At 42.8% G+C, this 57,671-nt stretch carries 50 protein-coding genes and 1 tRNA gene (2 of these 51 running past the window's edge); 34 read left to right on the top strand and 17 right to left on the bottom strand.

Annotated features, from left to right (window positions below):
* Both mgtE and IEV61_RS07865 read left to right on the top strand, forming a co-directional pair.
* Nucleotides 1-930, top strand: the 3' portion of a protein-coding gene (gene mgtE, locus IEV61_RS07870; RefSeq protein ID WP_188415437.1) for a magnesium transporter. The gene continues 432 nt to the left of window position 1, outside the view; 930 of the gene's 1,362 nt are visible here — the last part of the coding sequence; its start codon lies off the left edge, out of view; the stop codon is at nucleotides 928-930.
* A 78-nt stretch (nucleotides 931-1,008) separates the two neighbouring features.
* Nucleotides 1,009-1,500, top strand: a complete 492-nt coding sequence (locus IEV61_RS07865; RefSeq protein WP_188415436.1) for a DUF5362 family protein — start codon at nucleotides 1,009-1,011, stop codon at nucleotides 1,498-1,500.
* Nucleotides 1,501-1,582: 82 nt separating this feature from the next.
* Here the strand turns inward: IEV61_RS07865 and IEV61_RS07860 are convergent, their stop codons facing one another.
* Together IEV61_RS07860 and IEV61_RS07855 are read right to left on the bottom strand one after the other, a co-directional pair.
* Entirely contained in the window at nucleotides 1,583-1,933 is a 351-nt protein-coding gene (locus tag IEV61_RS07860) for a DUF3276 family protein (protein WP_188415434.1), read from the bottom strand.
* Nucleotides 1,934-2,339: 406 nt separating this feature from the next.
* Nucleotides 2,340-4,139 (bottom strand): ABC transporter ATP-binding protein, encoded by a 1,800-nt coding sequence (locus IEV61_RS07855; RefSeq protein ID WP_188415432.1) that lies wholly within the window; start codon nucleotides 4,137-4,139, stop codon nucleotides 2,340-2,342.
* Nucleotides 4,140-5,065: 926 nt separating this feature from the next.
* On the opposite strand from IEV61_RS07855, the gene nusB reads away from it, so the two are divergent.
* From nusB to IEV61_RS07815, 8 genes are all read left to right on the top strand, one after another.
* Nucleotides 5,066-6,010 (top strand): transcription antitermination factor NusB, encoded by a 945-nt coding sequence (nusB, locus tag IEV61_RS07850; RefSeq protein ID WP_188415430.1) that lies wholly within the window; start codon nucleotides 5,066-5,068, stop codon nucleotides 6,008-6,010.
* Nucleotides 6,010-6,483: a DUF1573 domain-containing protein gene (locus IEV61_RS07845; protein ID WP_188415428.1), complete on the top strand. Its 474-nt coding sequence runs from the start codon at nucleotides 6,010-6,012 to the stop codon at nucleotides 6,481-6,483. The genes nusB and IEV61_RS07845 overlap by 1 nt, the downstream gene beginning before the upstream one ends.
* Nucleotides 6,484-6,503: 20 nt before the next feature.
* A complete protein-coding gene (gene yajC / locus IEV61_RS07840; protein WP_188415426.1) occupies nucleotides 6,504-6,830 on the top strand; it encodes a preprotein translocase subunit YajC in 327 nt (108 codons plus the stop codon).
* A gap of 221 nt (nucleotides 6,831-7,051) precedes the next feature.
* Complete coding sequence (locus IEV61_RS07835) at nucleotides 7,052-7,996, top strand: YbbR-like domain-containing protein (RefSeq protein WP_188415424.1); 945 nt, start codon at nucleotides 7,052-7,054, stop codon at nucleotides 7,994-7,996.
* 75 nt (nucleotides 7,997-8,071) lie between these two features.
* Entirely contained in the window at nucleotides 8,072-8,707 is a 636-nt protein-coding gene (coaE, locus tag IEV61_RS07830) for a dephospho-CoA kinase (protein WP_188415422.1), read from the top strand.
* On the top strand, nucleotides 8,679-9,617 hold the full coding sequence (locus tag IEV61_RS07825) for an MBL fold metallo-hydrolase (RefSeq protein WP_188415421.1): 939 nt from the start codon (nucleotides 8,679-8,681) through the stop codon (nucleotides 9,615-9,617). The genes coaE and IEV61_RS07825 overlap by 29 nt, the downstream gene beginning before the upstream one ends.
* Before the next feature lie 2 nt (nucleotides 9,618-9,619).
* Nucleotides 9,620-9,778, top strand: coding sequence for a C1orf53 family protein (locus IEV61_RS07820; RefSeq protein WP_188415420.1), 159 nt, complete (start codon nucleotides 9,620-9,622; stop codon nucleotides 9,776-9,778).
* 35 nt (nucleotides 9,779-9,813) lie between these two features.
* On the top strand, nucleotides 9,814-10,263 hold the full coding sequence (locus tag IEV61_RS07815; protein WP_188415419.1) for a MarR family winged helix-turn-helix transcriptional regulator: 450 nt from the start codon (nucleotides 9,814-9,816) through the stop codon (nucleotides 10,261-10,263).
* Between the two features lie 90 nt (nucleotides 10,264-10,353).
* On the opposite strand, the gene tamL is transcribed toward IEV61_RS07815, so the two are convergent.
* Nucleotides 10,354-12,690, bottom strand: a complete 2,337-nt coding sequence (tamL, locus tag IEV61_RS07810; protein ID WP_444980268.1) for a translocation and assembly module lipoprotein TamL — start codon at nucleotides 12,688-12,690, stop codon at nucleotides 10,354-10,356.
* 47 nt (nucleotides 12,691-12,737) lie between these two features.
* Here tamL and IEV61_RS07805 point away from each other — a divergent pair, with 47 nt between their 5' ends.
* From IEV61_RS07805 to IEV61_RS07795, 3 genes are all read left to right on the top strand, one after another.
* Nucleotides 12,738-13,490, top strand: a complete 753-nt coding sequence (locus IEV61_RS07805) for a TrmH family RNA methyltransferase (RefSeq protein WP_188415417.1) — start codon at nucleotides 12,738-12,740, stop codon at nucleotides 13,488-13,490.
* A 136-nt stretch (nucleotides 13,491-13,626) separates the two neighbouring features.
* A tRNA-Cys gene (locus IEV61_RS07800) sits at nucleotides 13,627-13,700 on the top strand.
* A 29-nt stretch (nucleotides 13,701-13,729) separates the two neighbouring features.
* The gene (locus tag IEV61_RS07795) at nucleotides 13,730-13,900 is read left to right on the top strand and encodes a spore protein (protein ID WP_188415416.1); all 171 of its coding nucleotides are present in this window, start codon (nucleotides 13,730-13,732) and stop codon (nucleotides 13,898-13,900) included.
* Nucleotides 13,901-14,113: 213 nt separating this feature from the next.
* Here the strand turns inward: IEV61_RS07795 and IEV61_RS07790 are convergent, their stop codons facing one another.
* Nucleotides 14,114-15,154, bottom strand: a complete 1,041-nt coding sequence (locus tag IEV61_RS07790; RefSeq protein ID WP_188415415.1) for a quinone-dependent dihydroorotate dehydrogenase — start codon at nucleotides 15,152-15,154, stop codon at nucleotides 14,114-14,116.
* A 78-nt stretch (nucleotides 15,155-15,232) separates the two neighbouring features.
* Between IEV61_RS07790 and IEV61_RS07785 the strand changes: the two genes are divergently transcribed.
* The 4 genes from IEV61_RS07785 to IEV61_RS07770 all read left to right on the top strand — a co-directional run bounded on the left by IEV61_RS07785 (nucleotide 15,233) and on the right by IEV61_RS07770 (nucleotide 20,329).
* The gene (locus IEV61_RS07785; RefSeq protein ID WP_188415414.1) at nucleotides 15,233-15,991 is read left to right on the top strand and encodes an SGNH/GDSL hydrolase family protein; all 759 of its coding nucleotides are present in this window, start codon (nucleotides 15,233-15,235) and stop codon (nucleotides 15,989-15,991) included.
* A gap of 363 nt (nucleotides 15,992-16,354) precedes the next feature.
* The gene (locus IEV61_RS07780) at nucleotides 16,355-18,274 is read left to right on the top strand and encodes an ABC-F family ATP-binding cassette domain-containing protein (RefSeq protein WP_188415412.1); all 1,920 of its coding nucleotides are present in this window, start codon (nucleotides 16,355-16,357) and stop codon (nucleotides 18,272-18,274) included.
* Between the two features lie 71 nt (nucleotides 18,275-18,345).
* Nucleotides 18,346-19,641 (top strand): type IX secretion system plug protein, encoded by a 1,296-nt coding sequence (locus IEV61_RS07775; RefSeq protein ID WP_188415410.1) that lies wholly within the window; start codon nucleotides 18,346-18,348, stop codon nucleotides 19,639-19,641.
* A gap of 160 nt (nucleotides 19,642-19,801) precedes the next feature.
* Entirely contained in the window at nucleotides 19,802-20,329 is a 528-nt protein-coding gene (locus tag IEV61_RS07770; RefSeq protein ID WP_188415408.1) for an acyl-CoA thioesterase, read from the top strand.
* A gap of 159 nt (nucleotides 20,330-20,488) precedes the next feature.
* On the opposite strand, the gene IEV61_RS07765 is transcribed toward IEV61_RS07770, so the two are convergent.
* Together IEV61_RS07765 and IEV61_RS07760 are read right to left on the bottom strand one after the other, a co-directional pair.
* Entirely contained in the window at nucleotides 20,489-21,472 is a 984-nt protein-coding gene (locus tag IEV61_RS07765; protein WP_188415406.1) for an aldo/keto reductase, read from the bottom strand.
* 115 nt (nucleotides 21,473-21,587) lie between these two features.
* Nucleotides 21,588-21,992, bottom strand: coding sequence for an EVE domain-containing protein (locus tag IEV61_RS07760; RefSeq protein WP_188415403.1), 405 nt, complete (start codon nucleotides 21,990-21,992; stop codon nucleotides 21,588-21,590).
* A gap of 302 nt (nucleotides 21,993-22,294) precedes the next feature.
* Between IEV61_RS07760 and IEV61_RS07755 the strand changes: the two genes are divergently transcribed.
* Entirely contained in the window at nucleotides 22,295-23,413 is a 1,119-nt protein-coding gene (locus tag IEV61_RS07755; protein WP_188415401.1) for a GAF domain-containing protein, read from the top strand.
* On the opposite strand, the gene IEV61_RS07750 is transcribed toward IEV61_RS07755, so the two are convergent.
* Nucleotides 23,414-25,183 carry a PAS domain-containing protein gene (locus IEV61_RS07750; RefSeq protein WP_188415399.1) on the bottom strand — a complete coding sequence of 590 codons (1,770 nt, stop codon included), beginning with the start codon at nucleotides 25,181-25,183 and terminating at the stop codon, nucleotides 23,414-23,416. It abuts the gene before it with no gap.
* 176 nt (nucleotides 25,184-25,359) lie between these two features.
* Here IEV61_RS07750 and IEV61_RS07745 point away from each other — a divergent pair, with 176 nt between their 5' ends.
* The gene (locus IEV61_RS07745) at nucleotides 25,360-25,551 is read left to right on the top strand and encodes a hypothetical protein (RefSeq protein WP_188415397.1); all 192 of its coding nucleotides are present in this window, start codon (nucleotides 25,360-25,362) and stop codon (nucleotides 25,549-25,551) included.
* 79 nt (nucleotides 25,552-25,630) lie between these two features.
* Here IEV61_RS07745 and holA read toward each other — a convergent pair whose 3' ends face one another.
* Nucleotides 25,631-26,653 (bottom strand): DNA polymerase III subunit delta, encoded by a 1,023-nt coding sequence (holA, locus tag IEV61_RS07740; protein WP_188415395.1) that lies wholly within the window; start codon nucleotides 26,651-26,653, stop codon nucleotides 25,631-25,633.
* 67 nt (nucleotides 26,654-26,720) lie between these two features.
* Here holA and IEV61_RS07735 point away from each other — a divergent pair, with 67 nt between their 5' ends.
* The gene (locus IEV61_RS07735; RefSeq protein ID WP_188415393.1) at nucleotides 26,721-27,179 is read left to right on the top strand and encodes a type I restriction enzyme HsdR N-terminal domain-containing protein; all 459 of its coding nucleotides are present in this window, start codon (nucleotides 26,721-26,723) and stop codon (nucleotides 27,177-27,179) included.
* On the opposite strand, the gene IEV61_RS07730 is transcribed toward IEV61_RS07735, so the two are convergent.
* The 6 genes from IEV61_RS07730 to IEV61_RS07705 all read right to left on the bottom strand — a co-directional run bounded on the left by IEV61_RS07730 (nucleotide 27,176) and on the right by IEV61_RS07705 (nucleotide 36,353).
* Entirely contained in the window at nucleotides 27,176-29,008 is a 1,833-nt protein-coding gene (locus IEV61_RS07730) for an ATP-binding protein (RefSeq protein ID WP_188415391.1), read from the bottom strand. The two genes, IEV61_RS07735 and IEV61_RS07730, sit on opposite strands and share 4 nt — an antisense overlap.
* Before the next feature lie 104 nt (nucleotides 29,009-29,112).
* Nucleotides 29,113-31,854 (bottom strand): valine--tRNA ligase, encoded by a 2,742-nt coding sequence (locus IEV61_RS07725; RefSeq protein WP_188415389.1) that lies wholly within the window; start codon nucleotides 31,852-31,854, stop codon nucleotides 29,113-29,115.
* Nucleotides 31,855-32,016: 162 nt separating this feature from the next.
* Nucleotides 32,017-32,874, bottom strand: a complete 858-nt coding sequence (locus IEV61_RS07720) for an energy transducer TonB (protein WP_188415383.1) — start codon at nucleotides 32,872-32,874, stop codon at nucleotides 32,017-32,019.
* Nucleotides 32,875-33,076: 202 nt separating this feature from the next.
* Nucleotides 33,077-33,652 carry a hypothetical protein gene (locus IEV61_RS07715; protein ID WP_188415381.1) on the bottom strand — a complete coding sequence of 192 codons (576 nt, stop codon included), beginning with the start codon at nucleotides 33,650-33,652 and terminating at the stop codon, nucleotides 33,077-33,079.
* A gap of 62 nt (nucleotides 33,653-33,714) precedes the next feature.
* Nucleotides 33,715-34,809 (bottom strand): outer membrane beta-barrel protein, encoded by a 1,095-nt coding sequence (locus IEV61_RS07710; RefSeq protein WP_188415379.1) that lies wholly within the window; start codon nucleotides 34,807-34,809, stop codon nucleotides 33,715-33,717.
* 200 nt (nucleotides 34,810-35,009) lie between these two features.
* Entirely contained in the window at nucleotides 35,010-36,353 is a 1,344-nt protein-coding gene (locus IEV61_RS07705; RefSeq protein WP_188415377.1) for an ammonium transporter, read from the bottom strand.
* A 367-nt stretch (nucleotides 36,354-36,720) separates the two neighbouring features.
* Between IEV61_RS07705 and IEV61_RS07700 the strand changes: the two genes are divergently transcribed.
* The 7 genes from IEV61_RS07700 to IEV61_RS07670 all read left to right on the top strand — a co-directional run bounded on the left by IEV61_RS07700 (nucleotide 36,721) and on the right by IEV61_RS07670 (nucleotide 44,766).
* A complete protein-coding gene (locus tag IEV61_RS07700) occupies nucleotides 36,721-38,892 on the top strand; it encodes a glutamine synthetase III family protein (RefSeq protein ID WP_188415375.1) in 2,172 nt (723 codons plus the stop codon).
* A gap of 175 nt (nucleotides 38,893-39,067) precedes the next feature.
* Nucleotides 39,068-40,462, top strand: coding sequence for a hypothetical protein (locus tag IEV61_RS07695; RefSeq protein WP_188415373.1), 1,395 nt, complete (start codon nucleotides 39,068-39,070; stop codon nucleotides 40,460-40,462).
* Nucleotides 40,463-40,482: 20 nt separating this feature from the next.
* On the top strand, nucleotides 40,483-40,722 hold the full coding sequence (locus tag IEV61_RS07690) for a hypothetical protein (RefSeq protein WP_188415371.1): 240 nt from the start codon (nucleotides 40,483-40,485) through the stop codon (nucleotides 40,720-40,722).
* Between the two features lie 23 nt (nucleotides 40,723-40,745).
* Nucleotides 40,746-41,273, top strand: a complete 528-nt coding sequence (locus IEV61_RS07685) for a hypothetical protein (protein ID WP_188415369.1) — start codon at nucleotides 40,746-40,748, stop codon at nucleotides 41,271-41,273.
* A gap of 655 nt (nucleotides 41,274-41,928) precedes the next feature.
* On the top strand, nucleotides 41,929-43,029 hold the full coding sequence (locus IEV61_RS07680) for an adenylate/guanylate cyclase domain-containing protein (RefSeq protein WP_188415367.1): 1,101 nt from the start codon (nucleotides 41,929-41,931) through the stop codon (nucleotides 43,027-43,029).
* Nucleotides 43,030-43,287: 258 nt separating this feature from the next.
* Nucleotides 43,288-43,722, top strand: coding sequence for a hypothetical protein (locus IEV61_RS07675; RefSeq protein ID WP_188415366.1), 435 nt, complete (start codon nucleotides 43,288-43,290; stop codon nucleotides 43,720-43,722).
* Between the two features lie 180 nt (nucleotides 43,723-43,902).
* On the top strand, nucleotides 43,903-44,766 hold the full coding sequence (locus tag IEV61_RS07670; RefSeq protein ID WP_188415364.1) for a PAS domain-containing protein: 864 nt from the start codon (nucleotides 43,903-43,905) through the stop codon (nucleotides 44,764-44,766).
* 24 nt (nucleotides 44,767-44,790) lie between these two features.
* Here the strand turns inward: IEV61_RS07670 and IEV61_RS07665 are convergent, their stop codons facing one another.
* Entirely contained in the window at nucleotides 44,791-45,438 is a 648-nt protein-coding gene (locus IEV61_RS07665) for a hypothetical protein (protein WP_188415362.1), read from the bottom strand.
* A 258-nt stretch (nucleotides 45,439-45,696) separates the two neighbouring features.
* The gene (locus IEV61_RS07660; protein WP_188415360.1) at nucleotides 45,697-47,478 is read right to left on the bottom strand and encodes a chloride channel protein; all 1,782 of its coding nucleotides are present in this window, start codon (nucleotides 47,476-47,478) and stop codon (nucleotides 45,697-45,699) included.
* 59 nt (nucleotides 47,479-47,537) lie between these two features.
* On the opposite strand from IEV61_RS07660, the gene IEV61_RS07655 reads away from it, so the two are divergent.
* The gene (locus tag IEV61_RS07655; protein ID WP_229747069.1) at nucleotides 47,538-48,719 is read left to right on the top strand and encodes an AIR synthase related protein; all 1,182 of its coding nucleotides are present in this window, start codon (nucleotides 47,538-47,540) and stop codon (nucleotides 48,717-48,719) included.
* A 6-nt stretch (nucleotides 48,720-48,725) separates the two neighbouring features.
* Nucleotides 48,726-49,427, top strand: a complete 702-nt coding sequence (locus IEV61_RS07650) for a sterol desaturase family protein (RefSeq protein WP_188415358.1) — start codon at nucleotides 48,726-48,728, stop codon at nucleotides 49,425-49,427.
* Nucleotides 49,428-49,536: 109 nt separating this feature from the next.
* Here IEV61_RS07650 and IEV61_RS07645 read toward each other — a convergent pair whose 3' ends face one another.
* Nucleotides 49,537-52,935: a TonB-dependent receptor gene (locus IEV61_RS07645; RefSeq protein ID WP_188415356.1), complete on the bottom strand. Its 3,399-nt coding sequence runs from the start codon at nucleotides 52,933-52,935 to the stop codon at nucleotides 49,537-49,539.
* 361 nt (nucleotides 52,936-53,296) lie between these two features.
* Between IEV61_RS07645 and lpdA the strand changes: the two genes are divergently transcribed.
* The 5 genes from lpdA to IEV61_RS07620 all read left to right on the top strand — a co-directional run.
* Nucleotides 53,297-54,688, top strand: a complete 1,392-nt coding sequence (lpdA, locus tag IEV61_RS07640; RefSeq protein WP_188415355.1) for a dihydrolipoyl dehydrogenase — start codon at nucleotides 53,297-53,299, stop codon at nucleotides 54,686-54,688.
* A gap of 102 nt (nucleotides 54,689-54,790) precedes the next feature.
* Nucleotides 54,791-55,639: an MBL fold metallo-hydrolase gene (locus IEV61_RS07635; RefSeq protein WP_188415354.1), complete on the top strand. Its 849-nt coding sequence runs from the start codon at nucleotides 54,791-54,793 to the stop codon at nucleotides 55,637-55,639.
* 177 nt (nucleotides 55,640-55,816) lie between these two features.
* Nucleotides 55,817-56,677, top strand: coding sequence for a sigma-70 family RNA polymerase sigma factor (locus IEV61_RS07630; RefSeq protein ID WP_188415353.1), 861 nt, complete (start codon nucleotides 55,817-55,819; stop codon nucleotides 56,675-56,677).
* Between the two features lie 61 nt (nucleotides 56,678-56,738).
* Nucleotides 56,739-57,446, top strand: a complete 708-nt coding sequence (gene nfi, locus IEV61_RS07625) for a deoxyribonuclease V (RefSeq protein ID WP_188415352.1) — start codon at nucleotides 56,739-56,741, stop codon at nucleotides 57,444-57,446.
* A 42-nt stretch (nucleotides 57,447-57,488) separates the two neighbouring features.
* Nucleotides 57,489-57,671, top strand: partial view of an aspartyl protease family protein gene (locus IEV61_RS07620; RefSeq protein ID WP_188415350.1) — the 5' portion only. It continues 789 nt past the right edge of the window; only the first 183 of its 972 coding nucleotides appear in the window; it begins with the start codon at nucleotides 57,489-57,491; its stop codon lies beyond the right edge, outside the window.

Raw genomic sequence — 57,671 nt, 5'->3', positions numbered from 1 at the left:
GATGTAGTGCAGGTGTTATCGCACATTAGGCGCTACGGTAAAAATTCTGAAACTATCGATGTTATTTATGTAATTGATGAGAACGGCGTTTTGCTGGATGATATTCGGATCCGCGAAATTTTACTGGTAGACCCGGCCACCAAAATCAGCGATTTGATGGATAGCCGCCTTATTGCGCTCAATGTAAAAGACCCGCAAGAGGAAGTAATTAATACCTTCAGGATGAATAACCGCGTGGCGCTACCCGTAACCGACGATAGCGACATTTTGCTGGGTATAGTAACCGTTGATGATATTTTGTGGATAGCTAACGAAGAGTACACCGAAGACATCCAAAAAATTGGTGGTACCGAGGCTTTAGATGAGCCTTATTTAGATATATCGCTACTACGCCTGGTAAGAAAGCGTGTAGGCTGGCTAATTATTCTGTTCCTTGGCGAAATGCTTACCGCTACCGCCATGGGTTACTTTGAAGGGCAAATTGCTAAAGCGGTAGTACTGGCCTTGTTTATCCCGCTCATTATATCAAGTGGTGGTAACAGTGGTTCGCAGGCATCTACCTTAATTATACAGGCTATGGCTTTAGGCGAGGTAACGTTAGATGATTGGTGGCGTGTAATGCGGCGCGAATTAGTATCCGGCTTATTGCTGGGGCTTACCCTGGGTATCATTGGTTTTTTCAGGATCTTTGTGGTAGCCATGTTCAGCAATATTTACGGGCCGCATTGGATGGCCGTAGGCTTTACCGTGGGCTTGGCATTGGTGGGCATTGTGTTATGGGGATCGCTGGCGGGCTCCATGTTACCTTTACTATTAAAACGCCTGGGCTTAGATCCCGCCACTTCATCGGCACCTTTCGTTGCAACTTTGGTTGATGTTACCGGACTCATTATCTACTTCAGTATTGCGGTGGCCATTATGCAAATTTAATTTCGGGTACAGCTAATCATCCATTGCTTTGTAAGTTATTGTTTAATAGCTTTATACGTATAACTCAGCCTTATAACAATGGAAGAAAACTTTACCGAAACAACTCACCCTCTGCCCGAACCCGAAAAAGGCTTGGTATTATCTGAAGAAGCACTGTACTACCTGCAAACAGCTGCCAAATGGGCCAAATTTTTAGCAATTTTAGGCTTTATAGGCTGTGTAATTATGGTGCTGGTTGGCTTATTTGCTGGCAGCATATTTTCAAAAATGGGTACTGTATCAGCTTATCCAAGCGTTATGTCGCAAAGCGCAGGTGCGTTTATGAGCGTATTTTACATTGCCTTTGCGCTTTTATACTTCTTTCCATCGCTGTACTTATACCAGTTTGCCAAGTTTGCGCAAAATGCCCTCCTATTCTCAAGTAGTCAGGATATTACTTTGGCTATGGGTAAACTTAAATCGTTTTTCAAGTTTGTTGGTATTTTAATAATTGCTATCCTATCGTTGTATTTGCTTATAGTTATAGGCGTATTTGTGATGATGGGTACCTACTCGGCTTTCCGCCAATAGCATCGAAAGTATATAGAATGCAAAAGGCCTTGCTGATCAGCAAGGCCTTTTTTGATTTGGTTAGTTATAAAGTCCCTTGGGGTTAAAAAGAAAAGTCTTCTTCGGTGGCACCGGTAAGGCCGGTAACACCTGCGGCTTTTGTAATTTCGTTAAGCTCGCTGTACTCGTAACGTTTTTCAATAACTTCCTGGTTAGCTTTGATGTAATCAACAGTGTCTTTTAATCCTTCTGCAAATTTTTCGAAGTCTTCTTTGTAAAGGAAAATTTTATGCTTTACAAATACCCCGTCTTCTAAACGTTTTTTACTCTCGGTAATAGTGATGTAATAATCGTTTGAACGTGTGGCCTTTACATCGAAAAAATAAGTTCTCTTGCCGGCTCTTACCTTTTTTGAGAACACTTCATCCCGCTCTCTGTTGTCAAAATCTCCCATGTTAAAAAAGTGTTGTAATAGTTATGATTGGATAAATATAATCATTTTTTGAAATTGCAAACAATAATTTGAAAATATTGCAGTTGCAAAATGATATTTGGGTTTTGATGCCAAAACAAAGGTTTGCAGGCATTTAAGGCCTTTTTACGTTTTGGGCAGCAGGGATGTTATGTGTTATTAAAAATAAATGGCGAGTGATTTTATGCCAATATTGTTTAATGATTAAAGGTTTTTCAATTTGCGCGATAAGTTATTTAAACGCTTTAATAATACCGTCATCTCTAACGATAGTGAGAGATCTTGTTCAAAAACAAGCAAATTAGCTACCTGCTACATTGAACAGGATTTCTCGTTAGCACTCGAAATGACAACCTTTATTTGAAAAAAAGTGATTTAGTAATCCCCTCTAACCTTTGCTTTCAGGCGCTTCTTCTTCCTCCAGTAATTGTTTCTCGTATAGGTCAAAGTACAGGCCTTTTTGCTGCATGAGTTGTTGGTGATTGCCTTGCTCGGCTATACGACCGTTCTCCATTACCAAAATTTTGTCGGCACTGCGTATGGTGGAGATACGATGGGCTATAATTACGCTGGTTTTACCTTTCATAATACGGCCCAGGTTGCCCAGTATAGCTTCTTCGGTGCGGGTATCAACGGCCGACAGGCAATCATCAAAAACGAGGATCTGCGGTTGCTTTACAATAGCACGGGCTATGCTTACCCGCTGTTTTTGTCCGCCAGATAAGGTAACGCCACGTTCGCCTATCAGTGTGTTGAAGCTATCGGGCAGTTCCATAATGTTCTCGTAAACGGCGGCATCCCTGGCGGCTTGTTCAACCAAAGGCATATCCAGCACATCGGCGCTGAACGCAATGTTATTGGCTATCGTATCCGAAAACAGGAATACCTCCTGCGGTACAAAGCCCACCTGGGCACGGTAGCCCTCCAAATTTAATTGATGTATGGCAGTACCATCTATGCGCACCTGTCCGCCGGTAACATCATACATACGCATAAGCAGGTTAGCAATAGTTGATTTGCCCGACCCGGTACGCCCTATAATCGCCACCAGTTGGCCCGGCTCAATAGTAAACGAAACATCTTTAATGGCCTCAATACCGGTATCGGGGTAAGTGAAACTTACCTTATCAAAAATCACCTCGCCATGCACCGGTTTGGCCGGCACGGCCGGTGAACTAATTTCGGGCACGGTATGTAAAAACTCGTTAATGCGCTTTTGCGATGCCGCCGCACGCTGTATCAATGAGGTAACCCAGCCTAAAGACATTACCGGGAATGTTAGCTGACCGAGGTAAACCACAAACTCGGCAATGTTACCCGAGGTAATGTTCCCTTTCATCACCTCTACCCCGCCTATATAAATAATAAGCACGTTACTCACCCCTACCAGCAGCAACATCATGGGGAAGAACAGCGCCTGCACACGCGTAAGCGCCATGGAGTGCATTTTATAATTCTCGCTCTCGGCCACAAAGGTCTTACTCACAAATGCTTCGCGCACGTAAGATTTAATAACCCGTATACCCGATATATTCTCCTGCACAAAGCTCGAGAGGGACGATAAACGCTCCTGTATCTTCTCACTACGGTGTTCAATAATATTATTTACATAATAAATACTCCAAACCAGCAACGGCATGGGCAATAACGAAAAGAAGGCCAGCCTGGCATTTACGCTTAGCATGGCATAAACCGTAAGTATGAACAGTACCACCGTGTTAATGGCATACATAATACCCGGCCCTAAATACATGCGCACGCGGCTCACATCCTCAGTAACGCGGTTCATTAAATCGCCCGTGTTGTGGCGGCGGTAAAAAGCTAAGGAGAGTTGCTGGTAGTGCGCGTAAATTTCGTTCTTCAGGTCGTACTCTATATGCCGCGACATTAAAATAATGGTTTGCCGCATCAGGAACAAAAACAAACCGCGCAACAGAGCCAGCACTAAAACCAGTACTCCAAACATTAAAAGGCTTGAGCCGAATATATCGTAAATAACTTCCTGCTTGTCGAACCCGGCATAAAGGTGGTAGATCTGTATATTCTCAGCCACCAGGTTAAACGCCACCCTAATTACCTGCGCAGGTAACACCCCAAAAATGTTCGAAATAACAACGAACAAAACACCAGGCACCAGCCGCCAGCGGTATTTAACAAAGAACTTATTGAGGTAAGCGAGGCTTTTCATAGTAGCGTTGCAAAGGTAAGGGTTTGGTTTGAAATAGCAGTTTATGTTTAATGTTGCGTAGAGTACTTTAGTTGTTTATAAATTGTTTTTTACTACTGCTCCTTTTGGCTCTTGGTTAGTGTTCATCAAATGATATTGGTTGTTTTGTGTTTTTACTTCGTTCAATTCTCTGTTAGGCTTGGTAAAGTGGTTGCACTATGGCCTGTGGATGTACTTCTTCTTTTATACAAAAGAAGAAGTACCAAGAAGAAAACTTGCGGCTACGTTCTGTTGCTACGCAGGGTTGTACGTTAACTAAGGCTTTTGCTACCCGCAACATTCCTGATGCCGCGGAAAATAAGATGGAACAGCAGTGCTTTGTGTGGTAAGCACTCATAAAACATTATATTACCAATAACAAGCAGAAGCACAGCACAAACACAAACTCAAAAAGAACCGGCATCAGCCTGCACGGCAACCACTGCCTTAAATACAAGCACAACCTAAAGTAGCGCAGGGTGCAGCCGGGAGTTTATTCACATTTTTATATTTTAGGTGTTCATGAAGTCGCTACGCTTAGTTTTCTTTGGTTACTTTCTTTTTGAGGTAAAAAGAAAGTAACATCCACAGGCTAATGTAAGATTACTTTACCAAGCCTAACAGAGGTCAAAAAAAGTAAAAGCACTTTTCACCCTGAAGAAGTAACCCCACTTACCATCATTCCAAAAATTACTTTAACCACACACAAAAAATCCCTACTTTTGCGGCATATTAAGCCGTTACTCATTTGCGGTTTGTAACGTTGCCGATCAAACCGTGTCTTATTCGTAAAGCATGGCTACTTGCCGCAACTGCTACAAACCAATGTATATAAAAAGTGTTAATAGCAATACCATCAGCACGAACTGATCATTGAATTATAGGATTACAAAAAACCGTTCTTATCCATGTTAAACAGAAGGCACCTCAGGGTTAAAGTATTACAGGCATTGTATGCCTATCACCAAAGTGAAAAAGATATACAGGCACATGAAAAAACCATGCTGCAAAGCATCGACAGGGTGTTTGAAATGTACATTTGGATGCTTTCCCTTATTGATGAGGTGATACAATTTTCGGCTAATGATGCCGAAGAAAGGGCCAATAAGTACTTGCCCACCGCCGAAGATCTGGCACCCAACTTAAAAATTCTCGAAAACCGTTTTATTGCATCGCTGCACGTTAATAAAGATTACGTTGCCGCCATTAAACGCTACAAAATTTCATGGGATTTTGAGCCTGAACTGGCAAAATCGCTCTTCACCGTTTTAAAGAACAGCGACGATTATAAAGCTTATTTAGCCAAAACCGACGATACACTGCAAACCGACAAAGACATAATTAAATATATCTTCAAAAAGGTGATCTTTAAATCATCTTTAGCCGAGCAGGTTTTTGAAGATAAATTTATTTCCTGGCCGGTTGATAAAGATGTATTGCAAGCGCTGATCGCTAAAACGTTCAAGAACTTCTCGTTCGATAATCCGCATGAGAACAAGCTGGCCGAAATTACCGGCAACTGGGTGGAAGACCGCGAATTTATTGTCGACTTGTTCGAAAAATCTATTCGCTACGATACCGATTACCAGGAACTCATTGCTCAAAAAACGCAGAACTGGGAACCTGAACGTATTGCCATGATGGATACCCTGCTCATGAAAATGGCCATTACCGAGTTTATTAACTTTAATTCGGTGCCGGTTAAGGTAACTATTAACGAGTACCTGGAGATAGCCAAAGAGTTTAGTACACCAAAAAGTAATTCGTTTATAAATGGTATATTAGATAAAATTTTATTCGAGTTAAAGGAACAAAACAAAATCCGGAAAACAGGCCGGGGTTTAATAGAGTAATGATTAAAAAAATAGCCGCAGGTTTAAGTTTAGCCATTGCTTTGGCCGCCTGCAATCAAACCAGCACCCAGGAAAAAGCCACTGCCGATAGCAGCAGCAAAGCGCCAGCCACCATTAACGCAGCCACAGCCGCCGCCATGAAATTTGAGACCGAAGCGCACGACTTTGGCAAAATTAAGGAGGGCGATAAGGTAACCTACGAGTTTAAGTACACCAATACCGGTAAATCGCCGCTCATTATTTCTGATGCGTATGCCACCTGTGGCTGTACCACGCCCGAAATTGAGAAAAAACCCATTCAACCGGGCGCCAGCAGTTTTGTTAAAGTAACTTTTAACAGTGCAGGTAAAAGCGGTTTACAGGATAAACTGATTACCATAGTTGCCAATACCGTACCGGCCGAAAACCGCGTACACCTTACCGGCGAAGTATTGACCGATGCTAAACCGGCAACTGATAAAAAAAGTAAATAATTTCACCAATTAAATAGTAAATGACAGCAGCAATTTTATTACAGGCCACCGGCGCTTTTGGCGGTTTAGGCGGCATTGTACCCATGATCCTGATCATTGTAGTATTCTACTTTTTCATGATACGTCCGCAGGTTAAAAAACAAAAAGACCAGAAGAAATACGTTGATGAATTAAAAAAAGGCGACCGCATAGTAACCAACGCAGGTATACACGGCCGCATTATTGACATGAACGACCTGACTTTCTTAATAGAGATCGAAAACGGTAAAATGCGTGTTGATAAAGCCGCTATATCGCTCGATGCTTCAAAAGCCCTTAACACACCACCGGCAGTAGCCAAAGTGTAAACAGGCAGTAAAGAACTTAAAATGCCGTTTTCTTTATACAAAGGAAGCGGCATTTTACATTTTGAGCAGTTTATGCTTTCTTTGTCAAACAAGAATTGTTATCTCGAACAAATGATGAGAGGTCCGGTTTAGCAAGACAGGTTAACCATTCGTCACATTGAACAAGATGCATCGTTACCGCTCGAAATAACAAAGATTACTTAGCTCGTAAAATATACCACATGGCTATCATCAAACTATCAGCATCCGAACGCAGGCGGTTATCCGTTTTTATAACTTGCCTGGTGCTGGCTTTGGTAGCCTGGGTATTTGCCACCCTGTCGGGCAAGTATAATTTCACGGTAAAGCAAACGCTTGTTTTCAAGAATGCTCCCCAGCGCCGGGCTTTTAAGGCTCTACAGCCTGATACTGTAGAAGCTACTATGCAGGGTACAGGCTGGGAAATGGTTTTTTCGCGCATGAGCATGACCAACCGGCCATTAACCATTGACCTGCATACGCTCGAACACAGTAATTTTATTGCCCTGAATACACAGGTAGCTCAAATAAACCGCAAGCTCGACCTTGATCATAAGATCATCGCTTTCGATCCCGATACGCTGTATTTTGATTTCACCAATCGCATGGTCAAAAAAATACGGGTAGAGCCTGTGCTCAAACTACAATACCAGCCGCAATACGCAAACTCCGACAAGATCGTAGTAAACCCTGCTTATGTCACGGTAAACGGCCCGGGCAATGTTATTGAAAAGATCACCTCTTGGAAAACAGATACCTTGAAAATGGATCATGTTAACGATCATATTAAAACCACGCTGCCGCTGCAGCGGGCAAAAGAAGGTAACATCAGCGTTTATCCTAAAACGGTGCGGCTATTTGTACCGGTAGAAGAGTTTACCGAAAAAACATTGAAAATTCCGGTAAGGCTCATCAATAACCCGCATTATAAAAACGTAAAGTACTTTCCGCAGCAAATAACCATAACGTTCACAACTCCATTGAGCCATTACACCGAAGTTGACGAAGACTTTTTTGAAGCCACCGCCGATTTTAGCCTATGGCAACAGGGTTACAGCGTACTGCCTGTTAACATTATACGTATGCCCGCCTATTGCCGCATTGTAAAAATGCAACCGCGCAATGTCGATTTCTTAGTCGGCAAATAATCTACAACATCCGCCGCCAACTAAAACCAGCACTTGGGGCTTTATAAATTAAGCCTACCTTTGCCATAATAAATTATGCTTAAAATAGGAATTACCGGTAATATAGGCAGTGGTAAAACCACGGTTAGCCGCTTGTTCGAGCTGTTGGGCATCCCGGTATTTTATGCCGACGATGAAGCCAAAAAAGTAATGACAGCCGACCCCGAACTTACAACAGGCATTCAACTTGAATTTGGCAGCGAAGCATACTTTGACGATGGCACGCTTAACCGTAAATATATTGCAGGTATTGTTTTTAATAACCCTGCTCAGCTTCAGAAATTGAATGCGCTGGTGCACCCGGCCGTTTTCAGGGCTTTTGATGCCTGGGTTTTACAACATAGCTCAGCGCCTTACGTATTGAAAGAGGCAGCAGTATTGTTTGAAAGCGGCTCGTATAAAGATTGTGATTACACCATTTTAGTTACCGCCCCTACCCCCATGCGCATAGCTCGTGTAATGCAGCGCGATGGCATTAGCGAAGCTGAAGCCCAGGCCCGCAATGACAGGCAAATGCCCGAAGAAGAAAAGCAGGCGTTAGCCAGCTTTGTGCTTTGTAATGATAACAGTCAGCTTATTATTCCGCAGGTTTTAGCACTGCATGAGCAGTTTTTAACACTGCCCCTACCCAGGTTACTTCAACATGATATTAGACGATTTTTTAGCCTTTAACCAACATGGCTTATACTGTAAATACGGTAATTTTTATCTCGACCCTAAAGAACCGGCAGAGCATGCCGTAATAAGCCATGCACACGGTGATCATGCCGTGCCTGGCAACCGTAATATTTACTGCACCGCCCCCACTGCCGATTTTATGCGTTTGCGTTACGGTAAAAATGCAGGCACTAATTTCAAACTATTTGGCTGGCACCAGGAGTTTACCTTAGGCGACGTAAGCATCAGCTTTATTTCGGCAGGGCATATTTTAGGGTCGGCCCAGGTACTCATGACCTACCGGGGCGTTAGCTACCTCTACACCGGCGATTATAAGCTACAGCCCGACAGCACCTGCGAGCCAATTGAGTGGGTAAAGGCCGATGTATTAATTACCGAGAGCACCTTTGCCAACCCCAATACCACCCACCCCAACCCGGTTACCGAAATAGAGAAGCTCAACGGCATACAAAGCAATATCCTGTTAGGCGCTTATGGTTTAGGCAAAGCCCAGCGGCTTATCAGGATGATCAATGATCATGCACCGCTGAAAAAGATATTAGTCCATTTTCGCATTGCACCATTGAATGCAATCTATGAAAAACATGGCATAACCCTGGGTAACTGGCAAATGTATAACCGCAAACTCATGAAGAACCAGGATGGGTATGTATACCTGGTGCCGCCCTTCACGTTCGATAGTTATTTTAGGGCCACCGGTGTGAAACGTTTATTTGCTTCGGGCTGGAAAAACCTGCAGGTTAACCAGCAAGACACCCTTTTTATATCAGACCATGCCGATTGGAACGATGTGCTTAAAGCCATAGAAGAGGTTAACCCGCAGCAGTTGTGGACTTTGCATGGCGAGGGCAGCCATTTGAAAGAACATCTGCATGGTCGTATTTTTACCAAAGCGCTTAATTAATTATGCTGGTTGAGGGACTTGATTATTACGTAAATGAAGCCGGACTTTATGTGTTTACCCGCGAGTACCACCTCAAGCGCGGTTACTGTTGCAAGAACAAATGCCTGCATTGTCCATGGAATTTTGGCGGAAAAAGTAAATCAAACGCCAACGAGAAATAAATTTTTATTTCTTATTTGTTATTATTGTAACCATTATGAAAATAGAAGACGAAATATTGAGCAGTAAATTTGAAGATAACTATCATAAAGCACTCATCAATATTTCGTATACGCATAGCTGGTTAAGCAACCTGTTGCGAGGTAATTTTGAAAAATACAATTTAACAAGCCAGCAATTTAACGTACTCCGCATTTTAAGAGGACAAAGTCCTAAACCAGCCACCATTAACATGATCAAGGAGCGCATGTTAGATAAGATGTCTGATGCCTCGCGTATTGTTGACCGCCTGGTTCAAAAAGAGCTGGTATCGCGCTGCACCAATAACAACGACCGCCGTGCCGTTGATATACGCATTACCACCAAAGGATTGGAATTATTAAGCAAGATGGATGTGGAAATTAAAACATCCGACCTTCTTAGACACAACCTTACCGAAGAAGAAGCAAGCACCCTGAGCGATCTTTTAGATAAGTTTAGAGGTTGACCTTTCTATAGTCCATAGTCCATAGTCCATAGTCGAAATACGATCTGTTGTTTTCTGTTTTAGCTAGGTAAATAACTTCCAGCAACAATGTTAAAACGGTAATCCTATACCGAAGTTTAGCTGCATAAAGCGGTAGTCTTCGTTGTTACTGTTAAAGTACGAATTTTTGAAATCGCCTTTCTTAAATAATTCATTGAAGTGCTTGATGAGCACATACTGGTCTGAACCACTAAACTGCGGATCTTTAAATTTAAACGCGGCATCCAGCCTGAATACAAAGAAGGTCAGATCAAAACGCAAACCGGCACCAACGCCCACGGCCGAGGTTTGTAATATTTTATTCAGCTTAAATTCGCCACCGGGTGTTTGTTCGCGGTTAATGGCTTTATCTAAACGCCATACGTTTCCAAAATCGGCAAAAAGGGCACCTTTTAACTTGGTGCCAAAAAAGTCATTAGCCAGTTTGTAACGGTATTCGGCATTGCCAATGATCCTGATCTCGCCAAACTGATCTAAGTACTTTAAACGGGCGCGGGTGTTATTGTTATCGTAAGATGCCCGGTTAAAACCACCAGGACCAAGCGTACGCGGTAGCCAGGCCCTTATATCATTTGCACCGCCTGCGTAAAAATTACGCTCAAATATTAACTGGTTACTGTTACCATAAGGCAAGCCAATGCCCGGGTTAATACGAAAAATGAACTGACGTTCGTTACCGCCCAAACTCCTGTAAAAACGCAGGTCAACATCAACCTTGGTGTACTGGGCAAAGGGTTGCCCAAATATGGTGCGCTGGCCTAAAGAGTCTTTAGCGGTATTAAATACTTTGCTAACGAGGCTTAAAGTGTTACCGCCCAAATCGAGCGATCCTCTGAAATACACAAAGTTATCGAGCGTGTTAAGCTTGTTGGTATTTACCTGGTAAGTATACTGCGAACTGGCATTAAAAATGGTACGCCCAATTAAGTACACGTATGAGTAACGGTTTTGATCTATTAACTGCTGCCTTGCTATAGGGTCAATAGTACCGCTGGTAAACTCGAGGCTTATCGGCGTTAACGAGTGTTGTTTACGGCTGGTTTCCATCCAGTCGTAAGTAATGGAGTTTATAAAACTGCGGCGCTTAACCAATCCTCGCTGAAGAAACAACTGGAAGTTGGAAGACAGGGTTGTATGAGGCACGCCATACTTACCCAGCGTTGGCACATCAAACGGCACAATAATACGCGGATAAATAAGGTTGGCACCCACCTTAAAATCCTGGTTTTGAATACCCGCGCCAAGATCCGAAGACGCATCGGCAAATAGCACGCTCCAATTAAATTTCAGCTGGAGTATTTCGGCCTGTTTGAGCAGGTTACGGTTGGTAAATGTGTTACCTAAGTTAAAACCATAGCCACCGCCTCCAAAAAAATTAAATAGTTCGGGGCCCGAGTGCAGGTACTCCGCTTCTACCCGGTCGCTCATGCGTTTAAGAGGGATAATATCTATCCGGCTGTTTAAACGGCGGTTCACACTATCGGGCAGTTTGGTATATACAGGGTTGGGCACATTCCGAAAAACATTCAACTCCGATAAGCGCGAGGTGGTTAGTGTTTGCTGATCGATGTCATAAGTATCGCCCTTGTGCTGAAAGATGTACCGTATAACAGCCTGCGGCTTAAATCGGTGCGAGTAATCAACAAAGGTAAATTGCGAGTCTACCCGCAGCGTATCGGCCTTACCATTGGTACGCCCTCCGCTGGTTGATATGGTAATGAGCGTATTGTTGATCTTGTAAATGGGATGTTCTTTCCGGCCATCGGGGTTATCAATGATCATTTTCAGATCAACCACGCTGTTATTAAATGTAGTATCGTAATTGTAATTGATATACTGGCGGTAAAAGTCAAAGTAGCCGTTTTGCTTCATTACCTGGTAAAAGGCATCACGGTCATAAGCTAAACTATCGGTATCGTAACGCGCTCCGGGCTGCACATGCGAAAAACGCCGACGATTAATGCGGTACAATACCTGTACGGCTGGGTCGCCTATACTATCCTGAACATTGCGAATACGGAACATTGGCCCCTGTTTAGCAGTAAAGGTAAGATAAGCCTTTTTGCCCTTGGTTTTAATGTCGCTGCGTACGGCAACCTTTAAATAGCCCTTATTACGTAAAAACTTTTCTATTTGCAGGCGCGAACCCTCTACCAGATTACTGTCGAGAATGGCCGGAGGTTCGCCCAGTTCTTTTTTTCCTTTAGGGTTAAAAACATAATAAAGCTGCAGGTTAAACCAGCTGTTGGGCTGCTGCAACACATCTACATAAGTAAGTGCGGCTTCGTTAAACTCTTTGTCTACACTGTCAATGGTAACTTTACGTATCAGGTATTGATTCTCTTTTAAACCGCGGGTTAAACTACAGCTGCCCGCCATTAAAACCAAAAGAATACTTATTATTGCAAGGCTGTAAAGCTTATTTTCCCGGTAGAATGGTCTCAAAATCTCAAATCAGTTTAATAAAATCCTTACAACAAAAGAAGTTTCGCAGAGAGCATGGGCTGTTTGTGGCCGAAGGATATAAATCCGTTTCGGAGTTCATAGCCTCTGGATACCATATACACAGCCTTTACCATACATCTGCAGTAACTGCAAAATTGAATAAACTATCAAAGAAAGTCAATTTTCAGGACATATCCGCCGCCGATCTACAAAAAATGAGCAGCCTGACTACGCCGCAGGAAGTTTTAGCAGTGATACACATGCCCGAGTGGCCTCCATTAACCCAAAGTAATTTAATTAACCGCTTTACGCTGGTATTAGATGGTGTGCAGGATCCGGGCAACCTGGGCACTATTATCCGCACGGCCGACTGGTTTGGCATTCAACATATCATATGTTCGGAAGATACGGTAGATGCCTATAACCCCAAAGTGGTACAGGCCACTATGGGTTCGCTTTCACGTGTCAAGCTCCATTATACCAATTTAGCTACGCTACTGCCGCAATTTAACCTCCCGGTATTAGGTGCTATGCTCAACGGCGATAATATTTACACCGCCAATTTAGGCACCCAGGGCTTAATTATAATGGGCAACGAAGGCAATGGCCTGCGCCCCGAGATAGAGAAACTCATTACGCAATCTATCACCATACCCCGTATTGGAGAGGCTGAATCTTTAAACGTGGCGATAGCCACAGCATTATTTTGTTCGGAGGTCAGCAGAAAAGCACTTGTTTTGTAAAATCTTACTTTTTTGAGAAAACACAAAACAGCGGGCTTATGAAGGTTTCCTAAATAATTTATCAACATCTCAATAAAAAAGACAACTTATATTGACAGACAGCAAATAATTGTTATTTTTGCACTCCATTAAAAATGGTCGGGTGGCCGAGTGGCTAGGCAGAGGTCTGCAAAACCTTTTACAGCGGTTCGAATCCGCTCTCGACCTCCAAAGGGGTTAACCGTTAAAGAAAAATTACCATGGGCGTAACACGTTTAAAAAGAAAAGACAGAAAAAATAAAACTACTTCACGTTTAGAAGTACAGCACTTGAAATTAGCGACCAACCTGGAGCCAGGAAGCCGTTCAAAAGAAAAGGCTAACAGCCAGATCTCTAAAAACAACGAAATTTTAGCTCAGCTGAGCAAGTAATTATATATTACTCATCAATTTTTTAAATCCTGCTGGTTAATCGGTGGGATTTTTTTGTTTACAGATTTTATAATTAAAAAATTCGCTCAAATCTGTCATGCTAAGCCTTTCGAAGCTTTAGTCACTTTATTAAGTCTTCGACAAGCTCAGACTGACATAAAACATTAATTTATCAATGCATAGTCTGGCCTAAACATATTTGAGCGGGTTCCTCTACTTTAAAAGCGCCTTATTTATCCTGCCAATCAAATCAGGCCCCTCGTAAATAAAGCCTGTATACAACTGCACTAATGATGCCCCGGCATCCAGCTTTTCCTGCGCATCGCGGGCAGAATGTATGCCCCCTACCCCAATAATAGGGAACGAACCATTTGACTTTTGTGCTAAGTACCTGATTACCTCCGTTGAACGGCTGGTTAACGGCTTACCGCTTAATCCACCGGCTTCTTCTAAAACCTGCTGAGGCGATGCGAGTCCCTCACGGCTAATGGTGGTATTGGTAGCTATAACACCGGCGATACCGGTTTGCTGTACAATTTCTACAATATCGTCTAACTGTTCGTTGGTTAAATCAGGAGCTATTTTAAGCAATATAGGGCGATTGATGATGTTCTTTTGATTACGTTGCTGCAAGGTATTCAAAATGTGCATCAGCGGCTCTTTTTCCTGCAAGGCACGAAGGCCCGGAGTGTTGGGCGAGCTTACATTCACCACAAAGTAATCTACCACATCAAATAAACGGTCAAAGCATTTAATGTAGTCGCTTACCGCGTCTTCGTTAGGTGTGTTTTTATTTTTACCAATGTTACCGCCAATAATAACCGGGTTCTTGGCGGCAGCTGTACTTTTGCGGTAAGCCGCAATGCGCGATGCCAGTACATCTACCCCTAAATTATTAAAACCCATGCGATTAATGAGCGCCCCATCTGCAGGAAGCCTAAACATGCGGGGTTTAGGATTGCCGGGCTGCGGCAAAGGGGTTACGGTGCCCAGCTCTACAAAGCCAAAGCCCAGGTTAGCCATTTCGGCAATTACATCGCCATTCTTATCAAACCCTGCGGCTAAACCTACCGGGTTTTTAAATTTCAAGCCAAAAACCGTTCTTTCGAGCTTTGCATTATTTACCAACCAAACAGCCCGGCTTAGCGCCGCGCCACCCGGAAAGCGGTTAACTCTTTTTAAATTGCGGGTAACAAAATAATGCACCTTTTCAGGATCGAACTTGAACAGAATAGGCTTCAATAACTGATACATAGCGCGAAGTTATGGCTTACCTGCTTAATTTGCAGATTTGATTTAAAGAATATACTTTAGTAAACCAATATACCATACATGAAAGACGCATTTAACCGCCGTAAATTTATAACCAGTGCTGCTATAGGCACCCTTGCTACTATTGCTATTCCAGATATTGTTTCGGCGGCTACGGCTAATACCGCAGCAAAGAAAATCGGACTCAATGCCAATGACGTGATCTTGTTTCAGGGCGATAGTATTACCGACTGGGGCCGTAACAAGAAAGACACCACCCCCAATTCTTTTGATATGCTGGGTAAAGGCTATGTATTCATGGCAGCAGCCGGCTTATTACTTAAACATGCCGATAAGCAATTAAGTATTTACAATAAAGGCATTAGCGGTAACAAGGTTTACCAGTTGGCCGAGCGCTGGAACGACGACTGCCTGGCCATTAAGCCAAATGTGTTAAGCATTATGATAGGCGTCAACGATTTTTGGCATACGCTAACCAGCGGTTACCAGGGTACTATTGAAACCTACCGTAACGACTACAAAGCTTTGTTAGACCGCACCAAGCAAGCGCTGCCCGATGTTAAGCTGGTTATTGGCGAGCCATTTGCTGTTAAAGATGTAAAGGCCGTTACCGATAAATGGTATCCTAAATTTAATGAGTACCGCGCTGTATCTAAAGAAATTGCCGACAGCTTTGATGCGGCATTCATACCCTACCAGTCTATTTTTGACGAGGCACTGAAATCGGCCCCGGGCACCTACTGGACTAATGACGGTGTGCACCCCAGCATAGCCGGCGCCAATTTAATGGCACAAGCCTGGTTAAAAACTGTAAAGTAAACTTGAGAGTTCATAGTCATAAGTAAAGAGTCGGAAGCTATAGAAGTAATGAATTAATATTGATTCTTCACTGCCGACTCTTTACTTACGGCTTGAGACTCTTTCAATGCCCTACAAACTTATGCTTCATCCAATGCTCTATTTTATGGTGCATGGGCACAAGCAGGGCGGGCGTAGTATGTATTTCATCAGATAAGGTAAGTCAGTTGACAAGATAAATATTTGCAAGTAAAATATACTACCCGCTGTATTTTATCCGATTTTTATATATTTATACGTGTTTCTACAGCATTCAGCTTTTTGACATTGCCCTTAACCTTTCGCCTTTATCCTTTCGGCCAAAAAAGGTATATTTGTAGGTAAATGATTGCTATAAATAACCTGACGTTCGAGATTGGTGCGCGTGCCCTGTATGATGAAGCTAACTGGCATATAAAACCCGGTGAAAAAATTGGCCTTATTGGTGCCAACGGAACCGGTAAAACCACACTGCTTAAAATTATTGTAGGCGACTACAAACCCACTTCGGGTACTATATCCATGTCTAAGGATATAACCCTGGGTTACCTTAACCAGGATTTGCTTTCATATGCGTCTGACAAATCTATTTTGCATGTGGCCATGGAAGCCTTTGAGCGCCAGAACCAATTGCATACCGAAATTGAAGCCTTACTCAAGAAACTGGAAACCGACTATAGCGAAGACTTACTAAACAAGCTTAGCGATAAACAGCACGAGTTTGAGGCGTTAGACGGTTATAACATTGAATATAAAGCAAACGAGATTTTAGCAGGTTTAGGCTTTGCCGATGCCGACCAGGAGCGCAAACTAAGCACCTTCTCGGGTGGATGGCGTATGCGTGTAATGCTGGCCAAAATTCTGTTGCAAGCCCCCGATATTTTATTGCTGGATGAGCCTACCAACCACCTGGACTTACCCTCCATTGTTTGGTTGGAAGATTACCTTCGCAGCTTTGAAGGTGCCATCGTTATCGTATCGCACGATAGATGGTTTCTGGATAAGGTAATTAACCGTACCGTTGAAAGCCGTAAAGGTAAGTTAACCGTTTATGCAGGCAACTACAGCTTCTACTTAGAAGAAAAAGGCCTGCGCGAAGAAATTCAGCGTGGCGAATTTAAAAACCAGCAGGCCAAAATTAAACAGGAAGAACGTCTGATCGAGCGTTTTCGTGCCAAGGCATCTAAAGCTAAAATGGCACAATCGCGCATTAAGCAATTAGATAAGCTGGAGCGCATAGATGATGTGGACGATGACAATCCATCGGTAAACTTCACCTTTAAGTTTGGAAAGCAGTCGGGCCGAAACGTGACCGCTATTGAAGGTATTAGCAAAAGCTATCCTAACCTGCAAATTTTGGACAATGCCGATGCCATCATTGAAAAAGGCGACAAAATTGCGCTGATTGGTGCTAACGGTCGTGGTAAATCCACATTGTTACGCATTATTGCAGGTGCCGATAAAACCTTTGAAGGTAAATGCGAAACCGGTTATAATGTAACGCAGACCTTTTTTGCCCAGCACCAACTGGAATCGTTACACCTGGAAAGCGAGATCCTTGCCGAGCTACAAAGCTTTGCCCCTAAACATTCTGATACCGAACTACGCTCTATTTTGGGCTCGTTCCTGTTTACGGGCGATGATGTATTCAAGAAGATCAAGGTACTGTCGGGTGGTGAAAAATCGCGTGTAGCCCTGGCTAAAGCCCTTACCGCCGATGCCAACTTCCTGATACTGGATGAGCCTACCAATCACTTGGACATGGCTTCGGTAAACATTTTGATTCAGGCTTTACAGCAGTATGAGGGTACTTTCATAGCGGTATCGCACGATAGGTATTTCCTGGATAATATTGCCAACAAGATCTGGTTTATTGAAGATCAAAAGATCAAAGAATACCCGGGCACTTACCAGGAATATGAAGAATGGATGAGCAAGCGCAAGTACGAACCTAAACCTGCACCCATTCCTCAGTTACAACAAAAAGAAGTAAAAAAAGAGCCTGTTAAGCAGCAGCCTTCTGAAGATAAGAACAAGCAGTTAAAAAAACTTAACGGCGATTTAACCCGCATGGAACAGCAAATTGCCGACCTGGAGAAAGAGGTTAAACAACTGGAAAGTAAACTGACCGAAGATGGCGTTTACAACAACCCCGCCAAGCTTAAGGAAACCAACGCTACCTACCAGCAAAAGCAATCATCGCTTAACCAGGTACAGCAGCAATGGGAAACCCTGGCCGAGCAAATTATGGAACTGGAAGCGTAATTTAAGATAAGTCATTGACAAGAATAAACTACTGTCATGCTGAGCCTGTCGAAGACCTCACCAAGCGGCGAATGCTTCGACAAGCTCAGCATGACAGTTTAAGTTTAGCATGTTATTTTTGTGTTATCCTTTTCTTCCTCGCACCTCATGCCTTTGCCCAAACCACCCTCCAGTATACCGATCACACCTACCGCGCCGGCATTAAAAGCGTAGAGTGCTATAATACCGCCAAGCAAGGTTCCTTCCCTATTATTAGCCTGCGCAGTAACGAACAATTGCAACTGGCTTTTGACGATTTGGATGGTCGCAGCCGCAGTTATTATTATAGCCTGGAACATTGTGATGCCAGCTGGAACTCTTCGCGGTTATCGCCCGCCGAGTACCTGCAAAGCTTTATGGAAGACCGCATTATAGATTACAGCTATTCGAGCGGTACGGTTCAAAAGTATATTCACTACGAGGTTAAATTCCCTAATCAAAACATCATCCCCAAACTGGCCGGCAATTACCTGCTCAAGGTGTATGAGGATGCGGACCAAAATAAGCTCATCATCACCCGCCGGGTATACATAGCCAGTTCGGCAGTGGGTATTGCGGCCAGTTTTGTTCCGTCTAATAACGTAGCGAGGCGGTTAAATAATCAAAAAATAAACTTTGAGGCATCCTACACAGGCCTTAACGTACAAAACCCGTATAACGATATCAAAGTACTCGTGATGCAAAATGGCAGGGCCGAAACCAGTATACTCAATACCCGGCCAACCTTTTTGCGCGGCTCACAATTGATTTACAACGATTTTAACATCAACGATTTTGCAGGTGGCAATGAGTTCAGGCACTTTGACACCCGCACACTTAAACTCAACTCTGAAAGAATAGCCCGCATTTTTAAAGACACCGCTAATACGGTTTTACTGCTGGGCGATGAAAGCCGCAATCAAAACGCTTACCTGTTTCAGTACGATATTAACGGCAGTTACTATGTAATTAACCAAGACGGCCGCGATGCCCGTACCGATGCCGATTATGTTTACGTGTTCTTCAATTTTACGCCATCTGCCACTTTGCCTAAAGGAGATATTTACCTCACCGGGCGTTTCAACAATTACGAGTTAACAAACGCCAACAAGTTACAATACGATGCAACGCGTAACCGCTACACTATGCAGGCACTGTTGAAACAAGGTGTTTACGATTACCAATATGTATGGGTAGACGCTGCCAGCGGCAAAGCCAGCAGCGAACCACTGGAAGGTAGCTACTTTGAAACCGAAAACGACTATCAACTCCTGGTTTACTACCGCCCCCCCGGCTCGCGCTGGGAAGAACTGGTGGGATATAAAGTGATTAATACGGGGAGAAGATAGGTATAGGAGAGCGGGGTTGTGCGAGGAGCGAAGTTGCGGGTTACGGGGTAAAGTGCAAGGCATTTCAAGACCTGTACCTACAAAACATTATCTACCTTTCTACTTTTTACCTCGCTCTCCGCACTTTGCACCTCCGCTTCTAAACTGTATCTTTGCCTCTATGCAAGCCAAAAAGCCACAGGAATCTTTAGTGATAATGAACGAACTGGTATTTCCGAATGATACCAATATGATGCACAACCTGATGGGTGGGCGCTTGCTGTATTGGATGGATATTGCCGCAGCTATGAGTGCTCAAAAGCATAGCAACCGCTTGGTAGTTACCGCTTCAGTAGATAATGTATCCTTCGAAAAATCTATTAAACTGGGCGATGCCGTAACCATTGAGGCCAAAGTAACCCGTGCTTTTAACAAATCAATGGAAGTGCGTTTGGATGTATGGGCACAAAATATTCCGGCCGGTGGCAAGGAGAAAAGCAACCAGGCTTACTACACCTTCGTGGCTTTGGATGATGACGGCAAACCCGTAGCCGTACCAGAAATTGAGCCTGAAAATGAAGAGGAAAAACTCCTGTTTGATGAGGCTTTACGCCGCAGACAATTACGCCTCATATTAAGCGGCCGCATGGAACCTAATGATGCCACCGAGCTCAAGGCCTTGTTTATGGCAGCTAAGCATGAGTTGTAGGCCCCTCCTAAATCCTCCCCGGGAGGGAGGACTTTAAAAGATATATACAGAAGGTTCTAATATGTCATTGCGACGAGCGATAGCGACGCGGCAATCGCAAGCATTCAGGTATAAACGGGTGCGGTTGCCACGCTGCGCTCGCAACGACACTTGGTAAATCTAAAAATGCCCCCTTATTTGCCCCTTGATCTGCTCATCATACAACTTTCTTAATTGCTGATGAACCTGCGGCGAAAGCGGTGGTAAGGTTGATGCTTCTACATTGCTGTTTACCTGGCTAATTTTAGAAGCCCCCGGTATAACGGTAGTTACCTCGGGGTGGTCAAGTATCCAACGGATGGCCCATTGTGCCATGCGTTCGTCGGGAAGTAATTGTTTTATTTCGCCGGCCAGCTTCACACCTTCTTTAAAATCTATACCCGAAAATGTTTCTCCTGCGTTAAACGCCTCCCCATTGGCATTAAAGTTACGGTGGTCGGTACCTCCAAACTGCGTGTCTTCTTTAAACTTGCCACTCAATAAACCACTGGCTAAAGGCACACGTACAATTAACGCCACACCTTTTTCTTTAGCCTTGGCAAAAACCTCATCGGCCACATGCTGGCGGAACAGGTTAAATATGATCTGTAACGAGGCCAATCCCTCCTGCTCCAGGCAAAGCAATGCTTCCTCACTGGTTTCAACACTGGCGCCAAAATGCTTGATCAAGCCTTGCTGCTGTAACTTACGCAAATGGTCGAATACTTTACCAGAACGCATTTCTTCGGTAGGTATACAGTGCAACTGTTCTAAAAAAAGCTGCGAAAGCCCCAAGTGCTGTAACGAGTCTTCAGCCTGGCGTTTCATGGCATCATAAGTGAAGTTTTGCGGCCAGCCATTACCGGCATCGCCCCTGCGGCCTAACTTGGTGGCTACATAAATGTCTTTATCAACCGATTTAAGAAACTTGCCTATCACGGTTTCACTTACGCCCATGCCGTAAACATCGGCCGTATCAATAAAATTACCACCGGCATCGGTGTAAGACTTTAATATTTGCAGGGCGGCTTCTTCGTCTACATTACCCCAATCGGCACTGCCCAGTTGCCAGGTACCTAACCCTACTTCGGCTATTTTCGTATCTTTAAATGCTCTGTATTGCATAATTTAATGAGTGAATGCTTGAATTAGTGATTGAGTGAATGCTTAGGCTGTTTACTTAACACATTTAAAGCACTAATGATTTGCACATCTGCACATTTGCTTATCTGCCCATCAATCAGCTTCCCAGCTCTATAATCCGGTCAAATTCTTCGGCTTTGAGGCCCATTACAGAGAGGCGGCCTTGCCTCACCAACGATATATCTTTCAACTGCTCATCAGCTTTAATCTGTTCCAGCGTTACCGGCTTTTTCAGTGGCTCTACCGGTACCAGGTCAACCACTACCCAATTGCTGTCATCGGTGGTGGGGTCCTGATAGGCTTCTTTAACTACCTTTGCTATACCAACTACGGCCTTACCCTCGTTGCTGTGGTAATAAAGCACCAGGTCGCCCTCTTTCATCAGTTTGAGATTGTTGCGCGCCTGGTAATTACGAACACCGTCCCAAAAGGTACGACCATCCTCATTAAATTTTTCCCAGCTATATTTAAACGGTTCGGATTTGACTAAAAAATATTGCATATCAACTTGTAAGTGTTAAGCGCTTAAAAACTCCGCTTTAACAAGCTGTAAAGGTGAAAAATTGCAAGCATATATTAAAGCTATCTCACAATAAATTACTGCTGTAACCCTCGTAACTAACAACTTACAAATTAGTTAAATTCCTAATTTATGACCTTAATATACACCACCCATATTTACTCTTGATAGTCAAATATGGCTCATGATAACACAGGGCAACTTATGTAAAGATGGCTCTTGTATTGCTATGTTACATACAGTTCACAGCCGAATAATAAATTGATAGCTAAATACTTACACATATGATAATAGCCGAACCTAAAAGACTTGCCATTGTTAAACAATATCATGATTTAATACTTGATGAGAATAAAGAATTAAACGACCTGGTAGCACTGGCAGCCAAAATTTGTAACGTAAAGATGTCTTGCGTTTCTTTGATAGACGAACATGTGCAATGGATTAAATGTGCATTAGGCATCACTGCAGATGAGCAAAGCCGCGAAGACTCATTTTGCAAATACCTTGTTAGCACTACCAAAGTGATGGTAGTAAAAAACACGCTGCTGGATGAGCGCTTTATGAATTATACTTCGGTTAGGGGTGTAAAAGGGATAAGGTTTTATGCAGGAGTATCTATCATTACTACCGATGGCTACCATTTAGGAGCACTTTGTGTTTATGGTACCAAACCGCAAACCCTAACTGGCGAACAAAAAGAAATGTTGGCTTTTATTGCCAGGCAGGTAATGCATATGTTAGAAATGCTTTTAGGTATTCAATCTTTCAAGCAAAGCCATGTACATCCTAACACTCATAAAGAAAATGCGGTTGCTGCAGAGCGTAAATTGAACGCATTTTTAAACAGTTCGCCTACAAGCCATATTTTAATTAACAAAGCCTTGCAAGTGCTACACTTTAATAAGTCATCATCTGCCTCGGTTAAAAAGCATTTAGCCAAAAAAATTGAAGCCGGTAAAAGTGTGTTACAGTACATCAGTACTCCATTTAAAGATAAGTTTTTGAAATTTATTAAGCGTGCATTTGCAGGGAAAAGAACCAGCAAAGAAGTGTTGATCAAAACAGCAGGCAAAGCTCCGCAATGGTGGGATATATCATTGCATCCTGTTACCAATGAGCAAGGAGATACCGTAAGTGTAACTTATAGTGCAGTTAATATACATGAACAAAAGCTACAGGCCGCTCAAAATCAAGCACAAAAAGATTCACTCCTGAAGATAGCATTCATACAATCACACAGCTACCGTAAACCCGTAGCCTCTATACTGGGGTTAATGAATGTAATAAAGGCGAACAACTACAAATCGCCGAAAGAGAGTTTGCTTTTAATGGAGAAAGCAGTAAATGACCTTGATGCCCAAATACGGTCTGTAGTAGATTGTGCAGATAAAGCCTCTTAATTACTCGAAAGGCAGCTTTATGTAAAAGGTGGATCCTTTACTTAATTCACTTTTTAAAGTTAAATGTCCACCCAGCGCTTCTACATGGCTTTTAACCAGGAAAAGGCCCAGCCCCTTGCCTTCTACCTTAAAATCAAAACGTTTGTAAGGTTTGAACAAATCGTGAGCGTGTTTTTTAAGATCTATACCCTTACCATTGTCGGCCACATAAATTACCATGTGCTCTTCGGTCGGATAAAAATCTATTTTGATATAGGGCTTTTGGTGCGACCGGTACTTAATAGCATTGCTAATGAGATTATAAAAAATACTGTGCATATAAGCGCGGTTGGTACGCAGCATTAATGCCTTGGCCGGAACCATAATATCGGCATCGGTAGCAATTACCTGTGGCTGCAGGTCTATGAGCACATGCTGCAACAGGTCTTGAAAGTTCACCGGCTCTTTAAGCAGTTCTTTATTAGCATTGTTAATGGTTAAAATATAGCTGAGGTCTTTAATAACCGTATCTAAGTTGTTTACCGATTTTTTGAGTTCTATAAGTGTTTGTTCTTGTGTTTCGGCATCATCTTTAAACAACTCTAATAGGTTAGCTAATCCTACTATATTGGCCACTGGCGACCGCATATTATGCGACACGATGTAGGCGAACTGTTGCAACTCTTTATTTTGACGGTAAAGGTCGTCGGCCAAAAGGCGTAATTCCATTTCGGCCTTCTTCTTTTCGGTAACATCGGTATGAATGGTAATGCACATTTCCATTTGCCCATGCTCATTCATAATGGGAGTGAGTTTTAGCAAATTCCAGTATATTGTACCGTCTTTTCTATAACACTCAATTTCTTCTTCAATTGAAATGCCGCGCAAAATCTCTTCCCTACCCTTTTGGGCCAAAACGGTACCGTCTTGTTTCATCCTAAGCAATTCGCCAATGCGCCGGCCAACTGCTTCTTTTTGCGTATAGCCGCTTATTTGGCAAAAGCCGTTGTTTACAAACTCTATTGCAAAATCACCATCCAAAATGGCTATACCGTCGCTGGCTTTATCGGCCACAATAGATAATCTTTTCAAGTTTTGCTGCAGGGCAATACGCTGAGCAATGTTTTTGATAACGAGATAGATCTCCAAGGTTTCGCCATGATATACTACCGGCACTATGGTAAAGTTAACATCAAGTAACTGTCCCTTCTTGGTTTGTACTTTTATATCAAACGTTGAAGCTTTACCATGTAGTTTAGCCTGCAAAAATTCGCACAATACCTGCCAATGGTACTTAGCGCTTATAAAAGTGGTTAAAGGCTCGCGCTTTAAATCGGTTAGGTTATACCCTGTATCAAACTTTATTTGAGGATTGATCTGTGTTACCCGGCCTTCGCCATTTAAATGCATAATGCCAAAGGGATGGCCGGCAAAAAATGAAGCATGTGCTTTACTTACGGTGTTAATTTCTGAATGGGCCTCTCCTTCGGCATAACGGATGCTTACCATGGCCTGGTAAGGTGTGTCTTTTGGCGTTGGAAAATGCGTTAACACGATCTCTACCCAGATAATTCCTTCCTTTCCAAAAAAAGGCACGCGGTTAAAGTGCAGATTTTCGTTAACCTGCGGATGCTTTAGAAAGCCAGTTATTTGCTTTGCATATTTTGGGGAAACATGGTCTTGCAACAATTTACCATCCAGTTCGGCACCCGTATAGCCCGACCATATTTGGAACGTTGAACCTAAAAAAACAATATGGCCCTCTGCATCCAGCAGTAAGTGAGAATTCATGCGTTATTAAGTATCAGTAGTATTCTGCAATAAAATTAGCACGAATATGCGGATTGTAGGTGTGACTTAGGCATAATTGCGTATTAAATAAATCAGCAAACCCAATAATCTGCTAAATAAGATCGGATTAAACATTTACTTAAATTAACAGTTAACTAATGTAAGAATTTTGATTTATGAAGAACGGACTTTTTGAATATGGCGATCAGGTCATCATTAGCCTTACTGATGAAAAGGGAACTGTAAACACCAACCAGCTTAATGACGGCGACCCTGTAGAAGTTGAACTCCAATCGGGAGAGGTAAAACAGTTTAACGAAGATGACCTGGCTTTTGATGAAGACTACCAACCGGATACAGGCGAATAATAAGTGACAACCAAGAGCTAAGAAACAAGAGCCAAGATCTAAAGTAATATCTCCTCACTCTTGGCTCTTATTTCTATCTTTAATGCAGCACCTTAAATACCAGCTCTTTGAGCAGTTCGCCGTGTGAGGCGTTGGAGTTTACGCCTTTGCTTTTAAGATCGTACTCCCTTAGCCAGCCAATAATTTGGGTGGAGCGGTAATAGTCAAAATTGCGGGCAGCCTGCTCGTAATCTTTAATAAAGTAAGGGTTTACGCCTAACTCACGGGCTACATTTTGCGGGCTTTTGTCTTTTACGTAATGGTAAAGCAGCACTTTGCTGAAAAAATTATTCAGATTACCCAATACCAGCACAATAGGGTTTGCCTTAGGATTTGCCTCGAAGTAGTTAATAATTTGATTGGCTTTTAACACATCGCGCTTAACCAGGGCCGATTGCAGTTCAAACACATTATACTCTTTGCTGATGCCGATATTGTCCTGAATGTCTTTTAAACCTATCTCCTGCCCTGCGGCAATGTTCAGCATCAGTTTATCCAGTTCATTTGCAATCTTCGACAGATCGTTACCCAGGTATTCACAAAGCATAGCCGCAGCTTGTGCACTAATACGGTACTTTTTGTCGGCAACGTAGCTTTCTATCCAGGCGGGAATCTTGTTATCGTATAAAGAAGCCGACTCAAAAATAAGCCCGTTCTTATCTATGGCCTTGTAAGCTTTTTTACGCTTGTCAAACTTTCCGTATTTATAGCAAAACACCAATATGGTGCTGCTCAACGGGTTTTCTAAATAGCTTAATACAGGATTAATGCCTTTCTTATCGCCATCCTCTTTACCCCATTTCATGTCTTGCGCTTCCTTTACAATGATCACCTGGTAATCGGCCATCATGGGGTAACGTTTGGCAGCATTGAGCACCGCCATAATATCGGTATCCTTGCCGTATAAAACGGTTTGATTAAAGCCCTTCTCTGCATCAGATAGTATATGGCTTTCCATATAATTGCTGATATGATCAATAAAATAAGGTTCTTCGCCATGCAACAGATACAGGGGTTTGAACTTGCGGTTCTTTACGTCTTTGAGGATATCGTTGGCGGTCATTTTAAGCGCTGCAATTTACGAATTAGCCATTAGGATTTGGCAGATTTATTGATGAATTTTGCCACTCATGGAACTGCTGCTGCCCTTAGCCTTACCGCCCTACCCCTTTAAACTAACCGACCAAAACGGCCAGCTTTTCATTTTTGACGAGATACGTAAAAAGCAGATCATGCTTACACCCGAGGAATGGGTTCGCCAGCATTTTGTGCAATACCTCATCAGGGTAAAAGGTTATCCTAAAAGCTTAATTAAGTTAGAAGGCGGCTTACGGCTGCACGGCATGCAAAAACGATCAGACATTGTGGTGTTTAATGCGCAAGGGCAGAAGATATTGATGGTAGAGTGCAAAGCGCCCGACGTAGTTATAGATCAGAAAGTTTTTGACCAGATAGCCCGATACAATATAACGCACAGGATAAAAATTTTGGCGGTAACTAACGGCTTGCAACATTACTATTGTAGTATTGATTTCGAGAATAGTGCCTATCAATTTTTGGAGCAACCGCCAGATTATGGAAGCCTTTAAACCGACTGCGATTTAGATCTGAGCAACGATTTACGCTTAACCAGGGTAACGATCTTTTCTTTCAACTCTTCGGGTTTGAAAGGTTTAGATACATAATCATTCATGCCGGCGTTAAAAACCTTTTCACGTATATCTGTCAAGGCCGATGCTGTAAGGGCAATAATAGGAATGCTTGCTTTTTGTGCATCGGGCATTCTGCGTATTTCCATGGCAGCATCAAAACCGTTAAGTACCGGCATTTGCAAATCCATCAATACAATATCAAAGTTTCCGTACTGCATCATTTCAACAGCCCGTTCACCGTTTTCGGCAAATGATGATTGTACCTGCCACTTAGAGAAGAATTTTTTCATGAGCATGGTATTCACCATGTTATCTTCAGCCACTAAAATGTGCAAATTATTCAACGTTTGATCGGCATCAAAAACAATACTTGGCTGGGCTGCAGGTTCCTCTAACTTTTCGGTAGCCACTGGTAAATCAAGGTTGAACGAAAACTCTGAACCCTGCCCTGGCTTGCTCATAACTTCCATGTTTACGCCGCGCAGTTCGAGCAGGCGTTTAACAATGGCTAATCCTAAACCAGTACCACCATATTTACGTGTGGTAGTAATAGATTCTTGGGTGAAAGGTTCAAATATGGCGTTCAAATTATCGCGCTCAATACCAATACCCGAGTCTTTAACAGAAAAACGGATAATAACCTGGTTATGGCGGTCTTCCATGCAATGTACTTTTACCTCTACATACCCCTGGCGCGTAAACTTAATGGCGTTGCTTACCAGGTTAAAAATGATTTGGGTAATGCGTGTAGGATCGCCTATAACGATCTTATTGCGAAGCACGTCATCTATCTTAAGCTTAAAAATAAGCCCTTTTTCGTTGGCCTTAATAATTTGCCCGCCGCAGATGTTATGCATAAGCTCGGTCAAATTAAAGCGTATGTTTTCAAACACCACCTTACCCGATTCGATCTTGTTAAAATCGAGCACATCGTTTACAATGGCCAGCAAGTTACTTGCAGAAAATTTGAGAATTTCCAGATTTTCTTCCTGATCGGGCCTGGGGTTACCCATCATAAGCAGGTTGCTCATCCCTATCACAGCATTCAGCGGCGTACGTATCTCGTGCGACATAGTAGACAAAAACTCCGATTTTGCCAGCGATGACTTTTCGGCCTTATCTATAGCAATCTCAAGATTTTCATTTAACCGGCTTTGATCTTCGCTGGTTTTTTTAAGCTTGATGATATTTTTAAGAAAAGCATTATAAAAGTGATTATGGATATACACCATGATCGCAAAGTTGGCCAGCACACTTAAAATAATGGTAGACTGGTCGAGATGCTCGGGCCTGATATCAATAATATAAATATGGCTGTAAGTATATACCATAAACAGCAATACCGGCGTAAGGTTAAGCATGGAGTACAACAGCCCCCAATTTTGCCCAAGCATGTAAAAGCTAAAAATGATGATCATCAGCACCAGTTGAATAGACAGGATGTCTATTTTTTGGAAAATGACAAAGGCATCGGCCAGATTAATAAGCGTGCCCATGAGGAGCAGCGTATGCGAAACGAATTTCCAATCGCCCCGCCAGGTTAGATACTTAAATAAAACAATAGCAAGGAACAAAACGCCCGCACACATTGACGTTAGGGCAGTTTGATTTAAATTCCATACGCTTAAGAGTATGGCACTAACAGCAACCGATACAATTAATAACCCATAATAAAGCAGCCGAATACGCGCCTGCGTAAGCATCGACTGCCCATCAGACAATATATTCTTTATAGAGAGGTTAAAAAAACCTGCTTTGCTACTCATTTATAATTATTAATGCACTTACTTACCTGCTCGCATTTACACGACAATTATCATAAGCACTTAGTTAGTGCTAAAAACTTAACCTGGTTAGTAACGCATTGCAATTAATTTGCCAAAAACTTTAAATTATCTTCAACTATTTTAAGCTTCGCCTCGGCGTCTGCTTTTTTCTTACGTTCGTTATCAATGACTTCAGGCTTGGCGTTATTGACAAATTTTTCGTTAGAAAGTTTGGCATCAACAGACTTTAAAAATCCAAGCAAGTAATCCTTTTCCTTTTGTAAGCGCAAAAGTTCTGCACCGGCATCAACATTGGTACTCAACGGTATAAAGAATTCATCGGTAGATACGAGAAAATTGACCGCACCGATTACTTTTTCTTCTGTAAAGTTTATGTTACCAATGTTACCTAATTTTTTAATAACTGGCAAATATGCTTCGTAATTAACATCCGAACTCTGCTTAATCGAAAGATCAAGTGTTTCTTTTGGCGATAACTTCTTATTATTACGTGTATTACGAATTTCTGTAATTACTTGTTTAACATTTTCGAAATGATTCAACTGCTGGGTATTCCATTCCTCAATTGATGGTAATTGGGCAACAATGCAGCAATCTTCGGCTGTTCGTGTACCAAAAAGTTCATCATGCCATAACTCCTCGGTAATAAACGGCATAAATGGATGCAGCAATTTTATAATCTCTTCAAAGTAACCAATAGTAGCGTTAAATGTTTGAACATCAATGGGCTGCTGGTAAACAGGCTTCACCATTTCAAGGTACCAGGCGCAAAAATCGTCCCATACCAGTTTGTAAACGGCCATAATGGCTTCGCTGAGGCGGTAATCCTTAAAGGCCTCTTCAATTTCGGCAGTAGCCTGGTTAAAGCGGTTTTTAAACCAGCTAATAGCGGTTTGATTAGGATTTTCCAGTTCTTCACTTACCTCCCAGCCCTTTACCAGCCTAAAGGCATTCCATATTTTATTGGCAAAGTTGCGGCCCTGTTCGCAATAGCTTTCATCAAACATTAAATCGTTACCGGCAGGTGAACATAGCAGCATGCCCACACGAACGCCGTCGGCTCCAAATTTACCGATGAGGTCAATCGGGTCGGGCGAGTTACCTAACGACTTGGACATTTTGCGGCCCAGCTTATCGCGAACGATACCAGTAAGGTATACATTCTTAAACGGTGCCTGCCCTTTAAACTCATGCCCCGCCATGATCATACGCGCTACCCAGAAAAATAGAATTTCAGGAGCAGTAACCAGATCGTTTGTTGGGTAGTAATAGTTAATATCTGCATTCTCAGGGTCTTTAAAACCATCAAAAACCGAGATAGGCCATAACCACGACGAGAACCAGGTATCTACTACGTCTTCGTCCTGACGTAAATCAGCAGTTGTAAGTTGTGAGTTATCAGTTGTCAGTGCCTTTGCTTCTGCTAAAGCTTCTTCGGCGGTTTTGGCAACTACGTATTGTCCGTTAGGTAGGTACCAGGCCGGTATTTGCTGCCCCCACCATAGCTGGCGACTAATATTCCAGTCGCGTACGTTCTCCATCCAGTGCCGATAGGTGTTGATATACTTTTCGGGAATAAGCTTTACCTCACCGTTCAATACATAATCGAGCGCAGGCTTAGCCATTTCGGTCATTTTGCAAAACCATTGCATAGACAGCTTAGGCTCTATAACTGCATCTGTACGTTCCGAAAAACCAATCTGCGATTTGTAATCTTCCACCTTTTCCAGCGCGCCGGCTTCTTCTAACAGTACGGCTATCTTTTTACGGGCAGCAAAGCGGTCTTCGCCTATAAGTATTGCGGCTTTCTCATTTAGTGTTCCGTTGTCGTTTAAAATATCTATAACCGGCAGGTTGTGCTTTTGACCCAGTTCATAATCGTTCAAATCGTGCGCTGGGGTAACTTTCAGGCAACCTGTACCAAAATCCATGGTTACGTACTCATCCAGTATAACCGGAATGGCACGATTGATCAAAGGCACATACACCGTTTTGCCATGCAGGTGCGTATAACGCTCATCATTCGGGTTAATACAAATAGCACTATCGGCCATAATAGTTTCCGGACGGGTGGTGGCAATGGTTATATAAGTGGCGGGGGCTTCAGAAGTTGCGGGGCGCGGGGTGCGGGTTGCGGAATCTTCGCTCCTCACTCCTTCTACTTCGCTCTTCGCTCCATCTTTTATCCTCGCTCCTAAATCCTCGCTCCCCGCAACCTCATACCGTATATAATAAAGCTTCTGGTTAACTTCTTTGCGGATAACTTCTTCGTCGCTTACGGCGGTTAGGCCTTTGGGGTCCCAGTTTACCATGCGTACGCCGCGGTAAATGAGGCCTTTTTTGTGGAGATGGATAAAGGTATCAATTACCGCAGCGCTCATATCAGGCTCCATGGTAAAACGGGTACGATCCCAATCGCACGAAGCACCTAACTTTTTTAATTGCTCGAGGATGATGCCGCCATATTTTTCCTTCCATTCCCAGGCGTAGCTCAAAAACTCCTCGCGGGTAAGGTCGGTTTTGGCAATGCCACGCTCTTTAAGCATGGCTACCACTTTGGCTTCGGTGGCTATACTGGCATGATCGGTTCCGGGTACCCAGCAAGCATTTTTACCTTTCATGCGGGCGCGGCGAATTAATACATCCTGTATGGTATTATTCAACATATGGCCCATGTGAAGCACACCGGTAACATTGGGCGGAGGAATTACTATTGTATAAGGTTCGCGCTCGTCGGGCACCGATTTAAAAAATTTGTGCTCTAACCAGTAGCTATACCATTTATCTTCAACTTCGTTAAACTGATAGGTTTTTGAAATACTCATAGCCTACAAAAATAATGTTTTGCGGCAAATAGCCTCCATTTAAAACACAACGAAAAGCGATTATTATGCACATTATGAATTAGTAAGCTGGCCGATGCCATCAACAAAAAAGCGCCCCCTAACCCAGGGGACGCCTCACTCTCTACTTATCTAAAAAAACAATTACTGGTTCATTTGAAATACTATAGGTATGGTGTACCTAACGCGTACGGGTTGTCCGTTTTGTTTGCCGGGTTTCCATGCGGGTGCCAGTTTAATAACACGCAGCGCTTCGCGGTCTAAGTCTGCCGATACGCCTTTTACAACCTGGATGTCGGACAGGTGGCCATCTTTTTCTACAATAAAACTGATGGTTACACGGCCTTCCATATCGGTTTCAGGGTAACGCAATGTTCTTTGGATAAATTTGCTCCAGGCTGCAGAACCTCCGAACGGCTCAGGCATTATATCAAGCCCTCCATCGAAAATAATATTTCCGTCAGAATTTCCAGTGGGTGTGCCCGCCGGCGTACCTTTGTTACCTAGTGTGTTGGTACCATCTAAAATCCCTGTAGTTGGCTTTGTTGGATCAACGGTGTTATTCACATTACTAATCTGCTTACTCATATCAATAACAGGCAGTTCAGTGGTTACCGGCTCGGTTGTGATTTTTGGCGGCAATACCCGCTGAGTATTCATGTTTACCTGCGGAGCCACAGGTGTTTTAGGAGCGTCTGATTTGATAGGTTGCTCGCGCAATTTTGCCTTCACAGGCTCTTCCACCTTCGGCTTTTCGAAGATAGGCGGCGCAATATGCACCTCTTGCTTCCTCTCAATATAATCCGGCACCACATCATGCTTAAACGCAATGGTAAATGATATGGCCGCGACTGTAAAGCCCAGCACGGTAATAGCCAGCGCCTTCATCATATTATCGCCGTAATGGTTGCGGAGATCATAAGCGCCATAACTTTTGTTGCGGTCGGCAAATACAAGATCGAGCCACTCGCTCTTGTACAAATCAAATTTTGAGTTTAGCATATCGATTGAAATTATATTTTAAATATAACACCAGCGCATTGCTATTATTTGCCTCAAATGTATTATTCAAAAAAAAATATTTATAAATACACGTTGCAACAACTTTTTTATCTTAAACACCTGTTTTTTGAAAATTCTATCAGTTTTTTATGCCATTTAACATTTCTTAACACTTTGGTTTTCAGCATAATTTGGCCAAACTTTACCAGTTTTTAGTGTCAATCTTCTTAAGTGTGGCCGGATTGGGCTTTACAGTTGCCGGGTTAGTTAAATAATCACTTACTTGCCCGCTTAATTTGGCACCATAGCTTCCCAACTTATCCAGGTATGCGTTCAGTTGCTTAGCGCTAACCTTAGCTTCCAGCTTTTCTAACGGGGTGCCAACATTGTTCATCGGGGCAAACACACCATAACGGTTGCGCTGGTATGGCGTATACATAAAGTCGGTTAAAATAAGCCGGTACTTATTGTCCTTAAAATCGATGCTCACGTTGTAAGCTAAGTGTCCTTCTTCCTGCCCGGTAACTAATCCTTGCTTGTACACCAGCACTATACCTCTGCCTTCAACACCACCTGCGTAATTAGCCTCTAAAAATTTTACACCGGTAACCGCTTTTTTTATGTAGGCAGCTAAGGCGGCAGCGTTGGGTTGTAGCGGGGCAGGTTTCACTACAAAGTAAGTATACTTATTTTGTTCGTTTAAGGACAGCAAGGCCTTTTGACCGTAACTTAACGAGCAGGCACTTAGGGCTAATATTAACAGGATGATAGTTTTCATAATATAAAAAGGGCCGTCACGATTAAATATCGACGGCCCTCAAATGTAATTTAGTTTTTTAATTAAAACGCATACACAGCGGCTAAGGCAAATTGACCGGCCGATTTTGACGGCATTCCATTACTCTTAATGAAAGAGCGATCGGTTTTAGCATTATCTAAACGAACTTCGGGAATAAACGTTAATCCGCCTGCTTTTACGTTAGCAGTTAAAGTAAAGGCTTTCACATCATCGCCCGGGCGGATATTAGAATATGTGCCGCCTGTTTTTGCTTTGTTTTTAAAGTATTCGCCTCTTAAACCCAAAGTTACCGCTTTTGATACGGCGTACTGCGGGTAAAGCGCTACACCGGCAAAGCCGCCGGCATCATCCGGTGCCGAAAAAGTGGCTGCGTTCAAACCTAATTTAAACATATCGGTGATCTGATAGGCAGTGGTCAGGTCAAACTCAGTGCCCGAAAACTTACCGCTTAATACGTTCAGGTAAGCGGTCCAGCCTTTAACCGGGCTCACCATTAACTGTCCGCCAACGGTTGATACCTCACGGCTTGATTGATAGGTGTTCCAGTAATCGTTAAAAATACCACCCATTAAACTTACTTTATCGCTAAAGGCATAGGTTAACTTTAAACCTGCGTTTTGGAACGGGCCGTTAGTGAAGAGGTAAGAAGTTGAGTAATTGAAATTACCCGTAGGTGCAATTACTTCATAACCCACAAAGGTGGCCATGTAACCTGCCGTAACATTCAACTTATCAGTTAAATCGTAACCTACGTACAGATTTTGAATGTGGAAGCTTTGGGTACCTAAAACAGGATTACCGTTTTGCAGATCTATACCGGAAGTAATGTCCTGATTGGGAATAGACTGACCCTGACCGCGCGGACCGAACGATAATTCGCCCACGAATAAGGCTTTGCTATATTTCTTTTTTACGCCCAAATCTATCATACCTATAGATACGGAATTAGATTCGTTAGCAAAACTGGTGGCAATGTTCGCGTTTTTTCTGCCGGCAAAGTCGTACTTATAATAGGTATCTACCGAACCAAAAAAGGTAAGCCCCGGGTCGGCGGCCGTTTTTGTAGTGTCCTGCGCCTGGACAAAGTACGTTGACGCCATTAAGAAAGCACCTGCAAGTAAAAATTTCTTTTTCATATGTGATAATTTGAGTAATTAACTACTTAGTTATTAATTATTTATGGTTAGTTGAAAGTCTTATGTAAAGAACGTAGCATTGGCTATCCGGCTGTTTTTTGCTTAAAGCCGGGTTAGTTTAGCACAATAAAATTTTGGTCAGTAAAAAGAGGATAATGAAAGCGCCGCATCAATAAATTTAGCAGCGCTTTCATTAAATATTATACGGTAAGGCGTTGTGATGTATAACGCTCGTCGTGTTGGCTGGCATCTAAACCAAGCTCTTCTTCTTCGGTAGTAACCCGAATAGGCTCGATGATGTTAACCAGTTTAAAGATCAGGAATGACATGATAAAGCTGAAAGGTACTACAACGGCTAAACCTTTTAATTGGGTAATTAAAAAGCCTACATCGCCATAAAGCGCACCGTTAGGGCCGGCAGCATTTACAGTTTTAGTAGCAAAAACACCGGTTAAAATCATACCTACTATACCGCCTACACCATGGCAAGGGAATACATCAAGCATATCATCTAAACTAGTCGTAGTTTTCCAGTGTGCAACTAAGTTAGATACAATGGCAGCAATAAAGCCAATGAAGATACTTTGCGGAATAGCCACAAAACCTGCACCCGGCGTAATAGCCACCAAACCAACTACGGCACCAATACAAAAACCTAAAACCGATGGCTTTTTGCCACGCAGTACATCAAAGAACATCCATGATAAACCGGCAGCACCTGCAGCAGTGTTGGTGGTTAAGAAAGCCGATACCGCTAACGAGTTTGCACCTAAAGCCGAACCTGCATTGAAACCAAACCAGCCAAACCACAGTAAACCTGTACCTATTAATACATAAGGTATGTTAGCCGGAGGGATAGCCAAACCATCGATGTGTGCTTTACGGCGTTTTAATACAATGGCACCTGCCAAAGCAGCGCAACCTGCGCTGATGTGTACTACAGTACCACCTGCAAAATCCCAAACACCCATCACGGCTAAAAAGCCTTTTGGATGCCAGCTCCAGTGTGCCAATGGGGCGTAAACCAGTAAGCTGAATAATACGGTAAATAAAATGTAAGAAGTAAAGCGGATACGCTCGGCAATGGCACCAACCACCAAACCTGGTGTAATAATGGCAAACATTAACTGGAACACTGCAAATAACGAACGCGGAATGGTTGGAGCCAGATCCCACGGGCCGCTTGAGTTTACACCTTTAAAGAACAGGTGTGTACGCGGATCGCCAATAAAACCACCGATAGAATCGCCAAAGCATAGGCTGTAACCTACCACGATCCATAATACTGTTACTACTCCGGCCGCTACCACGCTCTTGATCATGGTAGACAACACATTTTTACGCGTAACCATACCGCCATAAAAGAAGGCCAGTCCTGGTGTCATTAAAAATACTAAAGCTGAGGCTACAATTATCCAGGCAATATCAGCGCCGTTATACTTTGAAGTGTCGGCAAAGTCGGGAACTGCGGGAATAAAAATAGATGCGACCGCAATAAGCAGCAACACAATGAAGGGGAGATACCTTTTAAACGAATTTTCCATGCTTTTTTGTCTTTTGGGTTTAGTTTTTGATCATTAAGTGAATATTTAATTAAGTTTTTATAAATTTAGCATTATTAAAACAAAAAACAATAAGTTTTTTTAATAAAATTTTGCAAAACACACATATCTCATAATTAAACATTGCCTTTTTTACACCTTAAGCAAATTTAATTTTCCCGTTCATTGTTCTTCTCCTCTATCATTAGTAAACTAACCACTATTAAGTGCAAGTTTTCTTCACTCTTGCTAAAAATAAAATACAGTGATATTTTCAGGTGACATTTAACACATTTTTACTTAAAATACCTGATATATATAAGGTATAGGACTATATTTGGCGCCGTAACGTCTTAATGCCTAAAAAATAATGTCAAATATTCGTTTTCAAGCACTTCAAACAGTGCTTACCCGCCCAATAATGGAAGTAAACTTCCCGGCAAATAAAATTTCGGACTATTTTGGCTCTAATGTTTTCGATAAAAAGAAGATGAAAGAGTATTTATCGAAAGAAGCATTCGAAAGTATTATAAAATCTATTGAAAGCGGCGAACCTATCCCGCGCGATATGGCCGACCATGTGGCCTCGGCCATGAAAGCCTGGGCTATTGGCAAGGGCGCCACACATTATACCCACTGGTTTCAACCCCTAACCGGCACCACTGCCGAAAAGCACGACGCCTTTTTTGAACCCACGCCCGATGGCGCCATGGAGAAATTTAGCGGCGATGCGCTTGCCCAGCAAGAGCCCGATGCATCGAGCTTCCCTAACGGCGGTATCCGCAATACCTTTGAGGCCCGCGGCTATACCGCCTGGGATCCCTCCTCTCCTGCCTTTATTATGGGCCGCACGCTGTGTATCCCTACCGTATTTGTATCATACACCGGCGAAGCCTTAGATTATAAGGTACCCTTATTAAAGGCGCTGAACGCTTTAGATAAAGCTGCCGTAGATGTTTGCCAGTATTTTGATAAGAGCATTGAAAAGGTAAATGCCTCTTTAGGTATTGAGCAGGAATATTTTTTGGTTGACCTGGCCTTATTTAACGCCCGCCCCGATATGTACATGACCGGGCGCACGCTGTTTGGCCACATGTCGGCCAAAAACCAGCAGCTGGAAGACCATTATTTTGGTTCTATCCCCAGCCGGGTGTATGCCTTTATGCAGGATTTTGAAACCGAAGCACTGCAACTGGGCATCCCGTTAAAAACACGCCATAATGAGGTAGCACCTTCGCAATTTGAGTGTGCCCCTATTTATGAGGAAATTAACCTGGCTATAGATCATAACCAGTTGCTGATGGATGTGATGGACCGCGTGGGCAAGCGCCATAACTTTAAGGTATTACTGCACGAAAAACCTTACGCAGGTGTAAACGGCTCGGGCAAGCACAATAACTGGAGCATGATTACCAATACGGGCAAAAACCTGTTATCGCCCGGTAAAACGCCTAAGAGCAATTTAATGTTCCTTACGTTTTTTGTGAATACCATTAAAGCCGTGTACGAACATGCCGACTTGCTGCGTGCATCTATAGCTACCGTAAACAATGACCACCGTTTGGGTGCCAACGAAGCCCCCCCAGCCATCATCTCTATATTTTTGGGCAGCCAGTTGAGCGAGGTGTTGGACGAGATTGAAACCTCGCGCATTAGCAAACGCATAAAAGAAGACTCGCTGCTGTGGCAGGGCATTCCTAAAATACCGCAGATCTTGCAAGATAACACCGACCGTAACCGTACCTCGCCTTTTGCCTTTACGGGCAACAAGTTTGAGCTGCGCGCGGTGGGCTCATCGGCCAACTCGGCTAACCCTATGACTATTTTGAACATGATCGTAGCCGATCAGCTGCGTCGTTTTAAAATTGATGTAGATAAGCTGCTTAAAAAGGGTGAAAAGAAAGATGTGGCCCTGTTAACGGTGATTAAGAAATACATCAAAGATTCTAAATCTATCCGTTTTGAAGGTAACGGCTACAGCGAAGAGTGGGAAAAGCTGGCCGCTACGCGCAACCTGTCTAACATCAAGACCACGCCTAAGGCGCTGGATGCACTGATCACCGAAAAATCGGACGTGCTGTTTGAGAACACCGGTGTGTTTACCCGCCGCGAGGCCCATGCCCGCTACGAGATCTTGCTGGATGATTTCTACAAGAAATTACAGATAGAAGCCCGCGTTATGGGCGAACTGGTGAACAGTGTGATCATCCCTACCGCCATAGCCTACCAAAGCAAACTGGTAGAAAACGTAAAAGGCCTCAAAGATATTGGCATGGACGAAAGCGCTTACGCAGCCCAGTTAGACATCATCAAAAAACTATCGGAACACATTAACTTTATCAAGACTAATGTAGACCAGATGGTGAACGAGCGCAAAAAGGCCAACATCATTGAAAACACCCGCAACAAGGCCATAGCCTACGATGAAAAGGTGAAAGCGTTCTTTGACCCCATCCGCTACCATGTAGACAAACTGGAACAACTGGTAGACGACTCACTTTGGCCGCTGCCGAAGTTTAGGGAGTTGTTGTTTATTAAGTAAGTATTAGAGAAAGCCTCCGCGAAGCGGGGGCTTTTTTGTTTTGAAGTGTAGTTTTAATATGAGGTAACTAACTGGGCTGCTTGTAAAATTTTTCAAAAAATAGAAAAACATTTCTCTTGTGGATTAAAAGCCGATTATTTACCTTGCCTGTAAGTTAAAACGACCTTATCCTTACATGAAACAACCTTACCTGTCTTGGCATAAAGTTGGTGTCCTGCTACTTGTGTTCACAGCGGTGGTCATTTATAGTTGCCGCAAAGAGATGACCAGTGAAGAACAGCTCAACAGCCCGGAGGTAAGCGCAGCCAGGTCATGGTATGAAAGCACCTACCCGCAAAAAACCGGGGGTAACTTCACCACGTTAAGCACTACCACAACAAGCGACCCTGTAGACCTTACCCAGCGCATCAGGCCCGACTGGCCCAAAGGCTTAAGCTATCACCGGCTAAATAATGATGTGGTAGAAATACCTATTGATGCTTCCTCTAAGTTCAGCTATTCTTTAACGATGGGAGATGACAGAAGCAGGACAGTTTATAACAAAGCCTACAGCCGGAGCTCTTTCCTGTTGTTTAAAAAAGGCAGCGGTTATGAGGCTTTCATAATGATTATCATTGCCGATTCCTCTTATATAAAGAATGACCCCGGCAAGCTGGCTAACAACACGTATCGTAAGCATGATGCCGACTTTAGCGGCGTGGTGATTTACAGTACCCCCAAAGGCAAATTTATTTGCAGTTACGGGTACAAAAGCGGGCAATTACTGCCATATGGCAAGCCTGCACCAGACAACGCCTTAAAAGAAGCAAGCGTAAACGGCAGCAGCCATGAAACACAGGAGATAGAAAGAGACCCGCTTACTGTTACCTGTACTTACTATTATGTAGACCACTATATTAATGATGTTTTTGTCAACAGGGAATTTTTATACAGGGAGTGTATAACCAGCGGCAGTGATGGAAGCGGCGGCACGGGGGGCACCTCACCCACCACAACGCCCGAGTGCCCGCCCATAACAGGCACAGGGATGGCAGCCAAGTACCAGGTGTTGGGCGGGCGCGACCCGATAGGCGAACCACCACCACCTGACCCGGGCGACGGTGGTTTCCCGCCACCCGTTACTACCAACAGTAATTGTATTGTGAAGGTAGCTGACACAACAAGGGTTGATACTACGCAAGCATTCAAAGACCCCTGCCTGGAAAAACTGAAGCTGGCCGCTAACGCACAAAACGCCACCATAGCCTCACAAAACAACGCGCTGTTGCAAAAAGCGCTTGCAAGCGAGCCTTTTGAGTATGGTACAGAACATAATTTAACCAGTTGGCCAAACGGCAGCTACATGAACCTGCCCCTTAGAACTAACAACCTGCCTAATTCTTATACCAGCCGATTTACCTGGGACAGTGTAAACGGTTATACACTTGGCTTTACGCATTACCATCCGCGGGGCACAGCTTTTTCGCCGGGCGATGTGTATACGATGGTGAAGAGCCTGACCAGTTCCACCCTGCAGGCGGCGGGCAGTGCCGCAGTAAAGTATTACAAGGATAACGCCACCATCATATAGTAACCGCCAACGGCAACTATATGATGACTATCACCGACTGGGCAGCTATCGAAACGTTTGGTAACCAGTATGCGGCTAATCCACGTAGTTTCATTCAAGCATATAATGATAAAATTTCTCTTTTTGGCACCAATGATGCAGCATTAATATCAATGTTTGGTAATGTCATCAACCTATACAAAGCCGATGCTAACTCAACAGACTTTAAGCCAATTGTTTTAGACAGCAACAACCAGCCGGTTACTAAACCTTGTCCATAATTAACGATCTAAAAAGCAATAACATGAAAAATATTATACTTACCATATCAGCTTTACTGTTTAGCTTGTATGCCTTTAGCCAGGACACCACATCGACCCAAACAGCGGTATTTAATCTACCTAAAGGCAGTAAAAAGCTGTCCAAGCAACAGTATTCAGATTACTCGAAAAGTTTCAAAAAGAGACCTGACCTATTGCCTAACGATCATACTTATACCAAAGATGGATTGCTCATTATTATACGTAACAGGGCAATAGAGTACAATATTAAAACGCCGCTTCAAAAACGCAAAATGCAATTGGATGACGGTTTTAAAGAAGCTAAACTATACGTTTTGCAATCATCCATCGAAAATATTGATGGTATGAATTATCTGATATTTGAATACAAAATTGATGGTGATTACAGATTGAATTTTTATACAGATTATGTAAACGATAGTTATACTATAGGGATTATCAATTACAAATCTGAAGACCGTGAGAAGGCTCATCAATATTTAGACAAATTGTTAAAAAATTTACGGTTTAAAAGAGTTGCCAATGAATAACTGGTTACCCTCGCTGCCGCGAGTTTAGCGTAGCGTAACTTGTGGCAGCATTTCACCCGCTCATGGTACGAGCATACCTACCCGCAGAAAACCGGCGGAGGCTTCACCACGTTAAGTACTATTACAGCAAGCGCCCTGCTGGCGCACGCGTGCCGCGTGTGCCTAATAAACAATATATCTTTATTCTTATGACCAGCTCCCGCAAGTTTAGCAAAGCGTAACTTGTGGTAGCAATTTGCTGAAGTTTATAAACTTCAGTCATAAAATACCACAAGTTGAAAACTCGCGGTAGCAGTGAATTAATGTAAAATTTGAACTATATTATGACCATTAAGTTAGTTCCCCCCGCTACCGCAAGGGTCTCCCTTGTGGAAACTGATGACAGTCCTCATCCCTTGCTGATGTACGCAGCATACTGAAATATCCCGCTCCCGCAAACATAGCGAAGCGTAACTTTGGATGCAATTTGCTGAAGTTTATAAACTTCAGTCATAAAATACCACAAGTTAAAAACTTGCGGTAGCAATTAATTTAATGTGGAAAATTTGAGCTATGTTAAGACCATCAAGCTAGTTCTGTAACGTAAGTTGTCTAAGAGTGTAACGCCATAAAGGAAATGCAATTAGCTTAAGACTGTTAAATCATATACACACCAATGCTGTCACCTAAAACCGTAAGAAACGTTAAACGTGTAATTCCCTTTGGTGTGTTATGGTTTATTTTCAGCCTCATCTATTGTGTGCTGGAAAAAGGGCTTCTTGGGCAGTTGGAGCGCTACCCTACTACAGGTGTTGCCTATAATTTTTACAGAAACCTTATTGCTATTCCCTTAGCCGGGCTCGTTGTGGGGTTATTCACCGGCGTTTTGGAAATCGGTTACTTTAGCAAGTGGTTCATTAAAATGAGTTTCGGCAAAAAAATCATTTTAAAATCCATTATATACCTGGTTATTGTTGTTCTTTTCCTGATCTGCCTTACCATGCTCAATGCCTCTTATACGTATGGGTATACTTCTTTCAAAACTATATTAAGTCCGGCTTTTGCCTTTTTTGCCGATTATGCGGTGATCTGTATAATACAATACGTTGCCGCCATTATTGTGATCACTCAATTTTACGCTGAGTTTAGTCAAAGTATTGGCGTAGGTACATTGAGTAATTTTTTCCTGGGAAAATATCATCACCCTTTGGAAGAACAAAGAATATTTATGTTCCTGGATATGAAATCGTCTACCACCATTGCCGAAAACCTGGGTCACGTTAAATACTTCGAGATGTTACGCGAATATTTTTTTGACCTCTCAGAAGCTGTTATCGATTATGCGGGCACCATCTATCAGTATGCGGGCGATGAGATGATCATTTGCTGGAAGCTAAAAGAAGGGTTAAGAAACAACAACAGCATTAATTGCTTTTTCGCCATGAAACGCGCTTTAATAAGCCGGTCAGAAAAATACAACCAGCAATTTGGCGTTTTACCGGGGTTTAAGGCGGGGCTTCACTACGGCATGGTAACCGCCGGCGAAATAGGATCACTAAAAAAAGAAATTGTGTTCACCGGAGATGTATTGAATACCTCAGCAAGAATCCAAGGACTTTGCAATCAGCATAACGCTGAATTACTGGTTTCGGCGGATATGGTTAAAGTGCTCCAGCTCCCGGCTAAATACATAATAAGATCAGTAGGCGAGAACATGTTAAAAGGCCGGGGGAAAGCAATGGAGTTGTTTTCTATTACTACCGATAGTTTATATTAGCTATAAATACGTAGCTTCTGCCTAAGGAATTGTTACCCCATTCTTTTCCAGCACTCAAACAGTGGTGCGATGATAACACCGACCACAGGCTAAAAAGCTTACTATCGCAGCTATTCGGTATTCAGGGCTCACCTTCAACTATCCTAAGTAAAACATTCAATTATTTATTTGTTTATTAAATAGATTTTGAAAGCGTTTGGCTACGTTGATACTTAAAGTACACGGGGCAAGTTCAAAGTATTTATTAATTTTATCACCATGCGTATAAGCGGCTCCTATCAAAGTTTAGTCATTCTCCTTACAGGTATCATGCTTATGGCTTGCCATCCCTCACCCGATAAAAAAGTTGAACAGCCAGGCGTGAAGAACACGGCGAAACCTAAAGTCGTTAACCAGGAAGACGAGGTGGTAAACCTTATCTTAAACTTACCAGAGGTAAAACGCAAAAGCGCACAGGTAGAAAAAGACAGCCAAGGTAAAAGGCATTTAGAAACTTATGTAGAAACACCGCCCACCGCCAAAGATCCTAATTATTGGGTAAAAGTTGCCGAAGATAATGGCAACAGCCTGGTGGCTTACTACATATTTGCGGTGCACGGCAAAACCCATCAAATAAGCATGTATGATGAGGTGAATGACAGCCTGAAACCACTAAGCAAATGGCGGGAAGAAACACCGGCAAACGAGCGTTAGATTTATCTTAAGCTTTACCATCCTCCCAAGAACTGGTGGCCTCACTCCTGCTTCTTGGCCACTACCTTAAAACTATACGTTGTAGTAAGGCCTTCCCTGTGGCGTTCAATGATAATACCTCCCTCGTGGTGCTACGAAGAGAATTATTATTTCATAGATTTACGTACAAACATCATCATAATGAGGAAGTTCACGTTTTCTTTAATTGCCATATACCTGCTGGTAGGCTTTGTATGGTTGGTGGCCGGTTCCTGGCTAATCCGTAAGGTTAATGTGCAAATTCCCGGTTTTAATCTTCAATATGTTTACAACCTCAAAGATATGCTGTTTTTGGTGGTAAGCATTACCAGCATTGCCCTCATAACCCAAAACCGCTACCGCCGGCTGCTTTTGAAAGAAAAGGAACTCAACGGTCAACTGGTAAAACATGAGCAGAAAATGCACAAGCTTTTGCAGGATTACCAATATGTGAACGAAGCAACTAACGACTGTATTTGGGATTATGATATAGCAAAAGATGAACTGAAATGGGTAAGCGGCTATGACGAAATGTTTGGTTACCAGGACGGCACCGTGGTAAAAGATACATTTTGGAGAATGCCGAGGGTACACCCACACGACCGCGAACAAACCATAGAGCTGTTTAGAAATGTACTCACCAGCGGCGACCGAAGATGGGCTGCCGAGTACCGATACCTTTGCCACGACGGTAATTATAAATACGTGGCCGACCGCGGGTACCTCATCCTTAACGATGCCCTTGAACCGGTAAGGATGCTGGGCGCTATGCAGGATATTCATGAGGTAACCACTTACCGCCAGCAACTGGAATCGCAAAATGCGCAACTAAAAGAAATTGCCTGGCTCAACTCGCACGAGGTTAGGCGGCCGCTATGTAATATAACCGCCGTTATCCCCATGGTGAAAGAAAGTATAGGCGATCCGGCGAGTTTGTTAGAACTGATCACTATACTCGAAATCTCTGCCTGTGAGCTTGATCAAACCATCCACAAAGTGAATGCTCAAACCCAAACCCTGGACTGATAGTCCACCTGTTGTTAACCGTTACTACCCTGCAAAAAGCACCTTTTCAAATTTCAAATACTTGTTATTTTCTACTTTAAAGAAGTAGATGATAGCGTATTCGCCTTCGCTTACATAATTGCCCTCCTCATCGATACCACCCGGGTAAGATAGTGTGAGTGTAAGTGTTTTTGCTGCCTTGTCGTAGCTGGCTACCATGTAATAGCCGTCCTTACCGTCATTAATCTTAGGCGTGGTGTAACCGTCCGCTTGAGTGATTTTTTCGCTTTTTTCCTTGAGCAGGCTTTTGGTAAATGCTTCCGTAAAAATGACAGATTGGTGTTTTACAAAGTCAGCCTCAGTAAAAGTACCCGGAAATGTTTTTGGGCGCTTACCTTCTTCGGCACCATCATAAACCAGTTCCCATATTTGGGTGGTATCGGCATTTAGCGGGAAATCAAAATAGGTTTTCTGTTTATCAATATCTTTTTGGTAAACGGCCGTCCTGAAGTTGCGGAAATCATCAATCCAGGTGTTCACCGGCGCATATTGCGCTCCTGAAGTTGCTTTTACTGTTGAGTCTTGCTTTGTTTTAGCTTCTTGCTTGTGGCTGGGTTTGGTATTGCAGGCTTGTAAGGCCAGCAAAGCTATTGCGCAAAGGGATAAGTTCTTTTTCCAGTTCGTACTTTTCATGCCGGAGTATAAATAAGGATGTAGTTGAATTTTACAACGATTTAGAGTTTGACCTCCAATCCGTCGTAACCCCTACCTAACAATTTTGGGGGCGTTATGTTGCAGCAATATTGGGCCAATTTATCGGGCAGGTTTATGGCCTATCCGAGCAAGTTTCCAGTCTTATCCACCTTGCCAATAAACCAATCTACTTTAATGAAGAAATATGAAGTTTTATGAAGAAAACAGAAGCTTTACTAAATAAATATGAATCGAAAACTACGGCTTTACAAAGAAATCCGCCTCTTTGTGTTGTTGTATAAACACCTGCCTGTACTGCGTTAACAACGCCGATTTGGAAACAAAGCCTACAAACTTTTCGTTCTTCACAACGGGCAACTGCCACACGTCCATGTTGTCAAAAACGTTCATTACACTGCTTACAGGCTGATTATAACTGATAATAGCCGGCGGCTTAACCATAACATCGCCTACCACGGCATCGGCACTGTTAACTTTGAACATTTGCTTACGTATCTCATCCATCCAAATTACGCCCTCAAGCTGCTGCTGGCTGTTGGTTACGGCGAAAATATTGGCCGTACTGCTGGATAATATCTTGTAAAAATCAGTCAACGGCATATCTTTACTTAACGCTGTAAAATCCTTATTAATAAGGTTTTGCAGGCTTATATTGTTCAACATACTGTAATCTTGATCGGGGTGAATGTCCTTTTCATGGATCAGCGCATGCCAGTACATATTATGCGGATTAAACAAGCGGGATATGATATAGGATATAGCTGACACGATCATGAGCGGAATAAAGAGCAGGTAGCCGCCCGTAATTTCGGCAATGAGGAATATGGCAGTAAGCGGGGCATGCAATACGCCACTCAATGCACCGGCCATGCCAACTGCTATAAAGTTACTGGTACTCAGATGAATAAGCCCTGTTTGGTTAACGCCGTAAGCCAATAATAAACCCAGGAAAGCACCTGTAAACATGGTTGGGGCAAAGGTACCACCGTTACCACCCGCACCCAGAGTAATGCCCGCAGCTACGATCTTGATCATAACCAGCGCAGCTATAAAAACCAGCATAAATATAGGATCGGAGAGCCAATCGGCATATAATGACTCCTCTTTGAGCACCTCCACATTACCATTAAGAATAGCTTGCAGATAATGGTACCCCTCACCAAGCAATGGCGGAAACAGAAGTATAAGCACACCCAGCATTAAACCGCCTGCGGCGGCCCGCAAATACCGGTTATGTTTCTTGAGGATACCGCTTTCAAGATTATGGGCTACCTTATTAATGTATACGGCAATTAAGCCGCTTAATACGCCTAATACCACATAAAAAGGTAACGCGGTCATTAACCATCCCTCGGTAACCAGGTGAAACAACTGCCTTGAATGCAGCAACTTACCTACCACCACCCCAGTAGCCGAGGCTATCAGCAGCGGTATAAAGGTTGGGATGGTTATTTCCCCTATCAGTATCTCCAGGGCAAACAGCACCCCGGCTATAGGACTGTTAAATACCGCGGCAATACCTGCCGCTGATCCGGCCGCCAGTAAAACTGTTTTTTCGTATGTACTGAGGTTAAAAAAGCGGGCTGCATTAGAACCCATGGCTGCACCAGTCACCACAATCGGTGCCTCTAACCCCGATGAACCGCCAAAGCCTACGGTTAGGGAGCTACTGATTAAATGAGCGTAGGCATTATCATAAGGTATATTGGCTTTGTTCTTCTTTATGTTCATCAGGATATTGCCTATCCCTTTTTGCAAATGATCTCGGTTTACGAGGTGCTGATAGGCCACTGTGAGTAACAAGCCCAAAGCAGGCAATAATAAAAAGCTGTAATGGTAAGGCACCTGCTGGGCTATATGGCGGCTTAACTCTTCCATTAAATGCACCAGGTACTTTAATACAACGGCTGCCATACCACCCAGCAGGCCAACCAGCACGCTGCAGTAAATTAAAAAGTTGCGCGGTGTAGTCTGGTTAGAGCGCCAGTGGTTAATTTTATGTAAGAGTGTTTTCAGCATAGCTGTGGAGATGTAAAGCAAAGTAACGATTTTTACTAACGTAAGCCGTATATTTGACCATGATTTCTGAGCAAAGATATGATCAGCGGGGTGTATCGGCTTCTAAAGATGATGTACACCAGGCTATTAAAAACATAGACAAGGGCCTTTTCCCTAAAGCATTTTGTAAAATAATACCTGATATATTAACTAACGACCCGCTGTACTGCAATATTATGCATGCAGATGGTGCCGGCACCAAATCATCGCTTGCTTACGTATACTGGAAACAAACCGACGACGTTTCGGTTTGGCGCGGTATTGCTCAGGATGCCATTATTATGAATTTGGATGATCTGCTTTGCGTAGGCGCTACTGACAACATCCTGCTATCCTCAACCATTGGCCGTAATAAAAATCTTATTCCGGGCGAAGTAATTGCAGCCATCATTAATGGTACCGAAGAAATTTTGGAAGAACTTCGCAGCTACGGTATAGGCATCTACTCCACCGGTGGCGAAACCGCCGATGTAGGCGATCTGGTGCGTACTATCATTGTGGATTCTACCGTTACCTGCCGTTTAAAGCGCGAAGATGTGATTTCTAATCACCGCATTAAACCGGGCAACGTGATTGTAGGCTTAGCCTCTTATGGACAAGCAACTTATGAAAAAGAATACAACGGTGGTATGGGCTCTAACGGATTAACCTCGGCCCGTCATGATGTTTTTAACAAGTCTATAGCTCAGCAGTTCAGCGAAAGCTTCGACCCGGCGGTGCCCGAAAGCCTGGTATTTTCAGGCAGTAAAAACCTTACCGATTTGATCGATATCGGCAATGGACAAACCATAACTGCGGGTAAACTGGTATTATCGCCAACCCGTACTTACGCCCCTGTGATTAAAGCTATATTGGATAAATACCGCAGCCAGATAGATGGCATGGTACATTGCAGCGGAGGCGCACAAACCAAAGTGCTGCACTTTGTAAATGATGTACATGTTATTAAAGATAACCTCTTTCCGGTACCTCCACTGTTCAAACTCATACAACAGGAATCCGGCACCAGCTGGCAGGAAATGTACAAGGTCTTTAATATGGGGCACCGTATGGAGCTTTACGTTTCAGAAGATATAGCCCAGGAACTCATTGCCATCTCGCAAAGTTTTGGTATTGAAGCGCAAATCGTTGGGCGCGTGGAAGCTGCTGATCAAAAGCAGGTTACTGTGAAATCGGAATTTGGCGAGTTTGTGTATAATTAATATGAAGTGAATGTTTTAAACTTTTTAAACCAGCAATCTGCGGTTTTACTGTGGCTCATATTTCTTATCGAAAATTTGCTGGTAACCGCAACCTCGCTGCTGTTTGGTTTACTAATTTTAAGACGTTATAAAATACAGGTACCTTCAGTTACTTCCTCAGAATATTGGCTATGTCTGCTTACCAACCTTATTAATACGGCTATTACCTATGCTGGCTTTTGGTTATGGCAACACCACTATATCCGGCTTGAATTTTCGGTTTCATGGCATTTGTTATCCGATTTCTTAATCCTCTTTCTGGCTATGGATTTAGCCATGTATATTTTCCACTACTTTATTCATCATACCGCCGCATACAAGGTTATACATGGGCTACACCATCAATATCATAACCCCACACCCATCGACCTGTACGTGCTACACCCACTTGAAACCATAGGTTTTGGCGCGCTGTGGTTAATTGTATTAAGTGCTTACGGTTTTAATTTCTATGCTGTGATAGCCTACTTAACCCTAAATGTTATCTTCGGCATTATAGGGCATTTAGGCTTTGAGCCATTACCCCAAAGCATCACTACAAATCCCTTTTTAAAATATTGGGGAACTTCCTCTTTTCATCACAACCATCATCAGGACATTAACTGCAACTTTGGCTTTTATACCTCAATTTGGGACAGGTTATTAGGAACGTATAAAGAGCGCAAATAGCTACCTGAATTCACTAAAAAGCACTTTTATTTCGAAAATATTACATATTCTAAGACACAAAAAAGCCGGATCATTGCTGACCCGGCTTTTCAATTTTATACTATTACTATTAGTTGAAGATGTATCTTAAACCTAATTGCATGTAATAAGTAGAAGTAGTAGTGTTGTTATCTCTGAAAGTTTCAGAGATTAAGCTACCACGATCTAAGTTTAAACGGAAAGTTGGTTTAACGGTTCCACCAGCTACCAAAGCTGCAGCGTTAGCAGGAGCTAAAATGGCGCTGTTATTAACCAATTTGTAAGTACCCCAATTTTTGTTCAACAAGTTACCTACGTTTAGGATGTCTGCAGTAAACTGGATAGTATTACGTTTGCCACCAACATTAACAAATAAATCCTGAGCAAATTTAAAGTCAAATTGGCTTCTCCATGGAATTTGAGCTCCGTTACGTTTAGCGTACTCACCTTGGTGCTTGCTCAAATAATCATCTTGGGCTATGTATTTGAAGAAAGCTTCCGATTGCGTAGCTTCACTATAAGTAACCGCATTAGCTCCTGTACCTACTGTGTTAGGTGCAAAAGTGATCTCAGATGGATTACGAGGGATGTAAATCAAATCGTTGGTTTGACCATCGCGGTTAAAGTCGGCTGAGTAAGTATAAGAGAAACGACCGGCAATAGAACCTTCATAAAATAATGATAAGGTAGTAGCCAAGTGTTTCAGGTACTCTTTACGGTATGATACGTAAGCGATCAAACGATCTGGCACTACATAACTTGCTGAAGCAAGATCAGGATTGTTAGCGTTATTTGAGATTTGGGTAATTGACCATGTATTGATCAACTGATCACCGCTACCATCATACAGGTTTTTAGCCTGGCTTTTAGTATAAGCAACTGATCCAAAAAAGCCTTTGCCAAATTGTTTGTCTAATTTACCGGTAACCGACCAGTAGTAGCCTTGTGATGCATTTTTCAACATGATAGCATTTAAGGCCTGAGTACCGTTGGCAGCGCCATTGCGTACCGGGATGTTCGGTGTAGCAGAGTTAGCAGCAGTAAGCGGGTTAATAAATTTGCCACTAACTGCTGAAGGATAAATTGGACGGTTATCTGGATAACCGGCAACATTTAAAGGAGTTGGATCAACTAAGTTGATGTTCTCACCTTTGGCAATGTTCAGATCTTTGCCGTAAATACCTTCAATAGTACCTACAATGCCGAATGGTAATTTAGCATCTATTGCTAAAGTACTCTTCCATTGTTGAGGGTTTTTGAATTTAGGGCTGATAGCGCTGATAGCCGATGGTACTGAAGTACCAATTTTTTGGTAAGCATTAGGATCAACGTAAGCAAATGGGTTAACGTTGAAAGGGCCAGGCGTTACAAAATTAGCACTGTTAGCAGATGCACGACCGTTGTTAGCCGCTGGTGTTTCATAAGTTTGAGTAAATTGTAACAAACCAGAGTCACCAGATTGAGCAACTATCCATACAAAAGGAACCTGACCAGTGAAGATACCGGTACCACCTCGTACTTGTAAGCTGCGGTTACCAAATACATCGTAGTTAAAACCAATACGTGGTGAAGGCATAATACGTGGAGTTGGCAATAAACCGGTGTTCATAAACTGACCGCCGTTAAACAGCAAATTAGCTACTAATGGGTGGGTTTTAATTTGTTCAACACCAGGGTAAGTAGCCAGGTCTAAACGCAAGCCCGGAGTAACTTTGAATCGGTCAGATACGTTGATCTCATCCTGGAAGTAACCTGCGTATTGCGCAAATTTAAAAGTTGGGAATACTTGATTAAATCCTTGGTTCAGTGGGAAAGTTACTGCAAAATCAACAGGCTTTTTACCACCTACGAAATCATCCCATGAAGCAAAAGTATAATAGCTGGTTCCAAAACGTTGGAAACCGTTAGTAGTAGTACTGAAATCAGCCTGAGCTCCTAAAGTAAAGTTGTGCTTGCCAATGTTCCAGGTCAGGTTATCAATAAACGAGTACGTTTTAACGTCGCGCAGGTTACCATAAGTAAATGGCTCATAACCAAATGAGGTTAAAGGAACGTTTAAGTCACTACCATTTGGTGATAAGATATCTACGAACGGAAATACTGAACTGTTTGAGCTACGTGGATCATTTTGGTGAGTCCATGTACCACGCAAAGTGTTTGATACCTTACGGCCAAACATGGTAAAGTTTGAGTTTAACTCAGCAGCAATAGAGTACAGGTTTTGATCCTGACCATAGTTTGAGTTTTGAAACTGCAATGCATATTGGCTGGTACGAGTTTGAGAGAAAGACGCTAACGGAGAACGTGACGTACTGGCAAAACTTGGCGAAGTACTTTCCACCTGGCTGTAACGTACAGTAAATTTGTTGTAGTCGTTAATGTTCCAGTCTAAGCGTGCCAATATCTTGGTGTTCTCATCGCGGAATGCATAGTTATCAAACGCTCCGGTTTCATAACCATAAGTAGTTCTCAAGTAATTACTGTAAGTGGTCAACTGATCAGCAGTAGGTCTGCGTACATCAGGATTGGCTGTGCCATATGGGCGGGCAGCCGTTGATGCAAAGTTGGTTTGACCAGGGTAATCGTTAGTGTAACGCTCAGCGTTTAAAAACAAGAATAATTTGTTTTTAATGATAGGACCGCCTAAGCTAAAACCGTAAGTCTTTTGAGAAAGATCCTGCTTCACAATCTTAACATTGTCTTTTACATGGCTACCCTGCATGCTCTCATTTCTATAATAACCGTAAATTGAACCGGTAACCTGATTGGTACCTGATTTTGTAACGGCATTAATAGCACTACCAATAAAGCCTGACTGGCGAACATCAAACGGCGTAACGTTTACCGAGATCTCAGCAAGTGCATCTAAAGAAATAGGTGCACCGCTTGCAGGTAAGTTACCACCGATACCAAACTGGTTGTTGAAGTTTGCACCATCAACTGTAAAGTTGTTTTGACGATAGTTACCACCGCCAATAGCACCCTGGCTGGTTGATGAGGCTTGTGGTGTTAAACGGGTTAAATCGTTAACGCTACGGCCTACAGTAGGTATAGCAGCAATTTCGCGTGTGTTAAGGTTAGTTAAAGCACCCTGACGGCCACCGTTAAGTACACGTGATGCCGTTGTACCTTTTACAGTTACAGCAGAAAGCTCTGTACCATTGCCTTTAAGGATATAATTCACCGTTAAAGGCTGACCTAAGGTTAAAACCAGGTCGGTAACGGTTTCAGTTTTAAAACCCACGTAAGATATAACTACCGTGTAAGGGCCGCCAACACGCATGTTGGACATTAAAAAGCGGCCTTCGCTGTTAGTTGTAGTAACATAATTACTACCGGTAGGAACGTGTGTGGCTTTGACGGTTGCGCCAATCAAAACCTCATTCCTATCATCTTTAATGAGCCCCGTCATGCTACTGGTGGTTACCTGTGCAAAGGTAGCCGCGGCAGAAAACAGGAGGAATAATGCGAGAAGTAAAGTTTTCTTCATGCTTTTTGTTTTGTGTTTAATGAACGTTAAATAGTTTTTAAAAAATTCCCTGCAAATATATACAATGGCTTCATTTACAGTGTTAAGTTAATGTTAACAATTTAGATAACTTTTGCACAATTTGTAATAAAAGTGTTAAGATAATTAAATATATAACGGCATTATAATGCATTCATTAAACAATGTGTAACTAAAGTCTCATTTTGCCCCATAATATGGGTCAAAATGCATTTTATCTAAAATTCTTAAATAATCACCTGTAAATCATAATCATCTTACCACTAAATAGCTTCAACTAACACACTTTATTGTATCAGGCTTTTTATTTAGCTTTGGCCTCGAACTGAAAAAGAAAAACATAATGAACTACGATTTAATTGTTATCGGATCTGGTCCTGGTGGTTATGTAGCTGCAATACGCGCTTCGCAACTGGGTTTAAAAACAGCCATCATCGAAAAAGAATCGCTGGGTGGTATATGCCTTAACTGGGGTTGTATTCCAACCAAAGCTTTGTTAAAAAGCGCCCAGGTTTTTGAGTACATTAATCACGCTGCCGATTACGGTATTAACGTAGATGTTAAAGGCGAGCCTGATTTTGAAGCTGTAATTAAACGCAGCCGCGGTGTAGCCGAAGGCATGAGCAAAGGTGTTCAGTTTTTAATGAAGAAAAACAAGATCGATGTGATCATGGGTTTTGGCAAACTTAAAGGTAAAGGCGCCGTTGAAGTTAAAGCCGCCGATGGTACCATGTCTGAACATACTGCTAAAAGCATCATATTGGCTACAGGTGGCCGCTCGCGCGAGTTGCCTAACCTGCCACAAGATGGTAAAAAGGTAATTGGTTACCGCCAGGCTATGGTATTGCCTAAAATGCCTAAATCAATGCTGGTTGTAGGTTCGGGTGCTATAGGTATTGAGTTTGCTTATTTCTATAACGCTATGGGCTGTAACGTTACCGTAGTTGAGTATTTAGATAATATTGTGCCTTTAGAGGACGAAGAAGTATCAAAACAATTAGGCCGTATACTTAAAAAGCAAGGTATTAACATCATGACCGGTTCTACCGTTGAATCGGTAGACAGCAGCGGCGACCTGTGCAAGATCAGCGTTAAAACTGCTAAAGGTATTGAAACACTGGAAGCCGAGATCGTACTTTCTGCAGTAGGTATTGCTACCAACCTTGAAGGTCTTGGTTTAGAGGAAGCCGGTGTTAAGTTTGATAAAGGCCGCGTATTGGTTGATGATTTTTACAAAACCAACGTCGAAGGTATTTACGCCATTGGCGATATTGTTAAAGGCCAGGCCCTGGCTCACGTAGCCTCTGCCGAAGGCATTATCTGCGTTGAAAAAATTGCAGGTCAGCATGTAGAGCCGTTAAATTATAACAACATCCCGGGCTGTACTTATTGCTCACCAGAGGTTGCTTCGGTAGGTTATACCGAAAAAGCGGCTAAAGAAGCAGGTTACGAAGTTAAGATTGGCCGTTTCCCATTCTCAGCATCGGGTAAAGCCAGTGCAGCAGGTGCAAAAGACGGCTTTGTAAAAGTAATCTTCGATGCTAAATATGGAGAGTTCTTAGGAGCACACATGATTGGCTACAACGTTACCGAAATGATTGCCGAAGTAGTTACTGCCCGCAAGCTGGAAGCTACCGGCCATGAGATCATTAAATCGGTACACCCTCACCCTACCATGAGCGAAGCCGTAATGGAAGCTGCCGCCGATGCTTACGGTGAAGTGATCCACTTATAACATTTAGTCAACAGACCTTAGTTGATAGTCCATAGTGAGTAATTTTGCTATGGACTATTGTATTTTAAGCACTTGCTGAGAATCTTATATTAACCATCGACTATGGACTCAAAACTTTTCACTATCAACACCGGCCTGTTCAAATTGGATGGTGGCGCTATGTTTGGTGTGGTACCTAAAGCCATTTGGAGCCGTTCCAACCCGGCCGATGAGGATAACCTGTGCACCCTGGCCATGCGTTGTCTTTTAGTACAGGATGGAGACAGGCTTATCCTGATAGATACCGGTATTGGCACTAAACTGCATGCCAAAGTACTCCCCTATTATCATTTGCATGGCAATGATACGCTTAATGATTCATTAGCCGCGCATGGCTTTCATCCTGATGATATAACAGACATATTTTTAACTCACCTGCATGTAGACCATGTTGGCGGCGCAGTAATTCACCAAAATGATGGGCTAAAACCTGCATTTAAAAATGCCACGTACTGGAGCAACCAGGAGCATTGGGATTGGGCAACTGTTAATCCTAACGACCGCGAGAAGGCGTCTTTTTTGAAGGAAAATATCATGCCTTTACAAGAAAGCGGCAAACTTCAGTTTTTGGCTATTGAAGAAGGGTTGCAATTTTCACCCAACATGCACGTGCATTTCGTGTCGGGCCATACCAGGGGCATGATGCTGCCAGTATTGCAGTATAAAGGCCGTAAAATAATGTTTGTAGCCGATCTGTTTCCAACTACCGGCCACCTACCTATTGCTTATGTAGCCTCCTATGATATGTTCCCGCTGCAAGCCATGAATGAAAAGCGTCAATGGCTGCAAAAAGCAATGAAGGAAGACTACATTTTATACTTTGAACACGATGCTATAAATGAGTGCTGTACGTTGCAACAAACCGATAAAGGCATACGTGCAAAAGATGTATTTCAGCTGACAGATGTTTAACTGCCAATTATTTGCCTGGTATAACTTATGTGATGTAATCAATAAAATTGGAACGTATTAAAACAAGTTTATTATAATTGCATTATTGTAATTATCAATTACGCCAATAAAAAATAATAACAAATTTATACCTTTGCACGTTCAATTCTAAAACCAAGAATCGAGGTAATAAAGTAGATGAGACAACTCAAAATAACCCAATCCATTACCAATCGTGAATCACAATCACTCGATAAGTATTTACACGAGATTGGTAAGGTTGACCTGATAACTGCCGAAGAAGAAGTAATATTAGCACAAAAGATCCGTGAGGGTGACCAGGCCGCTTTAGAGCGTCTAACCAAAACCAACCTGCGTTTCGTGGTATCGGTTGCTAAACAATATCAAAATCAAGGGCTTACCCTTGGCGATTTAATTAACGAAGGTAACCTGGGCTTAATTAAAGCCGCAAAGCGTTTCGATGAAACCAAGGGTTTCAAATTTATATCATATGCCGTATGGTGGATTCGCCAATCTATTTTGCAGGCTATTGCCGAGCAATCGCGTATTGTGCGTTTACCGTTAAACCAGGTAGGCTCTTTAAGTAAAATAAGCAAGGCTTTCTCTAAGTTAGAACAGGAGTACGAGCGTGAGCCATCACCCGAAGAACTGGCCGATATATTGGAAACCACGGTTGATAAGATCTCTGATACGTTGAGCAACTCTGGTCGCCATGTTTCTATGGATGCACCGTTTGTTCAGGGAGAAGAAAATACGTTGCTGGATGTATTAGAGAATAAAGAACCTAATACCGACTCTATTTTAATTAACGAGTCGTTATCTGAAGAAATTAAACGTTCGCTTTCCACTTTAACAGAGCGCGAGCGCGAGATCATCGTATTATTTTTCGGTTTAGGTAGCAATCAGCCGCTATCGTTGGAAGAAATTGGTGAAAAATTTAATTTAACACGTGAACGTGTACGTCAAATAAAAGATAAAGCATTACAACGCTTGCGTCATACATCTCGCAGCAAGATCTTAAAATCTTATTTAGGTTAACCTTTTAATAATTTTGAAGCCCTGCCGACACATCGGCAGGGCTTTTTTGTTGTTAAGCAGTATGAAACCAGCCGATTATGAAAGCCTTACCGCCGCTCAAGCCATCGCTTATCAGCAGGAGCTGCGTCTCCAGGTCAAAATTGAAACCCTGGACAAACCCATCCGCATTATAGCCGGTGCCGATATTTCATTTAATAAATTTGAAGAAACCGTATACGCAGGCATCGTGCTGTTCAAATACCCGCAAATGGAAGTAATTGGCCATGCATCAGCAGTAAGCAGTACTAAGTTCCCTTACATTTCAGGTCTGTTGGCTTTCCGCGAAGTACCAGCTTTATTGGATGCCTGGAACAAGCTGGAAATTAAACCCGACCTCATGGTTTTGGACGGTCAGGGCATAGCTCATGAAAGGCGCTTGGGTATTGCAACACACTTTGGTTTAATTACCGATGTACCCACCATAGGCAGTGCCAAAAGCCGACTACGCGGCAAATATGAAGAACCGGCTAACGAACTATTTGCCCAAAGCCGCATGTACGACCGCGATGAGGTTATTGGCATAGCCTTGCGCAGCAAAAAGAATTGCAACCCCATCTTTATATCGCCGGGCCACAGGGTAAGCATGGCACAAAGTGTAGAGATCATCAAAAATTGCATACGTGGTTACCGCATACCCGAACCTACACGGCAGGCGCATATTTTAGTTAACCAAATTAGGGTTGAGCATAAAGACAAGAGCCAACTGTCTATATTTGGTATAACGCTGTAACTAATGTACCCTACCCCGCGTCTTACTTATACATCACAATAAATGCGCGGATTGGGTTTGTTATTCTTGTTGTTTGCTCTGTTACTCTGTACAAGGGCAGCAGCTAAACCGCGTTTAAAAATCACCACTGGGGGCATTGATCTTACATCCCCGGATCCTGTTTTTACCGATGATGCCAAAACCGTTACCATCCCCATAAAAAGAGCAGGCAACCTCATTATCGTA

This window comes from Mucilaginibacter galii (genome assembly GCF_014635825.1).
GTDB lineage: Bacteria > Bacteroidota > Bacteroidia > Sphingobacteriales > Sphingobacteriaceae > Mucilaginibacter > Mucilaginibacter galii.
Note: the sequence above shows the minus strand (reverse complement) of the source record. Positions and strands in the feature narration are given on the sequence as shown.

Excerpts from the sequence above, each read along its gene's own strand:
- IEV61_RS07865 (WP_188415436.1), top strand. The coding sequence starts at position 1,009 with ATGGAAGAAAACTTTACCGAAACAACTCACCCTCTGCCCGAACCCGAA.
- IEV61_RS07860 (WP_188415434.1), bottom strand. The coding sequence starts at position 1,933 with ATGGGAGATTTTGACAACAGAGAGCGGGATGAAGTGTTCTCAAAAAAG.
- IEV61_RS07855 (WP_188415432.1), bottom strand. The coding sequence starts at position 4,139 with ATGAAAAGCCTCGCTTACCTCAATAAGTTCTTTGTTAAATACCGCTGG.
- nusB (WP_188415430.1), top strand. The coding sequence starts at position 5,066 with ATGTTAAACAGAAGGCACCTCAGGGTTAAAGTATTACAGGCATTGTAT.
- IEV61_RS07845 (WP_188415428.1), top strand. The coding sequence starts at position 6,010 with ATGATTAAAAAAATAGCCGCAGGTTTAAGTTTAGCCATTGCTTTGGCC.
- yajC (WP_188415426.1), top strand. The coding sequence starts at position 6,504 with ATGACAGCAGCAATTTTATTACAGGCCACCGGCGCTTTTGGCGGTTTA.
- IEV61_RS07835 (WP_188415424.1), top strand. The coding sequence starts at position 7,052 with ATGGCTATCATCAAACTATCAGCATCCGAACGCAGGCGGTTATCCGTT.
- coaE (WP_188415422.1), top strand. The coding sequence starts at position 8,072 with ATGCTTAAAATAGGAATTACCGGTAATATAGGCAGTGGTAAAACCACG.
- IEV61_RS07825 (WP_188415421.1), top strand. The coding sequence starts at position 8,679 with ATGATATTAGACGATTTTTTAGCCTTTAACCAACATGGCTTATACTGT.
- IEV61_RS07820 (WP_188415420.1), top strand. The coding sequence starts at position 9,620 with ATGCTGGTTGAGGGACTTGATTATTACGTAAATGAAGCCGGACTTTAT.
- IEV61_RS07815 (WP_188415419.1), top strand. The coding sequence starts at position 9,814 with ATGAAAATAGAAGACGAAATATTGAGCAGTAAATTTGAAGATAACTAT.
- IEV61_RS07805 (WP_188415417.1), top strand. The coding sequence starts at position 12,738 with ATGGTCTCAAAATCTCAAATCAGTTTAATAAAATCCTTACAACAAAAG.
- IEV61_RS07795 (WP_188415416.1), top strand. The coding sequence starts at position 13,730 with ATGGGCGTAACACGTTTAAAAAGAAAAGACAGAAAAAATAAAACTACT.
- IEV61_RS07790 (WP_188415415.1), bottom strand. The coding sequence starts at position 15,154 with ATGTATCAGTTATTGAAGCCTATTCTGTTCAAGTTCGATCCTGAAAAG.
- IEV61_RS07785 (WP_188415414.1), top strand. The coding sequence starts at position 15,233 with ATGAAAGACGCATTTAACCGCCGTAAATTTATAACCAGTGCTGCTATA.
- IEV61_RS07780 (WP_188415412.1), top strand. The coding sequence starts at position 16,355 with ATGATTGCTATAAATAACCTGACGTTCGAGATTGGTGCGCGTGCCCTG.
- IEV61_RS07775 (WP_188415410.1), top strand. The coding sequence starts at position 18,346 with ATGCTTCGACAAGCTCAGCATGACAGTTTAAGTTTAGCATGTTATTTT.
- IEV61_RS07770 (WP_188415408.1), top strand. The coding sequence starts at position 19,802 with ATGCAAGCCAAAAAGCCACAGGAATCTTTAGTGATAATGAACGAACTG.
- IEV61_RS07765 (WP_188415406.1), bottom strand. The coding sequence starts at position 21,472 with ATGCAATACAGAGCATTTAAAGATACGAAAATAGCCGAAGTAGGGTTA.
- IEV61_RS07760 (WP_188415403.1), bottom strand. The coding sequence starts at position 21,992 with ATGCAATATTTTTTAGTCAAATCCGAACCGTTTAAATATAGCTGGGAA.
- IEV61_RS07755 (WP_188415401.1), top strand. The coding sequence starts at position 22,295 with ATGATAATAGCCGAACCTAAAAGACTTGCCATTGTTAAACAATATCAT.
- IEV61_RS07750 (WP_188415399.1), bottom strand. The coding sequence starts at position 25,183 with ATGAATTCTCACTTACTGCTGGATGCAGAGGGCCATATTGTTTTTTTA.
- IEV61_RS07745 (WP_188415397.1), top strand. The coding sequence starts at position 25,360 with ATGAAGAACGGACTTTTTGAATATGGCGATCAGGTCATCATTAGCCTT.
- holA (WP_188415395.1), bottom strand. The coding sequence starts at position 26,653 with ATGACCGCCAACGATATCCTCAAAGACGTAAAGAACCGCAAGTTCAAA.
- IEV61_RS07735 (WP_188415393.1), top strand. The coding sequence starts at position 26,721 with ATGGAACTGCTGCTGCCCTTAGCCTTACCGCCCTACCCCTTTAAACTA.
- IEV61_RS07730 (WP_188415391.1), bottom strand. The coding sequence starts at position 29,008 with ATGAGTAGCAAAGCAGGTTTTTTTAACCTCTCTATAAAGAATATATTG.
- IEV61_RS07725 (WP_188415389.1), bottom strand. The coding sequence starts at position 31,854 with ATGAGTATTTCAAAAACCTATCAGTTTAACGAAGTTGAAGATAAATGG.
- IEV61_RS07720 (WP_188415383.1), bottom strand. The coding sequence starts at position 32,874 with ATGCTAAACTCAAAATTTGATTTGTACAAGAGCGAGTGGCTCGATCTT.
- IEV61_RS07715 (WP_188415381.1), bottom strand. The coding sequence starts at position 33,652 with ATGAAAACTATCATCCTGTTAATATTAGCCCTAAGTGCCTGCTCGTTA.
- IEV61_RS07710 (WP_188415379.1), bottom strand. The coding sequence starts at position 34,809 with ATGAAAAAGAAATTTTTACTTGCAGGTGCTTTCTTAATGGCGTCAACG.
- IEV61_RS07705 (WP_188415377.1), bottom strand. The coding sequence starts at position 36,353 with ATGGAAAATTCGTTTAAAAGGTATCTCCCCTTCATTGTGTTGCTGCTT.
- IEV61_RS07700 (WP_188415375.1), top strand. The coding sequence starts at position 36,721 with ATGTCAAATATTCGTTTTCAAGCACTTCAAACAGTGCTTACCCGCCCA.
- IEV61_RS07695 (WP_188415373.1), top strand. The coding sequence starts at position 39,068 with ATGAAACAACCTTACCTGTCTTGGCATAAAGTTGGTGTCCTGCTACTT.
- IEV61_RS07690 (WP_188415371.1), top strand. The coding sequence starts at position 40,483 with ATGATGACTATCACCGACTGGGCAGCTATCGAAACGTTTGGTAACCAG.
- IEV61_RS07685 (WP_188415369.1), top strand. The coding sequence starts at position 40,746 with ATGAAAAATATTATACTTACCATATCAGCTTTACTGTTTAGCTTGTAT.
- IEV61_RS07680 (WP_188415367.1), top strand. The coding sequence starts at position 41,929 with ATGCTGTCACCTAAAACCGTAAGAAACGTTAAACGTGTAATTCCCTTT.
- IEV61_RS07675 (WP_188415366.1), top strand. The coding sequence starts at position 43,288 with ATGCGTATAAGCGGCTCCTATCAAAGTTTAGTCATTCTCCTTACAGGT.
- IEV61_RS07670 (WP_188415364.1), top strand. The coding sequence starts at position 43,903 with ATGAGGAAGTTCACGTTTTCTTTAATTGCCATATACCTGCTGGTAGGC.
- IEV61_RS07665 (WP_188415362.1), bottom strand. The coding sequence starts at position 45,438 with ATGAAAAGTACGAACTGGAAAAAGAACTTATCCCTTTGCGCAATAGCT.
- IEV61_RS07660 (WP_188415360.1), bottom strand. The coding sequence starts at position 47,478 with ATGCTGAAAACACTCTTACATAAAATTAACCACTGGCGCTCTAACCAG.
- IEV61_RS07655 (WP_229747069.1), top strand. The coding sequence starts at position 47,538 with ATGATTTCTGAGCAAAGATATGATCAGCGGGGTGTATCGGCTTCTAAA.
- IEV61_RS07645 (WP_188415356.1), bottom strand. The coding sequence starts at position 52,935 with ATGAAGAAAACTTTACTTCTCGCATTATTCCTCCTGTTTTCTGCCGCG.
- lpdA (WP_188415355.1), top strand. The coding sequence starts at position 53,297 with ATGAACTACGATTTAATTGTTATCGGATCTGGTCCTGGTGGTTATGTA.
- IEV61_RS07635 (WP_188415354.1), top strand. The coding sequence starts at position 54,791 with ATGGACTCAAAACTTTTCACTATCAACACCGGCCTGTTCAAATTGGAT.
- IEV61_RS07630 (WP_188415353.1), top strand. The coding sequence starts at position 55,817 with ATGAGACAACTCAAAATAACCCAATCCATTACCAATCGTGAATCACAA.
- nfi (WP_188415352.1), top strand. The coding sequence starts at position 56,739 with ATGAAACCAGCCGATTATGAAAGCCTTACCGCCGCTCAAGCCATCGCT.